The organism is Shewanella septentrionalis, assembly GCF_025370265.1.
GTDB lineage: Bacteria > Pseudomonadota > Gammaproteobacteria > Enterobacterales > Shewanellaceae > Shewanella > Shewanella hafniensis.
The window spans coordinates 1-50,367 of record NZ_JAMTCC010000037.1; the positions used below are offsets into that span (position 1 = coordinate 1).

At 44.7% G+C, this 50,367-nt stretch carries 35 protein-coding genes; 13 read left to right on the forward strand and 22 right to left on the reverse strand.

The window, feature by feature from the left end:
- Positions 1–76: 76 nt before the first annotated feature.
- On the forward strand, positions 77–2,335 hold the full coding sequence (locus NE536_RS18135) for a nitric-oxide reductase large subunit (protein WP_261273547.1): 2,259 nt from the start codon (positions 77–79) through the stop codon (positions 2,333–2,335).
- A 212-nt stretch (positions 2,336–2,547) separates the two neighbouring features.
- A complete protein-coding gene (locus tag NE536_RS18140) occupies positions 2,548–2,742 on the forward strand; it encodes a hypothetical protein (protein ID WP_261273548.1) in 195 nt (64 codons plus the stop codon).
- A gap of 256 nt (positions 2,743–2,998) precedes the next feature.
- Here the strand turns inward: NE536_RS18140 and tnpA are convergent, their stop codons facing one another.
- Together tnpA and NE536_RS18150 are read right to left on the reverse strand one after the other, a co-directional pair.
- Positions 2,999–3,298: an IS66 family insertion sequence element accessory protein TnpA gene (gene tnpA, locus NE536_RS18145; RefSeq protein WP_261273549.1), complete on the reverse strand. Its 300-nt coding sequence runs from the start codon at positions 3,296–3,298 to the stop codon at positions 2,999–3,001.
- 107 nt (positions 3,299–3,405) lie between these two features.
- Entirely contained in the window at positions 3,406–3,591 is a 186-nt protein-coding gene (locus tag NE536_RS18150; RefSeq protein ID WP_261273550.1) for a hypothetical protein, read from the reverse strand.
- A gap of 364 nt (positions 3,592–3,955) precedes the next feature.
- Here NE536_RS18150 and NE536_RS18155 point away from each other — a divergent pair, with 364 nt between their 5' ends.
- The 3 genes from NE536_RS18155 to NE536_RS18165 all read left to right on the forward strand — a co-directional run bounded on the left by NE536_RS18155 (position 3,956) and on the right by NE536_RS18165 (position 8,914).
- Entirely contained in the window at positions 3,956–5,068 is a 1,113-nt protein-coding gene (locus tag NE536_RS18155; RefSeq protein ID WP_261273551.1) for a DUF3800 domain-containing protein, read from the forward strand.
- Positions 5,069–5,538: 470 nt separating this feature from the next.
- A complete protein-coding gene (locus NE536_RS18160; protein WP_261273552.1) occupies positions 5,539–6,741 on the forward strand; it encodes a hypothetical protein in 1,203 nt (400 codons plus the stop codon).
- A gap of 607 nt (positions 6,742–7,348) precedes the next feature.
- Positions 7,349–8,914, forward strand: a complete 1,566-nt coding sequence (locus tag NE536_RS18165) for a hypothetical protein (protein ID WP_261273553.1) — start codon at positions 7,349–7,351, stop codon at positions 8,912–8,914.
- Positions 8,915–9,137: 223 nt separating this feature from the next.
- Here the strand turns inward: NE536_RS18165 and NE536_RS18170 are convergent, their stop codons facing one another.
- A complete protein-coding gene (locus NE536_RS18170) occupies positions 9,138–9,968 on the reverse strand; it encodes a hypothetical protein (RefSeq protein ID WP_261273554.1) in 831 nt (276 codons plus the stop codon).
- 228 nt (positions 9,969–10,196) lie between these two features.
- Here NE536_RS18170 and NE536_RS18175 point away from each other — a divergent pair, with 228 nt between their 5' ends.
- Positions 10,197–10,499: a hypothetical protein gene (locus NE536_RS18175; protein WP_261273555.1), complete on the forward strand. Its 303-nt coding sequence runs from the start codon at positions 10,197–10,199 to the stop codon at positions 10,497–10,499.
- Positions 10,500–10,546: 47 nt separating this feature from the next.
- On the opposite strand, the gene NE536_RS18180 is transcribed toward NE536_RS18175, so the two are convergent.
- The 4 genes from NE536_RS18180 to NE536_RS18195 all read right to left on the reverse strand — a co-directional run bounded on the left by NE536_RS18180 (position 10,547) and on the right by NE536_RS18195 (position 20,524).
- On the reverse strand, positions 10,547–13,936 hold the full coding sequence (locus tag NE536_RS18180) for a DUF5110 domain-containing protein (protein ID WP_261273556.1): 3,390 nt from the start codon (positions 13,934–13,936) through the stop codon (positions 10,547–10,549).
- Positions 13,937–13,938: 2 nt separating this feature from the next.
- A complete protein-coding gene (locus tag NE536_RS18185; protein WP_261273557.1) occupies positions 13,939–17,037 on the reverse strand; it encodes a site-specific DNA-methyltransferase in 3,099 nt (1,032 codons plus the stop codon).
- Positions 17,038–18,087: 1,050 nt separating this feature from the next.
- The gene (locus NE536_RS18190) at positions 18,088–19,170 is read right to left on the reverse strand and encodes an Lcl C-terminal domain-containing protein (protein ID WP_261273558.1); all 1,083 of its coding nucleotides are present in this window, start codon (positions 19,168–19,170) and stop codon (positions 18,088–18,090) included.
- Positions 19,171–19,222: 52 nt separating this feature from the next.
- Positions 19,223–20,524, reverse strand: coding sequence for a DUF2628 domain-containing protein (locus NE536_RS18195; RefSeq protein WP_261273559.1), 1,302 nt, complete (start codon positions 20,522–20,524; stop codon positions 19,223–19,225).
- A gap of 167 nt (positions 20,525–20,691) precedes the next feature.
- On the opposite strand from NE536_RS18195, the gene NE536_RS18200 reads away from it, so the two are divergent.
- The gene (locus tag NE536_RS18200) at positions 20,692–20,919 is read left to right on the forward strand and encodes a helix-turn-helix domain-containing protein (RefSeq protein ID WP_261273560.1); all 228 of its coding nucleotides are present in this window, start codon (positions 20,692–20,694) and stop codon (positions 20,917–20,919) included.
- A 14-nt stretch (positions 20,920–20,933) separates the two neighbouring features.
- Here the strand turns inward: NE536_RS18200 and NE536_RS18205 are convergent, their stop codons facing one another.
- The 4 genes from NE536_RS18205 to modA form a co-directional block, all read right to left on the reverse strand.
- Positions 20,934–22,244 carry a tyrosine-type recombinase/integrase gene (locus NE536_RS18205; protein WP_261273561.1) on the reverse strand — a complete coding sequence of 437 codons (1,311 nt, stop codon included), beginning with the start codon at positions 22,242–22,244 and terminating at the stop codon, positions 20,934–20,936.
- A gap of 235 nt (positions 22,245–22,479) precedes the next feature.
- Positions 22,480–23,565 carry a molybdenum ABC transporter ATP-binding protein ModC gene (gene modC / locus NE536_RS18210; protein WP_261273562.1) on the reverse strand — a complete coding sequence of 362 codons (1,086 nt, stop codon included), beginning with the start codon at positions 23,563–23,565 and terminating at the stop codon, positions 22,480–22,482.
- Complete coding sequence (gene modB / locus NE536_RS18215; protein ID WP_261273563.1) at positions 23,559–24,296, reverse strand: molybdate ABC transporter permease subunit; 738 nt, start codon at positions 24,294–24,296, stop codon at positions 23,559–23,561. Before modB ends, modC begins: the two co-directional genes overlap by 7 nt.
- Before the next feature lies 1 nt (position 24,297).
- Positions 24,298–25,089, reverse strand: coding sequence for a molybdate ABC transporter substrate-binding protein (modA, locus tag NE536_RS18220; RefSeq protein ID WP_261273564.1), 792 nt, complete (start codon positions 25,087–25,089; stop codon positions 24,298–24,300).
- A 205-nt stretch (positions 25,090–25,294) separates the two neighbouring features.
- Between modA and NE536_RS18225 the strand changes: the two genes are divergently transcribed.
- From NE536_RS18225 to NE536_RS18240, 4 genes are all read left to right on the forward strand, one after another.
- Positions 25,295–26,074 carry a TOBE domain-containing protein gene (locus tag NE536_RS18225; protein WP_261273565.1) on the forward strand — a complete coding sequence of 260 codons (780 nt, stop codon included), beginning with the start codon at positions 25,295–25,297 and terminating at the stop codon, positions 26,072–26,074.
- A 469-nt stretch (positions 26,075–26,543) separates the two neighbouring features.
- On the forward strand, positions 26,544–27,776 hold the full coding sequence (locus NE536_RS18230; RefSeq protein WP_261273566.1) for an efflux RND transporter periplasmic adaptor subunit: 1,233 nt from the start codon (positions 26,544–26,546) through the stop codon (positions 27,774–27,776).
- Positions 27,777–27,778: 2 nt separating this feature from the next.
- Positions 27,779–29,812, forward strand: coding sequence for a MacB family efflux pump subunit (locus tag NE536_RS18235; RefSeq protein WP_261273567.1), 2,034 nt, complete (start codon positions 27,779–27,781; stop codon positions 29,810–29,812).
- A gap of 7 nt (positions 29,813–29,819) precedes the next feature.
- Entirely contained in the window at positions 29,820–31,271 is a 1,452-nt protein-coding gene (locus tag NE536_RS18240) for an efflux transporter outer membrane subunit (protein ID WP_261273568.1), read from the forward strand.
- A 141-nt stretch (positions 31,272–31,412) separates the two neighbouring features.
- On the opposite strand, the gene NE536_RS18245 is transcribed toward NE536_RS18240, so the two are convergent.
- The 10 genes from NE536_RS18245 to NE536_RS18290 all read right to left on the reverse strand — a co-directional run bounded on the left by NE536_RS18245 (position 31,413) and on the right by NE536_RS18290 (position 42,953).
- Entirely contained in the window at positions 31,413–32,555 is a 1,143-nt protein-coding gene (locus NE536_RS18245; protein WP_261273569.1) for a site-2 protease family protein, read from the reverse strand.
- 224 nt (positions 32,556–32,779) lie between these two features.
- Positions 32,780–33,157 (reverse strand): DUF4144 family protein, encoded by a 378-nt coding sequence (locus NE536_RS18250; RefSeq protein ID WP_006083004.1) that lies wholly within the window; start codon positions 33,155–33,157, stop codon positions 32,780–32,782.
- A 226-nt stretch (positions 33,158–33,383) separates the two neighbouring features.
- On the reverse strand, positions 33,384–35,072 hold the full coding sequence (locus tag NE536_RS18255; protein ID WP_261273570.1) for a flagellar assembly protein A: 1,689 nt from the start codon (positions 35,070–35,072) through the stop codon (positions 33,384–33,386).
- Between the two features lie 471 nt (positions 35,073–35,543).
- Positions 35,544–36,587, reverse strand: a complete 1,044-nt coding sequence (locus NE536_RS18260; RefSeq protein WP_261273571.1) for a methyltransferase — start codon at positions 36,585–36,587, stop codon at positions 35,544–35,546.
- A 171-nt stretch (positions 36,588–36,758) separates the two neighbouring features.
- A complete protein-coding gene (locus tag NE536_RS18265) occupies positions 36,759–38,078 on the reverse strand; it encodes an alkaline phosphatase (RefSeq protein ID WP_261273572.1) in 1,320 nt (439 codons plus the stop codon).
- Positions 38,079–38,152: 74 nt separating this feature from the next.
- Positions 38,153–39,106, reverse strand: a complete 954-nt coding sequence (gshB, locus tag NE536_RS18270; RefSeq protein ID WP_259521166.1) for a glutathione synthase — start codon at positions 39,104–39,106, stop codon at positions 38,153–38,155.
- 90 nt (positions 39,107–39,196) lie between these two features.
- The gene (gene rsmE / locus NE536_RS18275; RefSeq protein ID WP_106649512.1) at positions 39,197–39,928 is read right to left on the reverse strand and encodes a 16S rRNA (uracil(1498)-N(3))-methyltransferase; all 732 of its coding nucleotides are present in this window, start codon (positions 39,926–39,928) and stop codon (positions 39,197–39,199) included.
- Positions 39,929–39,934: 6 nt separating this feature from the next.
- Positions 39,935–40,711, reverse strand: coding sequence for an endonuclease EndA (gene endA / locus NE536_RS18280; protein ID WP_280925686.1), 777 nt, complete (start codon positions 40,709–40,711; stop codon positions 39,935–39,937).
- Positions 40,712–40,884: 173 nt separating this feature from the next.
- A complete protein-coding gene (locus tag NE536_RS18285) occupies positions 40,885–41,544 on the reverse strand; it encodes a SprT family zinc-dependent metalloprotease (protein WP_261273573.1) in 660 nt (219 codons plus the stop codon).
- 242 nt (positions 41,545–41,786) lie between these two features.
- Positions 41,787–42,953 (reverse strand): hypothetical protein, encoded by a 1,167-nt coding sequence (locus NE536_RS18290; protein ID WP_261273574.1) that lies wholly within the window; start codon positions 42,951–42,953, stop codon positions 41,787–41,789.
- Between the two features lie 331 nt (positions 42,954–43,284).
- On the opposite strand from NE536_RS18290, the gene blaOXA reads away from it, so the two are divergent.
- Positions 43,285–44,157 carry an OXA-548 family class D beta-lactamase gene (gene blaOXA, locus NE536_RS18295; RefSeq protein WP_261273575.1) on the forward strand — a complete coding sequence of 291 codons (873 nt, stop codon included), beginning with the start codon at positions 43,285–43,287 and terminating at the stop codon, positions 44,155–44,157.
- Here blaOXA and NE536_RS18300 read toward each other — a convergent pair.
- Positions 44,154–45,065 carry a LysR family transcriptional regulator gene (locus NE536_RS18300; protein WP_006082994.1) on the reverse strand — a complete coding sequence of 304 codons (912 nt, stop codon included), beginning with the start codon at positions 45,063–45,065 and terminating at the stop codon, positions 44,154–44,156. The two genes, blaOXA and NE536_RS18300, sit on opposite strands and share 4 nt — an antisense overlap.
- Before the next feature lie 121 nt (positions 45,066–45,186).
- Here NE536_RS18300 and NE536_RS18305 point away from each other — a divergent pair, with 121 nt between their 5' ends.
- Positions 45,187–49,740, forward strand: a complete 4,554-nt coding sequence (locus NE536_RS18305; protein WP_261273576.1) for an ATP-binding protein — start codon at positions 45,187–45,189, stop codon at positions 49,738–49,740.
- Positions 49,741–50,367 lie beyond the last annotated feature (627 nt).

Sequence of the window (50,367 nt, forward strand, 5' to 3'; positions counted from 1 at the left end):
CTATCTAATGCATTATTACAATAATAGGAGTTTTAAATGGCTTGTTGGCGCTTTATTAGTAGTTTTTGGAGGGATTATGGCTGGATATCGTAAACTCTGGTGGGTATTAATCACCGTTTTAGCAATTACCTTTGGTGTGCTGGGTTATTTTGGTGCAGAAGTTTACCGCTCTGCTCCACCTATTCCGGCGAAAGTAGTTAACCAAGACGGTAAGGTATTAATGACCAATGAAAGTATTTTAGATGGTCAAACTGCCTGGCAATCTGTCGGGGGTATGCAGCTAGGCTCTATTTGGGGTCATGGTGCTTACCAAGCACCAGATTGGACTGCAGATTGGTTACATCGTGAATTACTGGCTTGGTTAGAGCTTGCCGCTCAAGATCAATATAACAAAGCTTATGACAGTTTAACGCCAGCTGAGCAAAATGGCTTACAGTTTGCGTTAAAAGAAGCTTATCGTACTAACACTTATGATAAAGCCACTGACACCCTAGTGCTGTCAAGTCGCCGTATACAGGCCATTGCAACAACTGCTGATCACTATATTAAATTATTTGGTAATGATCCGTCGTTAAGCGAAACCCGTGCTAACTATGCAATGAAAAACAACACCCTGCCTTCACTAGAGCGCAGAGAGCAAATGGTACAGTTTTTCTTCTGGACGGCTTGGGCTGCTTCAACTGAGCGTACTCCAGATGCAGCCACTTATACCAACAACTGGCCCCATGAGCCGTTAATTGATAATAAGCCTACAGCTGAAAATTTAATTTGGTCTTTAATTAGTATTATTTTATTAATTGCTGGTGTTGGAGCCTTAGTTTGGGCTTGGGCATTCTTACGCAAACACGATGACGAAGAGCCGGTGTCACCAAAGTTCGATCCTATAGCTAACCTTAAACTTACCCCCTCACAAAAATCGTTGGGCAAGTATATTGTAGTGGTAGTTGCACTATTTACCCTGCAAGTGTTCTTAGGTGGCTTTACTGCTCACTATACCATTGAAGGTGATGGTTTCTATGGTTTAAATACAACCGAATGGCTACCCTACAGCCTAGCCCGTACATGGCACTTACAAGCGGCTATGTTCTGGATTGCGACGGGCTTTTTAGCCGCAGGTTTATTTTTAGCACCTATTATTAATGGCGGTAAAGATCCTAAGTTCCAAAAGCTTGGCGTAGATATTTTATTCTGGGCCTTAGTGGTTTTAGTGGCAGGTTCATTCGCCGGTAACTACTTTGCCATTATGCAAATTATACCGCATGAATATAGCTTCTGGTTTGGCCATCAAGGTTATGAATACATTGATATTGGTCGCTTTTGGCAAATCATTAAATACATCGGCATTTTATTCTGGTTAGTGCTTATGCTACGCGCCATAGTGCCCGCCTTTAAAGCCCCAGGTGATAAAAACTTATTAGCTTTATTTGGTGCTTCGGTTATCTGTGTTGGTTTGTTCTATGGCGCCGGTTTATTCTACGGCGAACGGACTAACTTATCGGTAATGGAATACTGGCGCTGGTGGGTAGTTCATTTATGGGTAGAAGGCTTCTTTGAAGTGTTTGCTACTGTATCTTTAGCCTTTATTTTCCATAGTATGGGCTTAGTGTCACGCACTATGGCAACTAGTGCTAGCTTAGCCTCGGCATCCTTATTTATGCTAGGCGGTGTTCCTGGTACTTTCCACCACTTATATTTCTCGGGTACCACTACCCCGGTTATGGCCGTTGGGGCAACTTTTAGTGCCTTAGAAGTAGTGCCTTTAGTGGTATTAGGTTATGAAGCCTTTGAACAGTGGCGGATGAAAAACCGTGCGCCTTGGATGGCAGATTTAAAATGGCCATTAATGTTCTTTGTTGCCGTGTCATTTTGGAATTTGTTAGGCGCTGGCGTGTTTGGCTTTATGATTAACCCACCTATAGCGCTGTATTATATTCAAGGCTTAAACACCACGCCAACTCATGCTCATGCCGCATTATTTGGTGTTTATGGCTTCTTAGCCTTAGGCTTCTGTTTATTAATATTGCGCTACATTCGGCCACAGTTGCAGTTTGACGAAAAGCTAATGAAGACCGCATTCTGGTGGTTAAACGTGGGCTTAGTATTAATGCTATTCACTAGTTTATTACCAATAGGCTTTATCCAGTTTTATGCTAGTGCCACAGAAGGCTTATGGTATGCACGAAGTGAAGCCTTTATGCAAAGTGATTTACTGCATACACTACGTTGGATCCGCACTATAGGTGACGTGGTCTTTATCATAGGTGCCTTAGCGGTAAGCTGGCAAATTGTTAAAGGGGTGTTTGACACTAAAGCAGCTAAGCAAATTAGCAGCTAAGTTAAACAAACTAATAAAAAGCACTACAGCTTTGCTGTGGTGCTTTTTTCGCTTTAGTTCGAACTGAATTTAGTTGTTCTATGCTTAATCGTTATTCAGCGCTTAACCGATAATCTACCTATTAATGGTTATATCGCTCCCCCCAAGATGGTCAATGTAAACCACAAATAGGTTTGATAAACTAAACAAAATAGTGATAGAGCTTGTTAAATATGAATATTGAATCTTATGCCGACTTAATCCGCGAAGCAAACGCTCAGACTGAGCCACAACGCTTAATGTTTGTGTTCGCCAAAGCAGAATTACCTAAAGGCTACACTGAAGAGCAACAGCAAAGGTTTACCCAGCAGCAAGGTGGCACTTTAGCCAGGGTGAGATTATGCTTTGTAAATTCTGTTAACATTTAGCTATTTTGTTCTTAAGTCGACTTAATGCGAGATTATTGATTGATATAAATCATCCATAATCGAATGAAATTCGTTCGACTGGATAGGTTTGTTAACCAATTTAACAATGTATAATCCGGCCCTGATTGGCATGGGGACTTTGACAAAAGTGTTCCTGGTGTTCATTTTTTATCCAACAATAGTTTAACAGTATAAATTGAGATAGTCTGGACTGCTACAGCCTAACGTTTGGCTTAGGGGCGGCCGGAAGCGTAGCTTACGGACGTCCCGAGTGAGCGCAGCGAACGACTTGAGCCAGTTGTAGGCAACTGGGTGAGCCGTATAGGTGTAAGCGGGTGTTACCGTGATGTGCAAGCGCGGATAAATCGATAAACTGTGTATCCTGGTGCACATTAGCTTGCTCAGTTTGTGGTGATAGACGTTGCCGCCATTTATAAAATGACATGGTGCTCAGTTGATGGGTTTGGCAAAACTCAGTGATGCTCAGCTCTGATGTGTGCCATAAGTCGATTAATTGCTGCCATTGTGCAGCGTTGCGGTAAGCTCGCTTTGCCATATCACTCTCCTGTAATGATGAGTGCACAGCTTATCGCGCGATCTTAAGTGGGAATAGGACGTCCTAAAATGGACGCTTACGTATAGGTGCCTGTGGATAATCTGAAATTAGCTTTCTAAGTTCTGACCAAGATTGAATTCTAAGTACAGCATCAGAGGTATCATCCAAGGAGCAACACCGAGCCAGCCAATATAGGGGAATGCTGAAAGGAGAAATGCGGTAATTCGCAAGACGTTCCGTTGTCTGCCAGTTTTCGAGTTATACCAAACGGCCAGATTTTTCAAGTACTTCATGTTTACTCCTGCTTTCGAATTGTGCCTAACGTCTTAGTATTTATGCGCTGTTTGCAGGGCATAAATCGCTTGTTGGACTTGGTGTGCGTTTATATAATAGTTTGATAATTCTTAATAATGTTTGATCATTTATATAATAGTTTGATATTTTTTGGCTCTTTTGGTGAATGTGCGGATTAAGAGTTAGCACATTTTTGCCCCATTACGTTTTAGCTTTGGAATAAATGTTGGCGCCTTCACCTAAAAGTTGACCAAATTTTAGTAATGAGACAAAGTGTGTCCACTTTTTTTGAATCAGATCATAAAAATAAACGGATAAATATCGGAATTGACCTTCTTTTAAGAATTGCATAAGGGGAATGAAATGGATGTCAATAAGCTCAGAGAGATGCTCATCCGGCATAATGGTCTTAAAAATACTGATGAAGTCTATACGTTTTATTATGATGAAACGAATAACATCCGAAAGCTATATTTAAAAGATTCTGGTTTTAATGTTAAAAAGACGGATAATTTCATCCTTGCAGGCATACTGCACAAAGGGTTAAGCACTGGCAGTGATTATTCAACTCTATTTAAAATGCTTAATCTTCAAAAAAGTACTCAGGAGCTAAAGCTCAAGCATATTGCTAAGGGTGATTTTTTGGATATGCTTAAATCTGATAAGCTTTCAATTATTCTAAACTGGCTCATTGATAACAAATTCTACATTCATTATTTTAATCTTAATATCATATACTGGTCTATTACTGACATTATTGATTCTATTATTGGAGAGTTACATCATCCTTTTTGTATCATGAATCACATGTCACTTAAGAGCGATTTTTATGAGCTTGCCAATAGCAATTCTGATGTTTTTCTTAATGCTTTACATGAATTTAACTATCCGGATATTCCAGAAGAAAAAGCTCATGAGTTTTGCCTATGGCTTATCGATTTTACATGCATACACAGTTGTATGCTGTCGGATTTTCGAGCGAATGTACTCGAAAATTTGGTTAAAGAATCACTGAGAATCGAAGAACTACCGTTCATATCGGGATTTCATGGTCGGGTACTGATCGATAGCTTTATGGTATTTTATTTAAGAAATCTGTATCTATTTAAAAATTCCATTCACATATTTGATGAAGAAAAAAGTATTCAGGATGACGTTAAAGATTTTCCGTTAACTTATAATGGCATGCCAATACAGAATCATAAATTCGTTACATCCCACAACTCAGAGGCTGTTCAACTATCTGATGTTATCGCAGGCTTTTTAGGTAAGTATTTTTCTTACTTAAAAGATGTAAATGACGAGCAATTAGTGCTTGATAAGACAGGCTTAACTAGCAAGCAATTTAAGACGCTTTCTGCGTTAAAACACATCATTGATGTTTCAGACGATGTTAGCAGAGGATTTTTTAATGTAGTTAGCAGCGAGGGAGAGCAACGAAGACATAACCATTTTTTACATGGCGTAAATTTTTAAGGGTTAAAGTCTGCTTTTGGCACAAAACAGAGTGTCAGGTTTGGTTTAGCTCTAAAATGAAAGTGTCAGATAGAGGTGTGTTCTGCACCTTTGGCCCTGGATATAAAGCTAACGGTTTCCATGTCTGTAGTCATCCATAAATTGCTAACTTAGGAAAGCCGCTGACAAACATTTGTCCCAGAAGAACCGACGACAGGATACGAGTAACACACTCGTGCCAACATTCCTTCTCAGCGCGAAAGTTCACTCACAATCTGTGATTGTACGTTTCCCTTACCTGTAGTTATCCGAGGGAGTGTCGAGTTAAGCTTTTAAAAAATTATGCATAATTTTGCATTCTCATACCCAATACCTCTCATTAACATATTGATTATCAATTGAACTATGAATGGGAAGGCTGCATGATAGAAGTATAAAAAGCGGCTAAAAGCCGTATAAAAATCGTTAGGTTTTTAATCGGTGAGGAATTAATGGACGATATTGAATCCATATATGAAAATGAGTGTTTAGACTTTGATTTGATGGAGCTACTAGCAGAGTTAGTTTTAAATAGGCTAACTTCTTGGGCTAACCAAGAAATTTACGCCCCTTTAGGTGGAAAACTAACGACTAGCACTCCTTTAAAAGAGTCTGTAAATGCTGGTGCGATTGTAAATAGACTATCACCACTGAACCCTAACATTGTTATTCATTTCGGGATGATTCAAGAAATCTACCGAGATGCGTTAGTGTTTCCTATCTATTCAGAAAAACTCGCTGAGAGTAGTGAAAATTTTAAGAATAAGAATTGGGATATGTTTAAAGGGGCTAGATTTAAGTTTGAGACAGGAGTTCCTACGTTAACATCAAAAGAAATTAGTCCAATTAGTGCATTTTTTTCAAATGCTTGGATTGAAGAATATAAAAAAATAGCTAACACAAACACTGAACTTATGAGTAAAGAAAGGCTAGATATCATAATTAAGACTCTACCTGCTAGGTTTCTTATGTTCGAACTGATGATCTCATGGGTGTTTTTTCATGAACTATCTCATCTAATCCAATGCCACTATAAATTAAAAGGAGACACTTCTGAAAACATTGAGTACTACGAAGTTGTCGGCGGTTTCACAGAGTCTGATTTTAGTGGCCAATCGAGAGAAATCTTGGCTGATATTGAGGGGTTAAACCTTACGGTTCAGTATATGGAGCGAGAGGGTTTTTATGGACCCAATTCCATGTATTTATTGCTTTGCTCGATGACTTGTATGTTCAATAGGTTCTGCAGTAACGGGTATCTAAATAAATTTCATGAAGTCAAAGGTGTCCATCCTCATCCAGTAATTAGAGATGATTTCATTCATGAGTACTTTTGTTCACTAATGGCAAAAACTACCCCCTTTGTCTGGGAACCAAGTATTCGTGAGTCGATTTTACTAGGCTATGGGTACTTGACTATCCGTTCAGCAATGGCTGCAGGACTTTTTTGGGCAAATAGGTATCAATGCTTTGATGGTAAAGACTATCCATCATATATGACCTTACAAATGACCACGAGAACAAAGGACGCTGAGGCATATAAAACCGAGTTACGTCGTATTACTCATACTCAGTTAAAAGTTATTACAACTGAACATTTATATAGTGCGACCACTACGAAGTTGTTGTTTAAACAGGGGGTCTTTGAAAAATAAAAAACCTAACAAGTGTTTAAAGTTTCAAGATACTTTTTCTAATCAGTTAGAAGCGGTTTAGAGTCATAAAGCTAACTCGTTAGTGTCCCAAAACGAGTCGCTTGCTATTCAGTCACGCTATCGCGTTTTGTCTGCTGATTAAGAGTGAAACATTAAAGACTCATAGATAAATGACTATTTATGCATTTTGTACTGCATAAACTGAGTTTCGTACTAGTTTGTCACGATAATGCGCAAAACATATAGTTTAAGCGCTATAACTCGCGAAAACTGCACTTTAATAGTTATTAAAGTGCAGTTTACCTTTTCAATCTGTGATGTGTGTAGTATCACTCACAGTGCTTCTATCTGCTGTCTCAAATGAGTTGTTACTATACGTTTGGAACTTAGCTAGGGTTTAGATCTGATTTGGTGTTTGGTTGATTGTTTGTGCTGTTAATGCCTTATACGGCGGTAATCTCCCATAATCGTTAGCGATTTTAAACACAGTGCCTTGCTAAGTATTTATGTAAGGTCATGTTTTTATTGGTTTAGCTATTTTGATACTTAGTTCCATTTCGAAATTAATATAAGTTCGAGTCATATTTATATTATGACGGAGAAGATAATGTTTAGTTTAAATAAGATGCCAACCTTAGGTTACTTTAACAAAGTTGTTTGTGACTCAATAGGGCTTTGGACAAGCCAAGATAAGGGTATTACTTTCAGTGTACCAGCTAAGGAAAAGCAACGAAGAGAAGCTTTGAAAATAGCTTTCTCTGAGATTCAAAAGGAAGATGGAAGTTACGGCGGCCTTAATGAACTTTTATCAGTAACTAGCCGTATTTCACCGAAGCAAAGAAATGAAATCAAGAAAAACAAAACTGTTCAAGCCTATGTTAACTACCTATCTAAAGAAGATTTTAGTTCATATCATGAACTAGTTGAACTGAGGGAGTATATTTATGCGGTTATTGATGCTCGCTTTTCTGAGCAAGAAGTAGCATTTTTTGCTAAGAGATACTATGAATTATCAATTGATTATTATAGAGAATTTGTTCGAGAGTTCACGGTAAAGCCAGCTAAAGCTCTTGAGTCGTATCAATACTTTATTGAGAGTATTCTCAAACAAATGATTTATGTACTACGAATAAACTGTTTGGGTACTATCCAGCATGAACTTGGTCATTATTCCAAGGAAAGCTGGCCGTTAAGATCATTTGCTGATGCGGCTACCAATTTATGTAATGTTTCGTTGCATGAATTGAATCAGTTTCATGAAATACGTCTTAGTGGGAGGTTGAGCGATCTTGATATTTGGGAAACGGACTTTAAAGCTACTCCCGTTAATACAAAATCAAAGCAAGTTATCGATAGGTTAAGCAGAAATAACAGGATAAAGTGGGATAGCTTTTATTCTACAATGAAACCCTTAGTGAGCCTTTTACCTCCAGCTATTGATAAAGAGCACTTCACGTTATCTGCGTTTACAGCTTTCGTTACACACAATCTAAATAGCCATCTTAGCGTGCTGGATATTAGTCCTTGTAGTGAAATTGATGATTCATATCCTTCTTTAAGTACAGAAAATTGCATACCGGTAACACAGAGGATTGATTTTTTGATAAATAACTTTGTGGAGCCTAGTGGCCACGAGATTGAGTCTTCAATGGAGCAGTACAGTAACTATAAAAAAAACTTGATGATAGCTAAATCCTTTCTCGACAGAGAGTTGGATGTCCCTAATACTATAACTCTCACATATGATATCCACCTTACTGATTTTCCTGTCGAGAAGCTCGCAGGACGTACGGATTGGATTAATGAGTGGATTCTTGCAAGGGTGGCGCTGAATTCAGGTAATCCGGGAGGAGCACTCTATCATTATAAAAATGCGCATGAGCTAGCTAAGTATAAGGCGGGTTCTCTGTACCTTATTTTTTATTTTCAAGTTTGTGCATTCTGTAAAAGCCAGTTTAAAAAATTACGAGCCACTAGTGAGGAAGATGTATTTGATCGATTCTATGAGCCTCTTGGTAGTGAAGTTTCCAAGTATGCAATATTGGTAGGCTTTTCACCAAACCACACTAGAGATCCCAAAACGCTTATGCCAAGGTCTTCAGCACCAATAAAAGAACAAACCATGATAAGGAAGATTGATTCATTAGCTGAAAGGATTGGAAGTTCTCATTAACGGTTAATATCTTGTTCCCAGTCCATTAAATAATGGCTTATGCACTTTAATCTATATTAAAGTGCAGTACTCACTGTGTGATTTATTAACTTGTCTTATCTCATTATTATGTCGCACCTCGTTAGTACTTTATGGCGATTCAGTCTATTGAACGAGGTACACTCCAAGTAATGCTACAAAGTGACTATTGAACTCTGGCCTTACTATCTTTTTCAAGGAAAAACTAATAGATAGTCTTAATTATAGATTCAAATAATTCATTGAAGTTTTTCATCATGTGAAGCGGGAGGTAAATTTTATCAATGTGCCCAACTTGCCTGTTATCTTTATAATCTCCAGGTTGCATTGCCCTAGTATAAGATAAAGTCTTAGTTTGATGCTGATAAATAAAATCACTATATTGCCAAAAAACTCCTTTGACACATGGTATGTCATACCAATATATATATATTGTTTTGGATTCAATGTTCGAACTATTGATTAGTTTTTTTTGTCTTTCTAGCTTGATATCACAGTCCAACGTCATTGAGTTGTTGTAGCAATATGTGCCTGCAATTTTATCAGATATCTTTATAAAAGGCTTGAAAATACATTTGAATTCAAAGAAAAGCACGTCGTGATCAATGTCTGTACGAATTATTTTGAAATCAGGCATGTTTAATCTTTGCGTATCAGCCCGTAAACAATTAAGTGGTAAGCTTCTACTTTTAAAATTTTCATTCATGAAATTCATAAAATGATTTTCTAAATAGTTACCTATATCAAGATCAGTTTGATGATCAATGATAGGTCTTTTGGTTAAAAAATGTTTTTTACAGCCAGCGCATGTCCCATCATCGGGGGGAGGAAGTAGCCTGCAACTATCTTGAACGCTAACCTGATCAACATATAAATTTTTGTAGTAATTCGCTGATTGATCAGTATTAGCGAGGAACTGAGTGTTGTGTGGTTGACTTACATTCCTTATAAGCTCATCCCTACCACCAAATTTAACCAATCGTCTATATAAACGGACTGCTTCCCTATAACTTTCCAATTCCATATCGTTTTCCATCGCTCAACTCTTTTTGAACGATAGGGTCATAAAAAATGAAATATATCAACAGGTTTTTACTAAAAATTAAGCACTTTCAATCTTGAATCTATAGCATTTTTGAGAAAAGATTTTTAGGTACACATTGCAGCTGGTCTAATAAAGACAACTTAATCGGTAGCAGAGTAGTTTGCAATTTCTCGCTGCTTCTTGTTCAATGCTAGCTCTTATAAGCTAGCTGGTACTAACATGAAGCTCCTCAACACTTACGAAGACAAAGACGAAGCCGAAGTTGCTCTGACCAAGGTACAAGGCCCAAAGCGCCTTGCCAGTGAAAGGGATGATACTCAGGTCATTTACAATCTCTTTGGGGAACCAAGTTGGGGCAATTTTTTTCGTCTTGGGATGTTTCATCTACAAGAGCTACAGGCCTTGGTTACCCAAAGACAAAACGGTCAGTCTTATAATGAAAAAAAGCACCGTGAGATCATTACGATGCTTCAGTATGTTGCTGGGAGTTTTGATCTAACTATCCCTGAACATTGGCTATAAGCAAACAAAAGGGAGCCTAAGCTCCCTTTTAAATGAGTTTGCACAAATTACGCCATCATCTTTTTGAATAGCTTAGCTAGATACACAGGACCAGTATCTTCCATAAACAGCACGTTGCGTTCTTCCAGCTCATGCTTGGGTGCAGACACATTCAACAAATCAGAGTGCATGGTTTCTGACACGATGAATGCACTCAAACTCAAGTTTTTGTCAGCAAGTTTTAGTTCCAGCGTTTTGATCTCTTTATATAACCCAAATTTGGCATCATTCAAATTCAGGTTTCGGATCCCCTTGGGATCGATGAGGCTTAACCATTGCTTACCCGTCACATCATCAACCAGCCAGAGCAAGAAATCTGGGTAGAAATTGCCTGCTGTCGCAAAGCCCAATCCTCTTGATTTAGTATCCGCGTTACGGAGCAAATACAGGCTTTTATCACCAATGACGTCTTGGCCCTTTGGCATCTGAATAAAGGTCTGTAAGTCATTAATAAACGCTACTTCGCTGGGGGCATCAAAGGCGGCAGGACGCATCTTCAGCGGCAAATCGGTATTTCGCTCAATCGAAAGCAGTGGATAGTACAAGTGTCTATCAAAGGTAATGGCAATCATGCCTGGTGCATCCCAGTTTTTTGCTTGGCCAATGTCTCCCTCAGCAACGAGCTGCTGCAACTGCTCCAAACGCTTGGCGTAATCCAAACCATTATCAGACTCGTCGATTTCGAAGTGATAGACCTTGATCATGCCAGGGTCATCCTCCTGCACTTGCGTCACTTGGTAGAACTGACCTTCATAGGCGTTCTTCAATGTCTTATAAAAGCGGTCGGTATAATCAAGCAACAGGCGCAGCATAATGTCCTCTTGCTTTCTTACATCAGAATACTGTCTGATTTCTAGCTCCGACTGTGGGATCAGCAGGGTGTACCATAGGTGCGAAGCGATGGTTTTACCCAAACAAAATTTCATCAGCCGCTCTTTATCAAGCCGTAAATTCGACCAGCCCCGTTGCAACTTGAAGTCTTGAATTGCTAAATACAAGCGCTCAAAGTCAAACGCCGCTATGACTTTGTAATCCAGCTTGCCTTCATACCGAATATTTACAGGCGTGTTATCGCTCTTCCTACTGGTATCAATTGCCTCCAATTTGGGATACAAATCTAGCTTGATGTGCGGCAGTTTAATCTTACCTTCAAACTCAGCTGGCACATGGTACAACTCAGGAAAATGCACTTGCTTAAAGCCAAGCTTTTGGTTGTCCTTATAACCGTCTTTCAGCTTTAAGGTCTTTAACTTAGTCGCAGGTAAATTTGCTCGCGTCTCAAAGTTCAGCTCCAAAATCTCATCGCTAGGCGTAATACCTTCTGCTTCAAGGTATTGCTTAAATGTCGCCATATAGTCAGCACGCACACCAAAAATATTCAAGGTCTCAAGCTTATCAAGGTGAATGCCCTTTGGGCGCTGCGCTGGCGTACTTCGCTTGAGTGAATAATCACGTCCTTTTAACCGTACACCACGACCAAATAGCTGGATGATCTGCGATCCCTCACCACGCCCCATATTCAAAAGGCCCATGGTCGATACCCGCCAACTACTCCAGCCCTCAGTAAACTTACGTGAGCCAATCAAAATGTGTAATTTTGAATCTTTGTCATTCAGGGTATGGAACAAGGTTTTTGCAAAGTCATCACGCTGATAATCAAAGCTATCATCTTCATCGCACATAGCGTAAAGCGACGGAGAGTCTCCAATGTTAATCAAGCCAAAAGGCGCTGCTTCGCCCACTTGCAGGGCGAGCTCTCCTTTACTGCCAATCAGGTTCAACACCCGTAAGCGCTGGCCTGAGTGAGTGGTGTTAAAGAGTTTGACCAGGATATCAGCGTAGATATCCTCTGGGCAGTTCATCAGAGCTGTAAAGCGGTTTTCGAAGATATTTCTGTCTTTACTGTCCAGGATCCTAGCTTTATTGCCGACCAAATCTTTAATCCATGCCCGCGCCTGCGCTTCATGGTTTAAAAACCAAGCTAAAAATTTAAGTACTGCGTGAATATCAGAGTCTTCACCGCCAACGGTATTGCCAACAAATACCCAAAGGGGTTTTTCGATGTTGAACTCTGCTAACTTGTCTTTGTTTTTGTTGAACAAGTACTGCTGCTGATAAAAACTCAGTAAACAGGCTGTGAAGTACTCATAGCGTCGTTCGTCTTGCTTATCCTGCTCAGGGTTAAGGTTAAGAATTAACGATTCTTTTCCATAACCATCCTCGTAGAAAAACTTGTAGGAATAATCGAACAATACTGACTTGCCGTAGACTTCGCGGGTAGCTTGAATACGCGCTTCGCGCTGCTCTTCAGTATCTAACTCTAGTAGTGCTAACTGATCTTCGGTTAACTTGCCCAAAGCTGTGGTGTCAAACTGCATTTTGGCTTTTTTCTTTTGGATATCGGCTTCAACAGCATCAACTGTCTTACCGTCAGCAACGGCTTGGCCGAAGGTCGCCGAATACTCAAAGGCAAAGCCATCACGGGTCAGTTTGTCACGGCGGCGCATCCAAGCCCCAGCCGCAGTGCCTGTCCCCTTATGGCCTTCATCAATCAGTACCAAGTTGTTACCTTCAAAGGCTTCAACCGCGACTGTTTTGTCACCCATATTGTCAGCAAGTTTATTGATATCAATAACTTCAATCGTGCCTTTGAAAGGCGTCGGCTTGCTTTTGTCAAACAACCGGATTTGTGAAAAGCCTGAGTTATACAGCTCATTCATGTGTTGCTGCGACAAACGCTCGTCCGGCGTAAGAAGGATGATCTTGTCTGGGTAGTGGTTGGGATGACCATCTTGGAAGTAATGCAAGTATTGCAAAATATTGATGTGCAGTAGCAGGGTTTTACCCGAGCCTGTGGCATTCCAAAATGCCAACTTGTTCAAGTCATCCAGTACATAATCTCGAAACTGGTTGGCTTTGTCTTTCGCAGTGCTGCTGTTTTCTGCATTGTAGGTAGCCAGCTCGCTGTTCAACCCATTAAGTAACTCTTGCTTATGGTTGAAATGCCAGTCGAGGTAAATCTCCGTGAACAGCAATGAAAGGTACTGAAAATACTTCATATTCAGTACCGTGTCTTCTTTTCGGTTACGGTATTCAGTGATCTGCTGCCAGTGTTTGACGATGTTCAAGTCGTAGCGACGCAACTCATCCAGGTCGATTAAGTCGACCTCGAACAAATAGTTACTTAGTTCATGAAAGAACAAGCTTTGTCCATCCTCATGGATACCTTCAAATCTGTGTTCCCTTAAACGCAGTTTTAGCCCATGCAAGCTGCCGTCTTTAAAGAAACGGAACATAAAGCGATTCAGAATCAGCTGTTTATGGAAGCTTAACTTGCTACTTTGTACCTTTTTAACTGCCTTGCCAGTGGCGGTGTTTTTTTGCGGAGAACGCGCCATCGTTAAGCCTCCTCAGTAAACATCAGGCTTAAGAACTCAGGTTCAATTTGGCGCAGTTTCAGAGTGCGAACCACCTCACTATCGTCACCATCAATGCTAAACACTGTAGGCAGATTGTGGTCACCGTTAATGTAAATCACATCAAAGGTGCGATCTTTGGCATATAATTTGAAGTGGTTAGCGTACTGAGTCAATTCTTGGTAGTCAATTTTGTCGCAATCACGCCACAGAATCAGGGCGAGTTCGCCCGTTGGCAATGTGCCTTCGATGCGCACGTAGCCTCGTTCGATGTTTGATTCAACCGACTTAACATGTAGGCCAATCAGATAGTTAAATGTTTCTACTAGGTCAATATTTTTACGCTCTGTGGCGCCAGCTGAATCAGTAGTTATATCCATCTCAGAGCTAAATGGTTTGCGGAAATTTTCTGTATTGAGCAATGATTCTTTGCTCTCTTCTTCTAGCATATACTTGATAAGATAATCATTGTGCACTTCTGGATCGAGCATGCTGAATAGATCTGCGTTTGTATTATTCTTATGCAGAGAAATATTATTTAAAGTATCTTCGTAGGACTCTAATCTCAAAACTTTTGCAAAAAAAGGAAAGTCTGTCCTTATTGCAGTTGCCTTGCCATTTTTCCATTCGCTTGAAAATGCAGCCTTAATTATACGTGGTTTAGTAACCGTTTCGAAATATTGTCCTTGCTCTACTACAACAAACTTTGTAGTTCTATCTTTTTCTTTAGACACATGATTGAGCTCAATTACTGCATGAGCTGTTGTTCCAGAACCTGCAAAATAGTCAATAACTAAAGGTGTTTTTTTGTTCTGAGTAGTTATTTCTATACAACGTTTAACTAAATTTATTGACTTCGGAAAGTCAAAACGCTTTTCGCCTAACATGCTAATAAGGAGGGAGTTACCCCAATTACCAGCATCAAATTCACCACCCGACCAAACTGTCTTTGGAACGGACTTTTCATGTGTCAAAAAAAGATCAAATTCACCTTTCTTTTCAATTGCTACAATTCGATCTAGATTCTGCCTAATTGAATCCAAACCAAAATTCCAGCGCCGTTCCACACCGTCTTGGTCTATAGGCCAAACAGCTATTGTGCCATCAGATTGCTTCACATTCTTACTTTCAGGATGGAACTCAACTTCTGGCACATCACCAATATCAACAACTTTGCCGCTTCTAATATAAATTGGATAGAAAGATAAGCGCCGTTCAGTCCTGAGTGAGTTCTCACCCCATCTTCTCATTTTTCTTGGCGTATCGTTTTTTTCTAGTGTACGACCAATAGCTTCTTTGTCATTTTCGTTAGTTAGGAAAAGGCAATATTCATGCGTTCTATTAAAATCTTTAGTAATTGATCCTTTTGGATTATGGACAACGGTTATACGTGTTAACCGATGCTCATTACTTAAAGACTCCATAATTTTAGACAAGTTAGTAACTTCCGAGTCGTCTATCGCAACAGCTTTAACACCGGTATCACTAAGCAATGTCATCGAAAGTTCTAATCGATTTGCCATAAGGCTTGCCCACGAAGAACTTTTATATTCGTTTTTATACAGTATTGGTGTGGAATTTGTATTGTAAGGTGGATCAATATAAATTAAATCGGCTTTTTTCTTGTATTTTTCCTTGAGTAGGTTCAAGGCTTGATAGTTGTCAGAATGAACCAATGTACCGTTTACCTGATCGTCAATATTTACCAGAGAATTAATAACTTTCTCTTTAAATTCATTAGAGAAAAAGCCTGTATCAACTATCAACTCTCCAGAACAAAAAAGCTCACTTCTATTGCAACTTTTCGTATTAATAAAGCCAAGGTTTTCCCATTCGTTCCATTGTTCTTCATTTGTAAGAACTTCATTTTTGAGGTCTTCGGTTAAAAGACTAACGGAAATTAAATAACTTGTTGACGCTACAAACTTCTTTTTATTCCAAAGCTTCTTCTGAAAGTTTTCTATTTGTGCTAAGAAAATAATCAATTCTTGAGCAACCGCACGCAAACATTGGATCATTCGGAGCTGCTTCTCAATGTTTGCAAACACATGCGCATTTTGCAGGTTATCCAGATTCATCACTTCATTTTTGATGTAGAAATCCAGCTCATTGTTCAAGAAACCGCCCAAATCCTTGTGAATAAAGTAATCGGCGGTGTTGCGCTGAGTATAGGCTGTAAGGTGTCGTTCTAGTTCAGTTCGAGTGGGGTTTGTCTCGGTTGGCGCTCGTTTGGCAAGGTCTGCCCAATGCTTCTGCACTTGGTTATCAGCCAGAATTGTAGCAATGGCATTTTGTACCAAGGAATCCTGCTTGGTACCTTTTTTCATTGCCTTGTATTCAAAATGAATTACCAGCTCTACAGTTTCAATGACATCGCCATTAACCATCACTATGGTTTTAACCACTTCAATAGGCTCGTAAGCTTGCACAAATTCTTCACCCTCATCATCAAGTTTGGTGCGGGTATGCGGTTCAATCAGTACAAAACGGCGATCGGCATCGTTGTCTTTACGGTTGTCTTTGGCTGTATCGGCCGCAACCAATTTAAAACTGACCTTGCGACCATCTTCAAGCTTGAATGAATAGTTCGAGAAATTTTCGCCACTCTTGATGTAATACTGGTCTTTATTTGCCCAATGCAACATCACTTCTTCGCCAGCATAGGGAATAGCGTAGGTGTCACCTTTGTAGCGACGCTTGCTGATAAAATCGCCACTATCGTAATAACGAGAGAAGAAGGTGAGCAGGTGAGAAAAGACAGCGTTTTCATGCTCAACGCTACCTGAAGCTGTAGCGGCTAACTGTTTTCTAAAATCCTGAACTTTAGGGCTTTGATCCGGGTCAAAGCCCGCATCGGTTGCAGCTTTAACCGATGCTTTAAGTTGCTGCTCTAACTCGGCTTTATTGGCATTGCTAGCATCGGTCAATGCAGCCTGGATTTTAGCTTTAAGTTTGTTATCTAGGTAGTCGTTTATCTCATTAGCACGGGCATTGAGGATGCGGTAGATACCAAAGTCCAGTTCTGGACGGTCTATCTGAAAAATTTCTTTTAGCTTTTTAACTAGCTCGTTATATTTGCTCATTGTGCTGTCTCAAAAAATTCAAAAAGGTTATGCCACATGCCAACTGATGGCTGAATAATTCAGTAATGTTGGTCTTTTATTTCATGCGTGCTTCGAGCGTCGCGATTTACTCATCACGCTTGACGGTAATCTCGTCTTAAATGTTAAAATCTCCATGCTTTGGCGTTTTTGCTGTCGCTCTAGCTGCTTAAGTTTTCCTAGGGTTTGTTTTACTCTTCGGTTATTGCTAACCTCGATTTCCATTTACCTACTTAATTTGCGCCTTGGTGTTGCAAAGCACCTCTTCGGGGGCAAAGATTTTGTCTTCGCCCACTTTTCCTGCTTGTCGCTTTCGACTTCAACCAAGGCATGGTTTTACTCCATTCTTTCAGCCAATTTTACTGCAATTTGACGTGTTCTCAGCGCAAACAACTCAGTTGGAGGATTACTGACTTCAACTTCATATAAAGAATGCTCTACTTTTTCCGCTAGATTAAACAGTCGTATACAGGCCTCATTGTCAATTTGCTCACCGCTGTAAACAGTAAAAATTCCTGCAGACTGAAGGCATGGAAGGCAAGCAAATTCAGGGCTAGTCAGTCGGATTGGCTTTTAAGCTGCTCAGCGATCGAGATTTTAATCTGATGATTGCTGTAATCAAAAACCACCAGGGCAAGTGACGTACGTTTTGATTTGGCAGAGTCTATCACATTTTCCCCTAAGGGATGATTGATGCGATAGGCAAAGCTGTGGCGTTCTTGCACTTGTCACATATTGTTCTCGCCACCGACCTTACGCAGAAGTTGATACTGTTCCATTGGCTGATGATTTACCGGTTTTTGCTGCGTAATGCGGTAGTTCGTAATTTTGTGGCACACTGAATTTGGCCCTTTAGTAAGAGATTTAGACTTTACTCATGGCAATTTAAGAGCTCTACAAATTCAAAGTTGTTAAGCGATACTTTGTTTTGAGTTCAGTCTGAGGTGACAGGATTAGACAAAGGTAATCTTTAGACTAGAAGCGGTAGGCATTCGCTCTTTATCTGCAATGCCTACCTCATGGTGAGAGCCGTTACTTTTGTTTTCCTCTCACCATCCTGACATATAGATAAAGAACTGGTCCATTCCAGCGACCATGACCATCATAGAATTGGATAAGCCACTTGCCACCAAACTGGCTATTATCGCTAGCAGTAGATGTCCAATAGCCAGCATAGTCAGGTGTCTGTGGAAATGCTGCTTGCGCTAATGTCGGGCTTTCATAGTTACCTTCACACACATTATCGTTTGGTTTCCAATAGCTTGGTTTGCCTGATGAGCAATAAATCAGTGAACTTAATTCCTCTTTTGTGGGTAAGCGCCAGTCGGTGTGGTTACCATCAGAGATAGACATTCCCATGGCATATGGCCAGATAAAAGTATTAGGACTGCCTTTACAGCTACCGTCTTGCCATGTCTGTCCTACGCTACAGCGCATCCACATGAGCTTGGTTTGCGTGTCGGTGATGGTGCCATTGCCGTTATCAATATACCGCTCTGCAAGTGTACCATCGCCAATTTTGGTAAACGTGGCATTGATTTGGCAATCTGATGTCACTGTACCTGTGGTGTACTCATTGTTATTGAGTGTACCGTTACAGCCTGTGACGGATTCAATTCTATAGCCGATGTCCGTTGAGAGGTTAAAGCTGGCGTGGGTGTTGTAACTGACATCAATACTCTCGGGACTGATTTTGCCTCCGGTTGTTGCTTGCGTGGTGATTTTGTACGTGCTGAGTTTGAAAGATACGGTGACCGCGCACTGGGCATTTATGACCGCTGTTGTATAGCTGTTTTGGGTTAATGCGCCGCCGCAACCACTGATATCATCGATTTGATAGCCGGTATCGGGTGTCACAGTGAAGGTCGTTGCATGGCCGGATTCAACCATGTTGATTGCTGGGCTGATTTTTCCGCCAAGGCTTGCCGTCGCTGGGATGCTGTAGACGGTTGGGGTGACTTGTCCGTTGTCATCGTTGCTGTCACCTTCCGAGCCGCCACAGCCAGCGAGTAATGTTGCTGCGACTATGCTCAAAAGTAGTGGATTTGCCTTTGATGGCGGTGTCTTTATCGACGTTATGGCGAGTTTGATGCTTGCGTGAATGCACTTATTCATAGGTGTTCCCTGTTATGTCGTCCTGATTAAAGCAGGCTGTTGGTCTTGATGATTACTTCGTTACTTGATTGAGGAGGATGTTTTCTGGTGTGAATATTTCGCCGATAGCCTTGTTGAGTGAGTTGCTGTAGATGTCATCTAGGGCATTGTTGGCGGTGATATACGGGGTGTACTCCTTACCTTCTCCCAATGAGAGTTGCCACCTTGCGGTATTCACTTCAAAGGTATCGTCGAGATTGATGAGAAACTGAATCGTCAATGATGCGCGTGTGACCTGAGAGATAAAGGCTTCATCGACTTTGCCTGTTACCGCTTCAGAGGCTTTTTGACCCACTTGCTTGAAGTGTTTCAGCTTCATATTGCAGGTATAGATAACTGTGGTAATGCCATTGCTGGCTTCTTGCTCTACCCAAGCCGTGTTGGCGCAAGGCGACCATTTATCAAACGCCTGACCTATGTTGGTTTGCTTGTAGTCTTCGAGGAAACCCTCTTTTACATAGATAATATTTAATGGTTCACCGAAACGAATGCCGAGAATGATTAAGACGATAAGGAACGCGACAAACGTAACAACCGCGGAGGCTATGATACCTAACCAGCCCGTCATCCACTTTGGCATCCAAGGCCATGTGGTTTCACCAAGCTTGTAATAACGGTAATAGTCATAATTAGCCGTAAGACCAAAGACAATAGAATTGATGATAAAAGGAAGCTTGCTCAGGTTCTTGTCAGTAATGAGTGATGCAACCGCTAGGATTATCAGGTTCAGCAGCGTTAGCATGAGAAACAGATAAATGCCTTTCTTCCACATGCCCTTAGTGAAGTAGTACCCCGAGCCAAACACAAAAGCGAGCGCATTCATGTTAACCACATTCTGCCCCTTTAATTGCTCCTTTTTAGGCCTTGAGGTATGTGCAGGACTTTTTGCTGAAGCAAAATAGCCCAACTTGTCAGCTTGTCTTAGGTCAAATTCAGCAAACACCTTTTGCCAGCCTTTACTTAAATCATCATAGGACTTCACTGTAGGCTTGGTGGCCGTAGACGGCTTAGTTTCAATCGAAGGCTTCGCTACTTGTTTTGGTGTAACAGGGGTGGTGGCTACAGGGATTGCCGTTGCGGCTTGAGTTGTCACGGGCTTGATGTGGGTGATGATACCCACAGCGTTCAACTTGGCTTTTAGTGCGTTAGCTTCACTTTCGCTCAGAGCTTTCTTAATGCATATCGGATTACCTGAGAACAACAGATGTGCTTTTTCCTCGGGGACTTTTAGAAACTTTGCCAGTGCCTGACTCAGCTTATGGCGGTCTTTTCCTTCTGCTATCTCACCTTTAAAAATGACGTTGTAGGAGTTCATTACCTTTCCTTGTAATACGGGTTGAGCTATAGGCTTTACTAGGTCAAGTAGACCTATGTTTGCTCAAGAGTTTAAATGAGGATTATATGCACTAAATGCGGATTATAATCCGTGGTTAGTTGGTAAGCAAATTCCCATAGTGGTTGCCTTGTGACGAAGGAGACACTATGAAAACATTAGCGACTGAGTTTGGTCATGCGATGCGTAAAATGAGAAAGCACAAAGGCTTATCTCAAGATGAATTGGCGTTACGTGCAGAGATTGACCGCAGTTATATCGGCCGTATAGAACGAGCTGAGGCGAACATTACGCTCGATATGTTGTACAAGATTGCTGAGGTGCTCGACTGTGAGCCACATGAGTTGCTACCGAGTCGAATATCACTAAAAGGTTAGGCATTGTCTAAGGCTTAAATACAGCCACGCTGTTTGTAGCTGACTTGCCACTCTTTAAACAGCTCAGTCAATCTCGCTTCATTTTGCTTAACGCCAGACGTTCTTTTGGTTTTTACTTTGGACTTGGCTTTGCCTAGGTCAACACCCGACAGTTCTTTACTGTACATTTTCGGCGTCACGTGGCTGTAGTGCTGTTCAATCATGGCAATGCTAGTGCCACATTGTTTAGCCAATACTTCCATGCTGACGTTACCTGATATCAGTTGCCAAGTAATGTAGGTATGGCGCAATGAGTAAAGTGTTCTAACGCCATGGGGGGATGACTTTAAACCTGCCGCTTTTATCGCTTTATCAAAGGCTTTACCGAGTTCATTGGTTTCACTTCCGTCGACTAAGCGAAACAGCTTGTCAGAAGGCTTTCTGTTTGGGAAACGCTCTCGTAACTCTTGAACGCTGGAGAAAATTTCATCACGGCAAACCACTTCTCGGACGCCCGTGTGTTTGACTGTTTTCCCCTTGGTCACAGTGATATAGAAGATAATATTGTGCTCATTGGTATCGATGTGGATGTCACCCCATGTCAGGCTTTCCATTTCTGTTCCTGGTCGAATACCTGTGTTCACCGCAAACTCCATATAGTCCATCAGTAGCTCACGAATTTGGCGGGTTTTCTCTTTACGGCTGTTTTGCTCAAGCTGATATACAGCATCGAATGCTTTGTCGTATTCCTCTGGTGAAAAATGCGCGCGACGTTGTGATTCAACCCCTTTGGTAGATAGTGAGGGGACTTGTGCTGCCAGCATCCACTTACAATCTACGGCTTCCTTAAACACTAATTGCAGGGCTGCGTTGTGGTTCAGTAGCGTTGATTTTGCGGGTTTCCGGCCAAGTAACTTTTCACGCCATTCATCAAAATCACGCAGCTTTTCATTATTAATCGAAGTGATGAAAGTGCGATCGAAGAAGGGGATATGGTACTTGCGAAGCACCTGAATGTAGGTCGTAAACTTGTGATTTTTGTCTTTGTCTTTGTCTTTGTCTTTGTCTTTGTCCTTTTTGATAATATCTGCCATGGTATTAATGGCTTTTTCAGCCACATCACGAAAGCGCTTGGAACTCACCAGTTGATTACGGTCTGCCATAAATTGGTATTCGATTTGAATCCGATAGGCCATACCAATGGCTTTCTCTTTTTCTTTCTGCTTGGTGGCTTTAGAGTGCCACTTACCAGCCACTTTGATGCGGGCATACCAACGCTCGCTGTTATCTTGTTTATAGACGTATAATTCGTCTGAAATGTCATGCCGTTCGACTTGTTTGCTCATGGTCTGATTCTGATGCTATTTTGCAAAGAATTTGCAAAGTTTGTACTTGTGTCGTAACTATATGAAAAGTAATAGTGATATTACAAGCGTTATATTCAAAATCCCCCGCCCTTAAAAGCGTGCCAGTTCGAGTCTGGCCACTGGTACCAAATCCTTCTAATGAAGGAACTAAACCGACCTAGCGTCGGTTTTTTTGTGCCTGAAATTTGGTTTTTGCTCGGTGCTTTAGGTTGAGCTAGTGGGATTCGGCGATATCCATTTGCGTCATAGTCACACCTTTGATTTGTGCATAAATCGCTTTGCCATGGGTGAGTTGCAGTTCATCGCAGGCCCAAGGGGTGATGTTGGCCCAAAGTTCATCGCGGCCTAGGGCGATTTTTAATTGGATTTGCTCACCATTATCGCTGGGGTATAACTCTTTAATTTCTCCCTTCAATAGGTTACGGATACTCGATCCTTTGGGGATTTCGGTGCAAACCGAGACATGGTTTGCCTGAATACGTACTTTGAGTTTTTTTGTCGTTTCAGCCAAATAGCCACTTACCCATAAATAGTTTCCATCATCCATCACGAGTCGCGTCATGGGGTAGTCGGGATGTCTGTCGGCAACCTTAGCACTGAGGAGTGAGCTGAGTTCCTGCAATGGCACCCAAGGGCGCATTTGCTCGCTATTCCACACTTCACTTAAGGCCCCTTGGGCGATCAATTTTCCCTGATGCAGCACCAGCATATAATCCGCCAGTTGTAAGATCTCATCTAAGCTGTGGCTCACATACACTATCGGTAGTTTTAGTTCCTGCGATAAGGTTTGCAGGTAGGGCAACAACTCGCGTTTACGGGGTAAATCGAGTGACGCTAACGGCTCATCCATCAACAGCATATCGGGCGATGTCAGCAGGGCACGGCCAATGGCAACCCGTTGTTTTTCACCGCCCGATAGCGTGCTGGGATAACGACTGAGCAGTTTTTCAATCCCTAGTAGTTGCACAATTCTATCGAACAAGACTGGGTTAGCTTTACGCACACCATAGTTGAGATTGCCCTTCACGCTGTAGTGCGGGAACAGTCGTGCTTCTTGAAATACATAGCCAATTTGGCGCTTCTCTGGGGGAAGGTTCACTTTGCCTTGTTGATAAAGCAGTTTCTCACCGAGGCGGATTTCACCACTATCTGGGGTCGAAAGCCCGCCGAGCAGGTTCACGAGCGAGGTTTTACCCGCACCCGAGCGGCCAAAAACGGCTGTCACGCCTTGTAATGGCAATTGGGTATCGACTTTCAGTTGCAGTTGTCCGAGTTGTTTTTCAATATTAATTGTTAACATACGCTTGCCGTCCTCTGCAGGGCTTTTTTACTCAGCCATTGGGAGGCGAGTAAAGACGCGAGCGCGATAACGATCGAGATAATGCATAGGCGCATGGCCTGATATTCGGCTCCTGGAGTTTCAATAAAAGAGTACATGGCGAGCGGAATCGTACGAGTTTCACCTGGGATATTAGAAACGAAGGTAATGGTCGAGCCAAATTCCCCTAGGCTGCGAGCAAAGGCGATAATCATCCCCGACACTATCCCTGGAGAGGTGAGCGGCAGTGTGATGGTGAGAAATACCCGCCATCGACTGCTACCTAAAGTGCGTGCGGCCTGCTCGAGTCGAATATCAACGGTTTCAAAGGATTGGCGTATGGCTCTGACCATCAGCGGGAATGACACTATCGCCGCCGCGAGAGCCGCACCGCGCCAACTAAAGCTAAAACTGATGCCAAACCAATTAAATAACCACTGGCCGATAAAACCTTGGCGGCCCATGCTGATCAGCAAGAGGTAACCCACTACCACGGGCGGTAACACCAGTGGTAGATGGAGCACACTGTCGAATATAGCCTTGCCAGGAAACTCGACCCTTGCCAGTAACCAAGCGCACAAAATACCCAAGGGTAAACTGGCGATAACGGCAACGGATGACACCTTTAAACTGAGCAGCAGTGCGGCAATTTCATAGTCGCTTAAAAGAGAGCCACTTAGCAGAGAGCCGCTTAACAAAAAACCACTCAGCACCCTAATTCACTCCAAAGCCATATTTCTCAAACACATTTGTCGCGCTTGGGCCTTGCAGATACTCATTGAATGCTTTGGCGCTTGCGGTCGATTCTTGTTTGACTAAGGCGATAGGGTATTCAATTGGGCTGTAACTCGTTTTAGGGAAGGTGCCAACGATTTTGATCTTTTGGGCGACTTTCGCATCAGTTGAATACACTATGCCAAGTGGTGCTTCACCCTGTTCGACTAAGGCGAGGGCGGCGCGGACATTGTTAGCACGGGCGAGTAATGGCTCAGCAGCTTGCCACAGCTTAAGGTTTTCGAGGGCTTGCTTGGCATATTGTCCAGCGGGCACATGATCAGGGTCGCCAACAGCCATACGGCTGCCTTTTAATGCGGTTTTAATATCCCAATCGCCATTGAGCACCACCTCTGTGATGGGACTATTTTTCTCGGCAATCAAGACTAAGGTATTTTTTAACAAGGTTTTTCGGCTGTTAACATCGACCGCTTTAGCATCGACCAGATAATCCATCCACTTTTGATTCGCCGAGACAAACAGATCGGCGGGCGCACCATTGGCCACTTGTTTTGCCAGTGTTGAAGAAGAGGCGAAGGAGAAGACCACCTTAGTATGGTGTTCTTTTTCATATTGCTGGCCGATTTCGTTAAGGGCATTGGTGAGTGATGCCGCAGCAAAAACAGTCACTTGCTCATTGTCTGCCGCAAAAACTGGGCTAGATGTCAGTACCATTGTGAATAACGAAGCCGTGGTAAAACGCAGTAATTGCTTAAGGTGAATGGATTTCATTGTGTTCCTCCGTGATAAAAAGTGATCGTTATATATCAATCTATATATCGATCATTCAAGCCCTAAGCAATCAATTAGTGATCTATGTGCGGTTTCTTGCTGATTAATGGCATTCATCCGCTGAAATATCTCGGCAATCTTATTGGTATCCTCAAGGTGATGAAGGACAATAGGACTCAAGTCAGACTTGGGTGCGGGATAAACGATGGATTTACATGCATTACTTACGCTTTCCCTCGGGGATAAGCCCTTTGCCAATCCTAGGCGGATAAGCCTGCTTGAGCAGGTCGCCAACACAGGCTCGATCAGCCAAGGCGCCAAGCTTGCGGGGATCAGTTATAAAGCGGCGTGGGACGCGATTAATGATATGAACACCGCCATGCCCGAACCCGTAGTGTGCAGCGAAAAGGGCGGCAAAGGCGGTGGTGGCGCTAAACTCACCGAATTTGGCGAGCGTTTGCTCAAGGTGTATTCCATCACCTCCCAAGTACAAGCAATGGCCTTGGCCGCCTTGCTTGATGAGTCCGTCGACATGCACAGTTTATTAGATGTGATGGCGCATTTCTCACTCAATACTAGCGCTCGCAATCAGTTAACGGGTCGTATCAATGGCATTGATTCATTTGGATTAAATGACAAAATTAGCGTGACCTTAGCGGGCGGGCAACAGATTCAGATTTCAGTGACCCATTCGAGCCGCGAGCGCTTACAGTTAGCCTTGGATAAATCTGTGTTGTTACTGTTTAAAGCCCCCGCGGTACGGGCGACGACACATGCCGGTGAACTGGATGGGCAAAATTGCCTCAGCGGTCGTTTGCTGAGTGTGACTGAACTTGGCGATAAGGCCGAATTAGCCATAGATATTAATGGTAAAGACATCATCTATTCAGTGATGCCACTCACCCAAATGCAGAGTTTGGCTGTCGGCGAGCCATGTTTTGCCTGTTTTGATGCCACGCAGGTGATCCTCGCCAGCATGAATTAGTCGAGTTGAGTGATTGATTCGATTAATCATTGGGTTATTCACTGAGAATGGCCAGTACTTGGCGTTATTGTTGTCGAATGGGATCGTTCGTTTTTGTATTTAAATCGACATCAAAGTCATAAGGCTTCACCCCACGACCTTGATCTTTCTTGAAAAAGAATTAAATGAAGTTTGTATATCTAGATTCGTTTGCATGGCAGAACTACCATAAGTGGCACAATCATAGAACGTCGAACCCCTACAATTTACCGCCTAACGATTTGGTATCGCACTAAATCGGCATTGCTACCTAATACTCAGCCGTGCTTCCCTTGCAAATTTTTACACAGATATTTGCAAATCTTTACCTGTTAACGACACTTCCTTCGTCTACTGTCTTTGGCTAACTCTATATACTGTTGGAACAATTTCAGTTCCTTAGCAAGATGCATGCTTGCTGTCTTTAGCATTGATGGACACGACAATACCGATGAAAAAATCCTCAAAGCGTAAATTGCTGCTCGCGTTAAGCGGCTTAATCCTCCTGATTGGCGGGGCTTATTTTATGTGGCATAAGCCTGAAACGGCACCAACCTATGTGACTGAAGCGGTGCGCCGTGGTGATATCGAAAACTCAGTGTTGGCCAATGGCATGTTGCAGGCCTCTAAACTGGTGAGTGTCGGCGCGCAGGTATCGGGGCAAATTTTAAGTTTGCCGCTGGCACTGGGTGATGAAGTAAAGAAAGGCGATTTGATTGCTCAAATTGACAGCCTAGCGCAGCAGAATAATTTGAAGAATGCCCTCGCATCACTCAAGAGTATCAATGCTCAGTTCCGTGCCAAACAGGCGCAGATCCGTCAAGCAAAGTTGGAATTTAGCCGCCAGCAGCAAATGCTTGCCGATAAGGCCAGTTCCCGTGCCGATTATGAAGTGGCCGATGCTAATTTAACGGTTTATCAAGCCGAGCTTGAGCAATTAGAAGCGCAAAAACAACAGGCTGAGATTAACGTCGACAGTGCCCGAATCGATTTAGGTTATACCAAAATCACCGCGCCTATGGATGGCACTGTGGTGTATTCGGCGGTGGAAGTGGGGCAAACCGTTAACGCCAATCAAACGACGCCGACAATCGTGGAAATGGCGCAGCTCGATACCATGACAGTTAAAGCACAGATTTCCGAAGCCGATGTCGTCAATGTCCATCCGGGTCAAGCTGTGTATTTCACGGTACTTGGCAAACCAAATCATCCCTACCGTGGCATCTTAAGGGCGATTGAACCTGGACCGATTTCGATGGATGGCGACGATAGTAATATGAGCTCTAGCGACTCAGACGCCATTTACTACCATGGTTTGTTTGATGTAGAAAACCCTGACCGCACCTTGCGTATCGGCATGACGGCGCAGGTGTCCATTGTGTTAGCTAAGGCCGATGATGCGCTATTAGTGCCTGCGCAGATATTGCGTATAAAGCCGAGGGAGAAATCCGCGGCGCCAGAAGCTAAGTCTGTCGAGCGTAAAGCCCGCAGCGGCCCGCAGTATCAAGTACCTGTGTTAGTCGATAACCAAGTGCAATATGTGGATGTCACTGTGGGGATTAACAACAAAATCAATGCCGAAATCACCGCGGGTTTAAAGGAAGGCGATCAGGTCGTGCTTGGTATGCCGTCTTCCGATGATGGCAGCAGTAAATTCCGTCGCCCACCTAGCGTGAGGTTTTAACAGTGACAACGGCATTACTTGAAATTTCAGGTTGTTATCGCACTTTTCAGGCGGGTGAGCAGCAACTCACTGTGCTGAAAGATGTGAACCTGTCGATTGGCCGTGGCGAGATGGTGGCGATAGTAGGCGCTTCTGGCTCGGGTAAATCGACCCTAATGAACATTCTTGGTTGTTTAGATAAACCGTCAAAGGGCGCGTATTTTATCAATGGCCAAGATACCTCGACTATGGACGTGGATGAGTTAGCTCAGCTGCGCCGCGAGCACTTTGGCTTTATCTTTCAGCGCTATCATTTACTGGGCGATTTGACCGCCATAGGCAACGTCGAAGTGCCCGCCGTGTATGCGGGTAAAGAGCGCTCGGTTCGTAAGGACAGGGCCGAGCATTTGTTAACGCGTTTAGGCCTTGGCGACAGGCTTGACCATAAACCCAATCAGCTCAGTGGCGGACAGCAGCAGCGGGTAAGTGTGGCGCGCGCTTTGATGAATGGCGGCGATGTGATCCTCGCCGATGAACCGACCGGTGCGCTGGATAGTCACAGCGGCGAAGAAATGATGCAGTTGTTGCAGGAGCTTCACAGCGACGGTCATACCATCATTATCGTGACCCATGATATGCACGTGGCCCAATATGCCGACCGCATTATCGAAATCAAAGACGGCGTAATCATCAGCGATGAGCGCAGTCTGGATAAACAAACGGCTAAGCCGCAAACTTCGATGTCGCAAAGTTCAACGTTACAAAATATGGCGCCACAAAAGCCTAGCGGCACTGTGGTCGCAAAAACAGTGACAGCAAAAGACAGCTCGCGTGCGCGGGTGGCTTCGTTGGACAGATATGTCGAAGCGCTTAAAATGGCGCTGGTGGCGATGTCGACCCACAGGTTACGTACCTTCTTGACTATGCTCGGGATTATTATCGGTATTGCCTCTGTGGTTTCTGTAGTGGCCTTAGGTGAAGGCTCGCAGCAGGCCATTCTTAAAAGTATCAGTTCGATGGGGACTAACACGATTGATATTCGCCCCGGTTCTGGTTTTGGCGATAGACGTTCGGCGCGGGTGCGTACTTTAACGGCGACCGATGCCAATGCCCTTAAAAATCTGCCCTATGTCGATAGCGTGACCCCTAGTATTGGCTCTAGCGCGACGGTACGTTTTGGTAATAAAGCGGTATCGGCCTCGGTGAATGGGGTGGGGCCGGAGTTCTTTCGCGTGCGAGGTTATGAGTTAGCGCAGGGGCAGTTTTGGGATGATGCCAGCGTTGCAACACTCGCCCAAGATGCGGTGATTGATGACAACACCCGTAAGGAGCTTTTCCCTAACAGTGCAGCCGACAATAACTCGGCGATAGGGCAAGTGATTTTCCTTGGCGATTTACCCGTACGTATCATAGGTGTGACTCAACCCAAAGAAAGTGCTTTTGGTAACAGCGATGCGCTTAATGTGTGGGTGCCTTACACCACAGTTTCTGGCCGTATGATAGGTAAAAATTATTTGGATGGCATTACCGTTCGACTCGATGAAACTGTGCCGAGTAACGCGGCGGAGCAGGGTATTATCACGCTGCTTAAAATGCGCCACGGCACGCAAGATTTCTTCACTATCAATACCGATACCATTAGGCAGAACATCGAAAAAACCACAGCAACCATGACCTTATTGATCTCGGCGATCGCGGTGATTTCCCTTGTCGTTGGCGGAATTGGGGTGATGAACATTATGTTAGTGTCTGTGACTGAGCGAACCCGTGAGATCGGTGTGCGTATGGCGGTGGGTGCGCGCCAGAGTGATATTTTACGCCAGTTCCTTATCGAAGCCATTTTAGTGTGTTTGTGCGGTGGCACCTTAGGCATTGCTTTGTCCTACTTAATTGGCGTGGTGTTTGCTCAAACGGGGGGCAGTTTCCAAATGATTTATTCCACCACCTCCATCGTTGCCGCCTTTGCCTGTTCGACCTTAATTGGTGTGCTATTTGGTTTCTTACCCGCCCGCAATGCGGCGCAGTTAGATCCCGTTGACGCATTAGCCAGAGAGTAATAACACCATGAATACTAAAGTTTTTAATCAGCCATTTTCGCTTCGTAGCAGCACTATTGCTGTGGGCATTGCTTTGGGAATCGCTTTGCTAAGTGGCTGCGGCAGTTTGATGCGCTCAGACTTTGAACCGCCTGCATTGGCGATTCCTGAACAGTGGCAAAACACCACAGTGAACGAGCAAGTAAAAGTCGATCCTTGGTGGCAGCTGTTTCATCAGCCCGAGCTCGATAAGCTGGTTAGCCAAGTATTGAGTACCAACAATGACTTAACTCTGGCGACCTTAACCCTGCGTAAAGCGCGCTTGCAGGCAGGGCTAACGCGGGACGATCTGTATCCGCAATTATCGGCCAATCTTGGCGCTTCCCGTAATCAGCCACTCGATGGTGGCGACGCGACTAAGAGTTATCAAGCCAACTTGTCTGTCAGTTATGAGGTGGACTTGTGGGGCAAAGTGTCAGCCAATATCGACCAAGCCCAATGGGCGGCGCTGGCGAGCGCCGAAGATAGGGAAAGCACCACCCAAAGCCTAGTGGCGACCACTGCATCCTTGTATTGGCAGATAGGTTATTTAAATCAACGGATTGATTTAAGCCAAAAGAGTATCGAGTACAGTAAGCAAACGCTGGCATTAACCCAAAGGCAGTATGATTCTGGCGCCGTGACGCAAGTGAATGTGCTTGAAGCTCAGCGCAGTATGGCGGGACAAGAGGCTGCGCATAGCCAGCTTATTCAACAATTAACTGTGGCTAAAAACGCCCTCGCGATATTACTCAATCAGGCACCAGCTGCTGATCCGGCGCAGAGTTTAGCCTCAGGGGACACTTGGGTTGAGATTAAGCAACTCCCCGATGTGGCAGTGCCGGACGTTAGCGTGGGTGTACCCGCAGATTTGTTAGTCAGACGCCCAGATGTGAAGGCCTCCTTGTATCAACTGCGCTCCGCCTTGGCGAGTAAAGATGCGACCTATGCAAGTTATTTCCCCAGCCTGAGTTTAACGGGTGGTGTTGGAGAGTCGACCTCTGAGTTAAAAGAGTTGTTACGCAATCCCGTTGGCAGCTTAGGCGCTGGGCTGGTCTTGCCCTTTTTGCAGTGGAATCAAATGCAAATCAATAATGATATTGCCGATATCGATTATCAAACTGCAGTGGTGAATTATCGCAAGACGCTTTATTCCGCCTTTGAAGATGTCGATAATGCGATTTCGGCTAAGCAGCAATATCGCTATCAAGGGGAGAAGTTGGCGCAGCAATTTAGCGCCGCGGCGGCCGTTGAAGCCATTTATGAGAGCCAGTATCGCAATGGTGCTATCGGTATTCAGAATTGGATTGATGCCCAAGAGAATCGTCGTAGCGCCGAGGCGGCTTTGCTCGAGAATCGTTACAACCAACTCACCGCCCAAGCGACGCTTTATCAAGCCCTTGGCGGCAGCGATATCGCCCCGCCTTTGGCAAAGGAATAACGCACGGTTGTAAAAGCATCACAGCGCGACAGAAAAATAAAAAACCGCTATTAATAGCGGTTTTTCGTTTTTATATAACTCAGGCAAGCGCAAGTCTTTGAGTGCTATTGCCTTTGCGCTGTGCTTAGCCGTTAAGCCACATTAGCTGCGGAGTATTTGCAACGGCAGGCTGAGCATATCATCGCCCGTTCCAGCTAAGTGCCAGATGATGCCGACTAAGGCGCCAACTGTGAGCAAATACCAAATAACCGAGAAGATTTGCCCGTATCTGTCTAATGGCAGCAGATGGCTTTGATGGCGAGTACGCCACTCGAAAATAATTTCTAGGCTGCCAATTAACAATAAGAAGCCCAATAGCGCTAAGCCTAAGGTGTAGCTGATATACACTCCGAAAGCGGCACCGGCGGCGCAGGCGACCAAGCCCATGATGCTGTTCATTGAAAAACTAATGCTCTTTAAAACATGCCCGCCATCGAGTGGCAAAATAGGCAATAAATTGAATAGGTTAAGTAGCGCATTAAAGGCGGCAAGGCCTGCAAAAAACACATTGCCCGTGGCGTGGTAAGCAATCAAGGATGCGATGGACATCAAGAGTCCAAAGGTTGGCCCCATGATAGAAATCACCACATCTTGCCAACGCGTATTAATTTTCTCATCGGAGAGGGCAAGTCCGCCCATAAAGGGAATAAGGTAAATTCCTTTGGTTTTCATCCCAAAATATTTCATCGCGCGGATATGGCCGTATTCGTGGAACACTAAGCAGGCGATGAGCGCGAGGGCAAATTGGAAGGAGAATAGCCAAGAATAAGCGGCAACGCTGGCGCCCGCTAACACTACTTTTATGACTTTGGCGCTCTTTAACAGTTTAAAACCAAGGGAGGCAAGTCCTACCATGCTCAGTTTTTGCTGCTTCACAATGGGCGTTTCTGGAGTTTGGCGTTCAATATCTTTTTCGGTGCGTCGGCCTTGGTCGATGATTTTGTCATCCAGCAGCAAGCAGTAATCAAGGCGGAAAGGCTGCCAAACGAGATCGGTTTCGAGGCGAACTTGGATTTTATTTTCTGTCATGGCGATGGCTTGCTCGCCACTTTCGGTCGCCAATGGGCTGCTGTGGTGGGTGAGCTCAAAGACATGAACCTTGAGGCCGCCATTGTCGACGGAAGCTTCTTTTTGTGAGACTAAGGTATTGTCCCAGAAGAGTTGTTGCCAGCCCGCGAGTGAGCCTTCTAAGCGCAGTTGTTTGCCTAAGCAGTCAATCTTAAGTAGTTCCAATTTCGGTTCCATCTGTTTGTATATTTAGTGCCAACTTAAACGTCATCCCTTGAGTCGACGAAGAAGATGGTCATTTTGAAGTGTATTTTAGCCGCGCTTTGCCAGTGGACTCGGCGCTGCTACACAGCGGCAAATTATGCCTGTGAATTCACTATGAGGATATTAGCTTTTAAGGTCATAGTGTTTTTTATTGAGCAACTGAGTTGTTGGTAGATAGTATCTCAGCTGCTTGCCGTTTATTCATCGAGGGTGCGTACAATTTCAATCCCTTGGGAAATCGTTGTGAAAGCCAGCTTAGCAACGCAGCATTGCCCCAGTGCTTGGGCATGGTTTTGAACCCACTTGATAAATTCATTGAGCGGTAAATCTTGTTTTTGGCGCAGTAATTGCGGCAGTTCGCCGACGGGATCTTCATGGATTTTCTGCGGACAGGCACTGATTAGATAACGCTGGCCTTTAGAGTCGAGTAATTGATCGGTATCGATAAAATGATGCTGATAGAGACAGGCGAGTTCGAGCCAATCCCTTTGGTGTTCTAGGTAAAGTAATTCGTCACTTTGAGTCAGTTTTACAATGGCTGGCCATTCAATACTCGACATCTTAACGCTAGTCATTTCAGATCCTTAGGTAGTTTAAAATGGGCTCTGAGACAGTCTCTGAGAACAATCGGCGGCAGTAGACAAGGATTAGGATTATACAAGAAGATACTTGGCATGCTGCGTGAGTTTATCTAATAGCAGTATGCCACGCTGAGGGAAGATTGATAGAGGCCAGAACGCGTTCGCAGAGTCTGGCAGAATGAGCAAGGAGTAGTGAATGCGTCATTACTCCTCGCGAGTATTAAGTCGTCGGTGCAGCTTTGGCCTTAGCGTTATAGTCAAAGTTAATTTCTTGATTAACATTGGCAATGCAGCAAGTGCCGTGTTCACGGGCAGTGCGATGATTCGCTGGACCTATATGTAACTCAACATTGAGGAATACGTGTTTAAGCACTTCGATGCGGTATTTCTCGTAATAGCCTTCGACTTCTTGTTTTAAGGTATCGAACTCGAGTTCTTCACGGGTGCGCTCATCCAGAATGCGATTCTTCTGGTCGAGCATCATCTTGATTTGCTCGATCATCACAGCGTCGCCTTGCCATTCTGACTTTGGGGGTAATTTATTGAGGCGAGCCTCAATATCTAAACTGGCGACAACCATAGCTTTAACGCTTTCATCGAGTAGCTTGAGAGCTTGCTTAAGTTCCCCATGTTCCATCGCGCAATAAACGTCGGTTTTGGTTCCCGCCGTTGCCCCTATGACAACCGCCGTGATGCCTTTCTCTGCACGTGCGACACCGCCCACCAGATCGCCACGACGACCACTCGGATCGCTGACCGTTAAACTGCCAGCTGTTTTGGTATGGCTGTGCAGCAACTGTTTAGTGACTAAGATATTGCCCTTGGCCACTAAGTTGGAATATTGCACAAACTGGGCGCTGATCTGGCCTTGAGAATGGATATTGGTAGAGTATTCATTAGCTTTGATTTGTCTGCCTATGATGCCTTTACTGACTGTGACATCACCTTCCGCCTCTAGGGTCGCGGAGTCCACAAAGCCCATTACGGTTATATCACCCGAACTTTTAACTAGCATGCCCTCGTGGACATCGCCGGTGATTAAAATACTGCCCTTAAAGCTGATATGGCCTGTGCTGATATCGACATCTTTAAGCTGCAAAATATCATCGACATTCATGCCTGTACGGGTTTCGACGGGTTGGCCAGGCACAGTGGCGATGAGTTTATTGGGATCCTGCGGATGCAAAGCTGTGCCGGTACCCGCTTGGAGTATGGCATCTTTACCCGGTTTTTGTTTAAGTACTTCGCCCTTGATGTTGTAACCTAGTGTGCCTTCGGTGGCGGGGTGTTTAACTATTAAAACATCGTCGGCTTTGACGACGATAAGTGAGCCGAGATTACGCATATCGACAGTGCCATCTTCTCGCTCTTGTGGCTGGAGTAAGCGTTCGCGCGCGAGAAACACTTTACGTTCTAATACCGCATTGAGTCCATTGACCGGTGCTTTACCTTGGGCAATGTCACTTTGGCACACTTCACCCGGCTTCAGCGTGCTAAGTTGTTTGAGTAGGGTTTGAATTTTGAGCTTGCTTAACCCCATGCAGACGTTGTTCTTTTTGAGATGGGTGAGGATCTCAGGCAAATCTATCTGTTTACCGCCCCATGCTGCGGTCAGTTTGAGGCTGGCTTGCATTTTATCTGGGCTAATTTCGATTGCTATGGTGCCATCGCGGCGTTCAGCTAAAGTGGCGAAGAGCTCAAACTTTCCGTCATCTTGGCTGCGCAGAGCGTTGATTTTAGCGACGGTTTTAGTAATAGCTGGCTCTAAAGGAAACAGGGAACCGAATTCAGGTAAAGACAACAGGCGCATTATGTCTTCATGGGTGACTGGGCCATGGACATTAGGGATCAGGCGCAATTCAGCTTTGGTCTTATCGCTGTTTAGCTCTATGAGTTCAGGGTCCAGCATAGGGGCATTCCTAGTAATTGCGTTTTATTATTGTTTAAGAAGCTGATTTGAGTATAACAGTAGAAACTTAGGGTAAAGAAGCCTTTTTGGCTGCAAAAACAGCAAATGTTGGCATTTTGTTGTTAATGGTCTACTGGGCGATTTATAGTTAGTTTTTTATAAGAAATTGAATGAGATAAACAGTGTTATCTCTGGTTTATTCCTACTAATCACAGTGTAAGTCGCAACTTAATGCTAACTTTCGCTTTAGCGATTATTTTGGTGTTTTAAATCAAATTCCTATGCTAGGAACGGCAGTTTGAGGTAAATGGAAGTGTGTTTACGGGAATCGCTGACATGCGGCAGATCATAATATTGAGTTTTGTAACACGAGGAAAGATAAGCTTTATCTGAAAAATGGGATAGTGACACGAGTGAGTATGAGGCGTAGTCAATAACGCGCCTATAAATAAGCGCGTTATCTGTAGAGTTTTACTTGTGTTGGAAGTAATACAGCTTGTACTTGTTGTTATCGGCAACCACTTTTAATTGGCCAAATTCGGCGGCAATGATATCGGAATAGGGCAAGTGGCGGTTGGCGACAATTTGCCAAATGCCGTTATGTTGTAATTGCTTGGCACTATCAGTGACAAAGTTCTGCGCTATGCTGGTGGTGCTTGCAAGACCATCGTGGAACGGCGGATTAGAGATAATGCCGTTAAATTTCCCCGTGGTTTGTGTCAGTCCATCGGAAGGATAGACTTTGGCCGTCATGCCATTGGCGGCTAAGGTGAGTTCGCATGAAGCCAAGGCCATCGCATTAATATCGACACACTCTAAGGATAAGTTCGGCTGGGCCTTGAGCAGGGCAGCGGCAATCACGCCGGCGCCGCAACCAAAATCGAGCACTCGGCCCGAAAGTGTCGGTAGGTGCGACAGTAATAATTCAGTGCCCAGATCTAAGCGTTTTTCGCTAAACACTCCGACTAAGTTACAGATACTGATCTCGCCCTGTGGCGTTGAGAGTTGATACTGACTGACCCAGTCACTGAGTTTCATCGCCGGCGCGCTACCTTCCAAACTGCTGCCAAATAACAGGCAGTGGCGAGCGTTATCGAGCTTCATCCCAGTCGCAAAATACTCAGGCAACAGCTTCACTAAAGACTTAATCCCGCCTTTGTTTTCTCCAACGACTAACAGTTGGCCGTTAGGCACAAGATGATTGGCGGCGAGATTAAACAAATAAGGTGCTAAGGGTTTGGCTTTGGGGAAATATACAATAACCGTATCGTATTTTTCTCGCTCAACTGGGTCTTGGTGCGGCAGGTCATGGCCGAAATAGCAACGCAGCTTTGAGTTGGCGTGCGGCGCTAAGTGCAAGTAATGGTGGTAATCCAAGGCGAGTGCATCGACCGATGCCGCGACATCGAGCAGGGCTTTTGGCAGTAGATCGGCTTCATGATTGAGCACTAAAACTTTATGTTGGCTTAGGCTGTCTTGATTACGAATAATGACTTGCGATGGATTGGTTAACACGGTTACTGGCACCTATAAACTTAAGTGTGGGCATTATACCCGTTATTCACGCCTGAGCCAGTTTGCATCGAATCCCTGCGCTAAGACCTGATAAAATCCCTAATAAAAAAAACCAATAAAAAAGGCAACAGCATTATGCGGTTGCCTTCTATTCGTTGAATCACTTAGACATTAGCTCTTAGGTTTCTTCGGTTTAGGTAATAAGCTAAAAATCTTATTGGCGATATCGGTATTGTCTTGATGGCCGTTAAACAGCTCAGATGCCGGACCTGCGGCAAAGACTTGTACGTCTGTGCCTGTGTGACCGTCGGTTGTCCAACCTGTATCAGTACGTTTATCAATAAGATGGCGAATTGCCACCGCCATGGTTTCTAATCCCTGCATTCTGGCGACGTTTAATTTGGCGACTTCTTCTTCGCTAAGTTCAAAGCCTAAACCGCGGGCAAGATCGGCTTGCCATTGTTCGCCACTGATGGCGGCTAAGGCTAAAGTGTCTGTGCTAGCCGAGATATTACGCAGGATTTCAGGGTTCCAGTTGTAGTTACCATCGACGCCAATCGATAGGCCACCGGTATTGTGGTCGGCGGTGATCACCATCAGGGTATCGGGATGTTCGCGCACAAATTGCTCAACCACTTCAATGGCATTGGAGAATTCATCCATCTCACCCATGGCAGTGGCGATATCGTTATTGTGGCCCGCCCAGTCGATGAGACTCCCTTCGACTAACAGCACAAAACCTTGGTCATTTTGCGACAGTAAGCTGAGTGCCTTTTGGGTTAAGGTGCTGAGTTTTCTTGCATCTTTCTCATCAATCGCCCAAGGCAATTGTACTTCAGCAAACAGGCCCAACACTTTTGGTTGGGTGATGCTGGCGAGATCCTCAAAACGGCTGATGTGTTGATAGCCCTTGGCTTTAAACTGCTCTAACAGCGCAGGAGGAAAATACTTTTGACCACCGCCTAAAAATACATCGGCGTTGGTTTCTAAATAGCTGAGTGCCAGAGCGTCGTAATTTTTACGGCTTTCGTTGTGGGCCAAAAAGGCCGCTGGCGTAGCGTGGTTGATTTGCGATGTTACTGCGACACCTGTGCTGAGGCCAAGGGATTTGGCTTTTTCGAGTATGGTCGGCAGCGGTTGTTTTTGGGTATCGACCGAAATCGCCCCATTATAGGATTTTACCCCAGTGGCGAGTGCGGTTGCCGCGGCGGCTGAGTCAGTCACATAACCACTGACGCTCGCGGGATAGGTACTCGCCATGCCCACCAGTAAACGGTCAAATACGGTTTGCTCGACTTCTTCGGTGTCAGGATTATCTTTGTAATAGCGGTAGGCGCTAGTGTAAGACGGCCCCATACCATCACCTATCATGATGACGATGTTTTTCGGTCGCGATGGCGCTTTCGTTGGACCCGTTTCATCTGCCCAAGCTGGCGTAGATAACAGCAAACTGATGCCGAGTAACAAGAGTGGCGCTTTGGTGAAACTCATATCACATCCCTAGAAGTGGTTCGGCGCTCGCGATGTGCTCGCGCCTTACAATCAACAAACTCGTTGGTAAATTCTTATGCTTTGGCGTTAATGCGTGCTTCGATAGCATCCATTAACATGCCCGTGATGTCGACATCAAATGCCGCTTGGATTTCACGGATACAGGTTGGGCTCGTCACATTGATCTCAGTCAGCTTGTCACCAATTACATCCAGCCCGACAAAAATCAGTCCACGTTTTTTAAGCTCAGGGCCAATCGCGCGGGCAATCGCCCAATCGCTGTCGGATAAAGGCTGCGCCACACCGCTACCGCCGGCGGCTAAGTTGCCACGGGTTTCACCTTTCATTGGGATACGTGCCAACGCGTAAGGTACAGGCTCGCCATCGACCACTAAAATGCGTTTATCGCCTTTGGTAATTTCAGGGATAAAGGCTTGCGCCATCGCATATTGTTGGCCATAACTGGTCAAGGTCTCGATGATCACCCCAAGGTTAGGGTCATCCTGCTTCACGCGGAAAATCGAGGTGCCGCCCATGCCATCTAAAGGCTTGAGAATGATATCGCCCTTAGCTTGGTGGAAGGCACGGATACGTTTGGCATCACGGGTCACGATTGTTTCTGGGGTGAATTCACTAAACCATGCGGTGAACAGCTTTTCGTTAGCGTCACGTAGACTTTGCGGCTTGTTGACGATCAACACGCCTTGCTCTTCGGCGCGTTCCAGCATGTAAGTGGCGTAGATAAACTCAGTATCGAATGGCGGGTCTTTACGCATTAAGATCACGTCGAGTTCGCTCATTGGCGTGTCTTGCGCTTCGCCTAGCTCATACCATTTACTCGCATCATTGATAACAGTTAACGGACGCATATTGGCCATTGCCACGCCGTTGACCATGGCAAGATCGGCCATTTCCATATAAAACAGCTGATAACCTCTGTCCTGCGCGGCCATTAACATGGCAAAACTAGAGTCTTTCTTAATGTTGATCTCACTGATGGGGTCCATCACTATGCCGAGTTTTATCATTAATCTGTTCCTTATTTGTCGCCGTTTGCAGGCAAAAAAGCATTGATTGGATAATGGGTCTGTTATGCCAGCGTAGCTTGCGGCTGCGGTTTAGCCTAAATCACCAAATCTGAGTTGCAGCGCCGTAATGGCCGTGAGCGAGGCGGTTTCAGTGCGAAGCACTCTGGGGCCAAGCAACACATCGGTAAATTGATAGGTTTCTGTCATGGCGATTTCTTCCGCCGACAAACCACCTTCTGGGCCAATTAACAGGCGCACGCGAGTGTGCGCTAAATCTAAACCATTGATACCGTGTGCGGCACGTGGGTGTAAATTGAGTTTCAGTGCCGAGGTTGGCTCACTGCACCAATCGTGTAAGTCCATCGCTGGGCGAACCACAGGTACTTGACTGCGGCCCGATTGTTCACAGGCGCTCACAACGATTTTCTGCCATTGCTGAATTTTTTTCTCTAGGCGTTCGCCATTAAGCTTTACACCGCAGCGATCGGAAAACAGCGGCGTAATGGTATTAACCCCCAGCTCGACCGATTTTTGAATGGTGAATTCCATTCTGTCGCCACGGGAAATCACTTGGCCTAAGTGCAAGTTGAGTGGCGACTCAGATGAATTTGCCTCACAGGAAAGCAGTTTTACTGTGACATGCTTTTTACCTGCATCGACAATTTCAGCAAGATAATCATGGCCATCGCCATTGAATAGGCTGATATGTTCGCCGTTACCCATGCGCAGCACTTTGCCGATATGGGCCGCGCCATCTTCGTCTAAGTTCAGCTGTTGATTGATGGCTAATGGCTGAGGTTGATAAATTCTTGGGACTCTCATTCGACCTTACTCGGCTAGTTGTTGACGCAGTGGTGGCGCATTACAGGCATTCTGCACAAAGGGGTTATGGTTGCCTTGAGTTTGCGCTATAGCGTTATCGCGTTTGCACTCAATAGTATCAACTGGATAGGTTTTATCCCATGCCTTAAACAATTTTAATTGGCTCGACGCGATTTTAAGCCCATAGGTCTGCTGCATATAGAGGTAGGTTCTGGCTATCTTACCGCGGGCGTTTACGGGCGGCTGCGCCTGACGATTCTTAAAATCGACCACCATAGCACATTGGCCATACTGGTCGGCTTTACCGTTCCATTGGCTAAAACGGAAGTTGCTGCGATCGCCGTTCACTTCACCGATAGCGGGCACTAAGTTGTGCATGTCCGCTTCCATCTTATTAAATTCGTTACTGTTATCGGCGCAGTTTTTACGCCCGCCCTTTTGCCAGCATTGGAGCTGATGGCCAAATTCCCAGGCGGGCACTATGTGTTCCCACTCGATACGGTTGGCGCGGGTTTCCTGTTTACGGACTTGATAACCGCAGCTGGCGAGATCGGGTTTCCACGATTTGCCTTTGATTTGAATATCGCAGCCACAGTAAAAACTCACAGCGGGTAGAGTGCCTTGGCGACTTCCGGCGTAGAGTGCCTGCGACTTGGTTTTTGCTTGGCTGAAACTATTGGGGTGTGATACTGAGGCGCCAGCTGGCACAGTTAAGATTGCCGCCCAAGTGATCAGGCACAGCAAGAGGCGCCGTGAATTAACGGTTAAAGACGTTTTGTTCAAAATTTATCCCAAAATAACAAATACTACGCGAGCCTTTGGCTCGTCTTTTATGGCGTGATGGTAAGGGAAATGCCGCTGCTTATGCAAATTGCGTCGTACTTTTTACTCACGCAATTCCCAAATGCTGAAATTCGAATTGTGGGGTGGGTGTGAGGATTGTGCGCGAAGAGGGCTTAGTTCGCCGTTAAATGGGTCTTGCAGCGTTTACAGATATAACGGCTTTCGCCCCGCAACACTTTGTTATGGCGGCGAATACTTAACCGAATCGGCCCACAGGCGCAGCGATACTCCACGTCGCGACCTGCCACCGAAGTGGTATTGAAGCTGTGGGTGGTACTCGGGTTAACCTTAAATACCGTTAGCATCAAAGATTGCCATTCTTTACCGTGGGGCTTGGTTTTGCCAAAAAGCTGAAAACACAGTAAATGACAAATTTCGTGGGGCACGACCTCAGTCAAAAATGCTTCGCTGTTTTCGCTTAGCAACACGGGATTGAATCGTAAGCGATTCTGCTGCAGATGAGCCGTACCCGCGCTCTTTCCCCTGAGACTAAATTGTGTGACTGGGCGTGGAAAAGTGCGCTTAAGCGATATCTCGGCCTCTTGATAACAAGCTTCAATTCGCTCTAGTACTTGTATTTGCAGTGATGAGAGTGGGCGTGATGAACCGGTGAAATTATGTGCCTGAGCCGTATCTTGTACTGGTGGACTCGTTATCACCTGCGACTTATCTTGGCTTTGGCCTAAGGCTGCGTATGTCGATTTTGTCAGTGGGGCGAGTGCTTCACTGCTGCGACGACGTAAAGCATTGAGTAAGTCTGCAGGTTTCAACATAGGATTAGCGTTGGATCTCGTCGGTTAAAGGTAAATATTGAGTGCTTAACACTCATTTAGCTATAGAAGCATCAGTTATGAAGCCAATCCTAAGTACGGCGCTTGGCTTCAGCTTCGAACGCTTGTTCTTGCAATCCGCTCTTAATACTCAGCCTTCCAAATCAGCGCTTGAAATAAGAGTCAGGCCAAGCGTTCGCATCATAGCGAACGCTATCTGACAATACCAGCCTACTCAGCCTAGGTTATAAACTCGTCGCCGCTTGCATCACCATAGTGCGCACTTGTTCGACTATGGCTTGCTCAGTATCGGCGTCATAGCCTTTGACTCTTGGGGTGTGAATGTGGCCGACTTTCGCACTGCTATTAAACTTTTGCTGCAACACTATGGCGCGATAGGAAATTTCATTAGAAAGATAACCGCCGCCAGAGCCTTCGACCGACGTTTCGTTTTGCAGCTCATTCAATGATGTTGCACTAAACTCACCGCGGGCAAGGGTAGTGACTGTGTGGTTATCGTTGACTTTCCATTGGCCATCTTTGACTTGCATGGCGGCAACCGGCAGCGAGAATTCGACAAACTCAGGGCCGATAAAATCTTTACCATTAAGCTTTGGGGCAAGCGGTGCGGTTTTAGTGCCGCCAGTGAGGACATTTTGGTTATCGGGCGCAGCAGCACTGCGATTTCGGGCAGGGAAGCGTTCAATATCAAAGTCAGTTCGGCCCATGCTGACGGTAAATACAAATTGGGTTTTAGGATCGCGGTATATCGGACTCAGTAGCGATTCGATAAGTCCTTGATCAAAATCTTCAAAACGCACTGGCACCATAGCGGTTTCGATTTGCGCCGTTTTGCCATTTACATCAAAGCGGAAACCATCCAAGGCGAGGGCGACTAAGCCAGAAGGATTACTCTGGGTGATATCTTTGTCAAGGAAGAAAGGATCGAAACCCGTGAGGAATATTTTGATTTGAACATCATCAGCATATTGAATATCGCTAAATCCCCGTGAGGCCTTTTCAACTGCACTCATTAATATATCATTTTGCCAATCGGCCATTTTAAAGTTGGCGCTGGTGCTCTTAAGACTTTTAAGCATGGCAAGGCGCGCCCAATATAAAGGTCGGTCGTCAAAATGCCCTGACTGCACATCGCGTACCGCTTGTTGCCATAATCTATGGCCTTGGCGCGCGGCTAATTGGGTGGCGTCAACTTCGTTTTTCTTTGAGCTTAGTTGAGCCAGACCATCGTCAAGTGCTTGATAGCGAGTCACGACTTCGCCCATGGTTTTTTCGGCTGTGGGTAGGCGGGAAACTTCAACATCACCCAATAGCTGCACAGCACTGGCCGTATTGATCAAGCTACTGGTGAGGACTAGCGTTAACACTGGCTTCAATACTGGCTTCAACATTTTTGATTTCCCTGTAGTGATTAGACCTTATTTGATTGGAAATGATGTTCATCTCGTCTTCTGGAAGGCTCTTATGCCAAAAAGTATGCACTACAAGCTGAGGGTAATAAAGTTATGCTCAGTGATCTTCGTCATCTTATGCCAATATCTTCTATCTCATCATCTTCTCTTTCAAAGGCGCTGAGCTGACATCAGTCCTTCTATGGCAGAACTTACTTGCCTCTTTTTTGCCACTATTGGTCAGCAGTTTGCTAGGGCATACAAAAACGCTAAGTGATAGCCTTAATCACTTTTTAGTTCTTTGGATTTTTTGTTTCTACAAGGAGACTTTATGCGTTCGTTCGCCATATCGACTGTGTTGATTATGTCCTCACTGTTAGCGTCGTCAATCATAGCTGCCCCGACATTTGCCACAACAGCGGTGAAGAAGGAGTGGCAAGAAACCCACAGTTGGGATGCCATTTTTACTCAGCATCAAGCTGAGCCGCAACAAGCTAAACTGCAAAAAACTAAGCTCCAACAAACCTCGGGCGTGGTAGCACTATGGAACGAAAACAAGCAACAGGGATATACCAACAATCTTAAACGTGCCAATCAAGGTTTTTTACCTGCATCGACCTTTAAAATCCCCAATAGCTTGATTGCGCTCGAGTTGGGTGTGGTGAAGGATGAGCACCAAGTGTTTAAGTGGGATGGTAAAAGTCGTGATATCGCCACTTGGAATCGTGACCACAACTTGATTACCGGGATGAAGTATTCGGTTGTGCCTGTCTATCAAGAGTTTGCCCGCCAAATTGGTGAGGCGCGGATGTCGAAGATGATCGCCTCCTTCGATTATGGCAATGAGGATATCTCGGGTAACTTAGATAGCTTTTGGCTCGATGGCGGTATTCGGATTTCTGCCACTGAGCAAATTGATTTCCTGCGTCGGCTTTATCACAACAAGATCCATGCCTCAGAGCGCAGTCAACGAATCGTTAAGCAAGCCATGCTCACCGAGGCGAATTCTGACTATATTATTCGCGCAAAAACCGGCTATGCGGTCAGAGCTGAACCAAGTATTGGCTGGTGGGTAGGTTGGGTAGAACTCGATGATAATGTGTGGTTTTTTGCAATGAATATGGATATCCCCAACGCTGCAGGTTTGCCATTGCGCCAAGCCATTACTAAAGAAGTATTAAAACTGGAACACGTAATTCCTTAGCCCATGAGGGATTGCAGGCTTTCTTGGCTGCTGAAGCGTTTTACGAAGAAGTCTAAGAAAACGCTGATGTTGGTGGCCAGTTGACGTCGACTCGAATAAACCCCGTAAACCTTAAAGGGTTCAATCGGCCATTCCTGTAAAATCGGTACTAGTTGTCCATTGGCAAGTTCGGTCTTACAGGCCGAATTGGATAACATGGCGATGCCAAAATCATCCATGGCTAACTGTTTTACCATGATAGGGCTATTGACCCGCACTTTACGTTGGAAGTTCGCCATGGTTTTACGCGAACCTTTACCCAGTGGCCAAATCGGCGCCGAGCGAGAAGTCCCCAATAAAATGCCACTGTGCAGGCTGAGTTCTTTTGGCGTTGCGGGTGTGCCTTTGAGTTTTAAGTAACCTGGGCTTGCGACTAAAATCGGTTGGCGTTCAAACAGTAATCGTGCGACTAAGTCCGACGATTGAAGTGGGCCATATTTGATGGCTATGTCATATCCTTCGCCGACCAAACCAATATCGTTGTCGGTAAACTGGACATCTAATTCAACATTGGGATATAAACGCATAAATCCGCTACAGAGGTTAGCGATAAGTTCTTGGCTAAATGACACAGGGATCGCAATCCGTAATGATCCTGACACATCATCGTGAGTATTCTCGATAACAGCCTTGGCCGCTTCCACCTCATTGCGAATGGAATCACAGTGTTGGTAAAAGAGTGCCCCGACTTGGGTCAGACTCAAATTACGGGTGTCGCGCTGTAGCAATCGCACGCCAAGTTGTTCTTCAAGCTGCGCGATTTTGCGACTTATGGTGGATTTTGGGTGGCCGGTTTCACGTGCAGCTTGGGAGAATCCCTTAGCTCTAACTACGGCTGCAAATAGCATCATACCGTTTAAATCTGGCATGTTTTTCCCACTGTCTCATATTTGGAACATAGCGTCTTATGCAGTTTAATGGCATTTGACGGGATAACAAAGTTATATTTATTGGCTAAAAATTTTCAGAGGCTAAGCAGAGGATCTTTTGATGACCAGCAATAATCAGCCCACACACATGACTCAAGCCCAAACGCCCGATCCGCTTTTTTTACAAGCCGAGCATTTGGCAAAGGATTTTTCTCTGTTTCCTAAGCACAGCAAACAGAGTTTATCGGAAGAAATTAAAGGTCTTTTAAATGAGGATGCCATCCAGGCAAACTTGAAAGACTTGGCATCGTTAGATGTCGACGGTTACGTTACTAAAGTGATCCAGCCGACCCAAGATAAAGGTCGTCCTGGTGCAAAACGTATCATTGCCGATCTTAAAGGTCGCTTGATTACCGAAACTCACTTGGGCTCTTTTTACAGTGCTGAGGTCGAGCTGAACTTTGGTTCACGCACTCGTCGTATTGGCTTTATCGCCCAAGAACGCACTACCGCAAACGGTGCTTGGATGCCTGAGCATCATTACGCCGCCTGTAAAGCAATTCGTCATTTTGCCGAATTGTCTATGCCTATTATCTATTTAATTGATACTCCTGGAGCTGATGCTGGCGAAATCGCTAACAGCCAAAACCAAGCGCATTCAATTTCTAAAGCTATCGCAGAAAGCGCTAACGTTGACGTACCGACAGTCGGTATTGTGATCGGTGCCGGTTATTCTGGTGGTGCGATTCCATTAGCGGCGGCGAACATTCTGTTGTCGTTGCGTGACGGTATTTTCAACACGATCCAGCCACAAGGTCTGCAAAGTATTGCCCGTAAGTACAACTTATCTTGGCAAGAATGTGCGAAATCTGTGGGTGTATCACCAGAAGAGCTTTATACCTCAGGCTGTATCGACGGTATCATCGACTTTTCACCGGGTGACCGTGATGAGCGTCAGCACAATTTGCGCCGCGCTATTATTAGCAGCGTAGAAGCGGTTGAGCGTGCAGCGATGAATTTTGTGCGTGAATCTAAAGATTTACGTGAGCATTATGACCGCAGCTTAACTCGTTTCCTAAATCCATCTAAAAACTTGATGGCTTTGGAACTGAACGCAGAATTGGCTGTGGCAACGAGCCCGACCAGTCACCACAACCTGTTCGGTAGTGCTTATCGTTATTTGCGTTATTTAACGCTGCGTAGCCGTATCCATTCGATTTCTCAAGAACAATATGGTCGTCTGTCACGTGCTAGCGTGCCAGAAGGTGATCTGTTGGCGCGTATTCAACAAGAACAAGACCGTGTGTTCCAAGCTTGGTTATCTAACCCAGATAAACTGGTTTATGACGAAGAGCTGAACAAATTGTGGACTACTTTTGTCGCTAAGCGTGATGAAGTGTCTACCGAGCGTAACATGTTGACTCGTTTGATTTTGGGTGAACCAAAAGAGAACTATAAGAAAGCACGTAAGGCGCTGTTATTTAACATCAGCTGGTCTTTATATCACCGCTGGAAGAGCAATGCGGCTAACAACTTCAAAGGGCTTATTCAGCACTTAGAAAGTTTGCCAAAGTCTGTGACTCAAGCTAAATGGCCTGAGCTGAATCAGCTGACCGTACTCGATGTGGTTGTGAATGAAGAACTGCGTGAAGACTTTATTTGGCAATGCCATAACATTCTGATCTTCAATGCCTTGTACGACAACGTTGTCGGTAGCTTAGCGTCAATCGCGAAAGAAGCCATGATGTCGAAGAGTTTGTCACGTAATTCAGTGAACAACCTGCTGCACAAGTCAATTGACCATGCAATGTCGACACAAGATACCTCGAACGACAAAGCTAAGTTCTACAAGTGGCTTAAATACTTCATGGGTCAATCGAACCGTGCAGATTTATTAGTCCGCGTAGAACAGTGGAAGAGTGTGGGTTTCCCGCAGCTTAACGACAGTCTATTCGTGGTACTGACTTACTTCTTCGAACGTTTACTGCCTGAGTATTTCGATAGCGAAAGCGATACCAGTAAGTACACTGGCGCGATCAACCCTGTGCGTATCGGTCGTCGTAAGGACTTCTGGAACCGCTTGACCATGGGTTATCAGGATCTATTGATCCAAAAAGTGCTGCGTGACGAAAAACGTAAAGGCAACATGACTTGGGAAAATGTGGTTAAACAGTTCTTTACCCATTTCGAAGAGATCAATGGCGACAAGATGTCGGCTAATTTGCTCAACTTCCCAGGCTTCCGCTTATCAATCGAAGATGCGTTAGATAAAGGCATTCGTCCATGTGGTTTGATCACAGGTATTGCTGACTTTAAAGAAAAAGGTCAAAAAGTACGTGTGGGTGTGGCTGTGTCTAACACCGCATTCCAAGCCGGTGCATTCGATATGGCCAGTGCTGAGAAATTCTCTGCACTATTGATCGAGTGTGCTAAGCGTAAATTACCAGTCGTGTGCTTTATCAGTTCAGGCGGGATGCAGACTAAAGAAGGTGCCGCGGCGCTATTCTCTATGGCTGTGGTGAACGACCGTATCACGCGCTTTATTCGTGATAACGAATTGCCTGTACTTATGTTTGGTTTTGGTGACTGTACTGGTGGTGCGCAGGCGAGTTTTGTGACTCACCCATTAGTGCAAACTTACTACCTGTCTGGCACTAACATGCCATTCGCAGGCCAAATGGTAGTGCCAGCTTACTTGCCATCAACGGCGACTCTGTCTAACTACTTGTCAAAAGTACCTGGCGCAATGGCGGGCTTAGTCCATAACCCATTCAGCGACAATTTAGACTCTCAGTTAGCAGGTATCGATCCTCTGATGCCAATGCCTTCGGCAAAAATTAACGACGTGATCATCAATGCACTGTCGACCTTAGTGGTTGAAGCTACTGTTGAAGAAGAAGTGATCGTGCAGAACGATCCACGCCAGTTAATGAAGCCAATTAACAAAGTATTGGTTCACGCCCGTGGTTGTACTGCGGTGAAATTGATCCGTAAGGCGCATGACAATAATATCAATGTGGTATTAGTGGCGTCGGATCCTGATATGACATCAGTGCCAGCGGACATGTTGAAAGACACCGACAAGTTAGTTTGTTTAGGGGGTAATACCTCGGACGAAAGTTACTTGAATGCTTACTCAGTGCTGAAAGTGGCCGAGTATGAGCAAGTGGATGCATTACACCCTGGTATCGGTTTCCTATCAGAAAGCCCGCAGTTTGCTGCACTGTGTGTGAATAACGGTGTTAACTTCGTCGGTCCTAGCGTGCATTCAATGACGACTATGGGTAACAAGTCGAACGCAATTAAGACATCGCAAGCGCAAAATGTACCTGTAGTGCCAGGTTCTCACGGTATTCTGACCAATGCAGAGCAAGCCGTGAACGTGGCGAGCGAAATTGGCTACCCAGTACTGCTTAAAGCGGTACAAGGTGGTGGCGGTAAAGGTATTCAGGTTGTGAAACGTCCTGAAGACATGATTGGTCTATTCCAAAAAACCGCAACCGAAGCGGCAGCTGCCTTTGGTAACGGTGACTTGTACTTAGAGAAATATGTGACATCGCTGCGTCACATCGAAGTGCAGTTACTGCGTGACAAGTTCGGCAACGCCAAAGTATTAGGTTTGCGTGACTGTTCGGTTCAACGTAACAACCAAAAAGTGGTCGAAGAGTCTGGTTCAACTATGTTGCCAGATGAGCTGAAGCGACAAGTGCTGGCTTATACTCGTGCCTTAGGTGACGCGACCGATTACATGGGCGCAGGTACCGTTGAGTTTATCTATAACTTAGATGCCAACGAAGTGTACTTCATGGAGATGAACACGCGTCTGCAGGTTGAGCATCCTGTTACGGAAGCGACTTCAGGTATTGATATCGTTAGTGCGCAGTTTGATATTGCCGCTGGCCGTTCAATTGAAGCATTAGAGCCTAAAGAAATTGGTTATGCGATGGAAGTACGTGTGACGGCTGAGAAAGCGGCGCTCGATAGCCACGGCATACTGCAGCTGATCCCAAATCCGGGCAAGATCACTGAATGTGTGTTCCCTGATCATCCCGATGTGGAAATCATTTCGATTGCAGCGCCAGGTAAAGAAGTATCGCCATACTACGATAGCTTGATTGCGCAAATCATCATGCGCGGTGAAAACCGTGAGGATGTGATTGCCAAACTGTACGAATACTTAGACAGCGTAGTGCTGAAAGGCATCGCGACTAACATTCCGTTACTCAAGCTTATTCTGAAAGACGGTACCTTCAACGAAGGTGTTTACGATACTAACTATCTGCCACGTTTAATGGCTGAGCTGGACATTCCGGCGTTGATCGCTGAAATGGAAGCCGCCGCTGAAACTGTGGAAGTGGACACTGAGTCACTGCGCGTTGGTGAAAGTAACGAACTGAAAGTGTTAGCCCAAGGCGCAGGTATCTTCTATACCTCTTCTGCACCGGGTGAAGCGGATTTTGTGAAAGAAGGTGACATAGTTACCGTCGATCAAACGCTAGCACTCACAGAAGCGATGAAGATGTTCTCGCAAGTGACCTTAGCCGGCTTTAACCGTCAGAGTGCGATTTTGTACCCTGAGGATAAGAAGTATCGCATCGAGCGCATCCTGAACAGCAATGGTCAGCAAGTGTCTCAAGGTGACTTACTGTTCGTGGTCTCGCCAGTAGAAGAATAAGCTCAGCGTTTAACGCCATAGCTAAATAAGAAAATACCCGCCATTGGCGGGTATTTTTTTGCTTCAAAATTATTGCCACTAAATTTTATGTCACTAAATATAGGCAAGCGAGCATGCCGCTCATAATGTGCATGACGTCTTTGATGAATCAACTTAGCTTTAATAGATAAGCTCATAACTAACAAGTGGCCAATATCAGCTTTGTGCAATACGACCTGTATTTCTGATTAAGTCGGCAAAGAGTTTCTTTAATCTGTCGTTCGCCCATTTATTAGAACAAGCTGCATCAAGAATCCACCTCTAGCCTCGAGAATCAACGGAATCTCCATGCTTTATTCGTAGTAATAGAGGCTCATCAAACCTCATTTTAAGTTGAAACTGAGTCTAAAATGAGCGGTGTGTGGATAACTTTGGGGGTAAGTGGTGGGTATGATGTGGTTAGCTTGAAAGATATGAATTAACTGCAAATTTCCTTAAAATAGGGGTTGCACACTTTCTCAATCTCCCTATAATGCGCATCCACTGACACGGCAGACAGCGAAAGCAAGCTGACGAGTTAGGTTGAATTAAGTAGGTTACTCTCTGTTGAGAATGGCACTTAATTCAATCGCAGCAAGAAGTTGAAAA

Excerpts from the sequence above, each read along its gene's own strand:
- NE536_RS18135 (WP_261273547.1), top strand. The coding sequence starts at position 77 with ATGGCTGGATATCGTAAACTCTGGTGGGTATTAATCACCGTTTTAGCA.
- NE536_RS18140 (WP_261273548.1), top strand. The coding sequence starts at position 2,548 with ATGAATATTGAATCTTATGCCGACTTAATCCGCGAAGCAAACGCTCAG.
- tnpA (WP_261273549.1), bottom strand. The coding sequence starts at position 3,298 with ATGGCAAAGCGAGCTTACCGCAACGCTGCACAATGGCAGCAATTAATC.
- NE536_RS18150 (WP_261273550.1), bottom strand. The coding sequence starts at position 3,591 with ATGAAGTACTTGAAAAATCTGGCCGTTTGGTATAACTCGAAAACTGGC.
- NE536_RS18155 (WP_261273551.1), top strand. The coding sequence starts at position 3,956 with ATGGATGTCAATAAGCTCAGAGAGATGCTCATCCGGCATAATGGTCTT.
- NE536_RS18160 (WP_261273552.1), top strand. The coding sequence starts at position 5,539 with ATGGACGATATTGAATCCATATATGAAAATGAGTGTTTAGACTTTGAT.
- NE536_RS18165 (WP_261273553.1), top strand. The coding sequence starts at position 7,349 with ATGTTTAGTTTAAATAAGATGCCAACCTTAGGTTACTTTAACAAAGTT.
- NE536_RS18170 (WP_261273554.1), bottom strand. The coding sequence starts at position 9,968 with ATGGAAAACGATATGGAATTGGAAAGTTATAGGGAAGCAGTCCGTTTA.
- NE536_RS18175 (WP_261273555.1), top strand. The coding sequence starts at position 10,197 with ATGAAGCTCCTCAACACTTACGAAGACAAAGACGAAGCCGAAGTTGCT.
- NE536_RS18180 (WP_261273556.1), bottom strand. The coding sequence starts at position 13,936 with ATGGCGCGTTCTCCGCAAAAAAACACCGCCACTGGCAAGGCAGTTAAA.
- NE536_RS18185 (WP_261273557.1), bottom strand. The coding sequence starts at position 17,037 with ATGAGCAAATATAACGAGCTAGTTAAAAAGCTAAAAGAAATTTTTCAG.
- NE536_RS18190 (WP_261273558.1), bottom strand. The coding sequence starts at position 19,170 with ATGAATAAGTGCATTCACGCAAGCATCAAACTCGCCATAACGTCGATA.
- NE536_RS18195 (WP_261273559.1), bottom strand. The coding sequence starts at position 20,524 with ATGAACTCCTACAACGTCATTTTTAAAGGTGAGATAGCAGAAGGAAAA.
- NE536_RS18200 (WP_261273560.1), top strand. The coding sequence starts at position 20,692 with ATGAAAACATTAGCGACTGAGTTTGGTCATGCGATGCGTAAAATGAGA.
- NE536_RS18205 (WP_261273561.1), bottom strand. The coding sequence starts at position 22,244 with ATGAGCAAACAAGTCGAACGGCATGACATTTCAGACGAATTATACGTC.
- modC (WP_261273562.1), bottom strand. The coding sequence starts at position 23,565 with ATGTTAACAATTAATATTGAAAAACAACTCGGACAACTGCAACTGAAA.
- modA (WP_261273564.1), bottom strand. The coding sequence starts at position 25,089 with ATGAAATCCATTCACCTTAAGCAATTACTGCGTTTTACCACGGCTTCG.
- NE536_RS18225 (WP_261273565.1), top strand. The coding sequence starts at position 25,295 with ATGGATTTACATGCATTACTTACGCTTTCCCTCGGGGATAAGCCCTTT.
- NE536_RS18230 (WP_261273566.1), top strand. The coding sequence starts at position 26,544 with ATGAAAAAATCCTCAAAGCGTAAATTGCTGCTCGCGTTAAGCGGCTTA.
- NE536_RS18240 (WP_261273568.1), top strand. The coding sequence starts at position 29,820 with ATGAATACTAAAGTTTTTAATCAGCCATTTTCGCTTCGTAGCAGCACT.
- NE536_RS18245 (WP_261273569.1), bottom strand. The coding sequence starts at position 32,555 with ATGGAACCGAAATTGGAACTACTTAAGATTGACTGCTTAGGCAAACAA.
- NE536_RS18250 (WP_006083004.1), bottom strand. The coding sequence starts at position 33,157 with ATGACTAGCGTTAAGATGTCGAGTATTGAATGGCCAGCCATTGTAAAA.
- NE536_RS18255 (WP_261273570.1), bottom strand. The coding sequence starts at position 35,072 with ATGCTGGACCCTGAACTCATAGAGCTAAACAGCGATAAGACCAAAGCT.
- NE536_RS18265 (WP_261273572.1), bottom strand. The coding sequence starts at position 38,078 with ATGAGTTTCACCAAAGCGCCACTCTTGTTACTCGGCATCAGTTTGCTG.
- gshB (WP_259521166.1), bottom strand. The coding sequence starts at position 39,106 with ATGATAAAACTCGGCATAGTGATGGACCCCATCAGTGAGATCAACATT.
- rsmE (WP_106649512.1), bottom strand. The coding sequence starts at position 39,928 with ATGAGAGTCCCAAGAATTTATCAACCTCAGCCATTAGCCATCAATCAA.
- NE536_RS18285 (WP_261273573.1), bottom strand. The coding sequence starts at position 41,544 with ATGTTGAAACCTGCAGACTTACTCAATGCTTTACGTCGTCGCAGCAGT.
- NE536_RS18290 (WP_261273574.1), bottom strand. The coding sequence starts at position 42,953 with ATGTTGAAGCCAGTATTGAAGCCAGTGTTAACGCTAGTCCTCACCAGT.
- blaOXA (WP_261273575.1), top strand. The coding sequence starts at position 43,285 with ATGCGTTCGTTCGCCATATCGACTGTGTTGATTATGTCCTCACTGTTA.
- NE536_RS18300 (WP_006082994.1), bottom strand. The coding sequence starts at position 45,065 with ATGCCAGATTTAAACGGTATGATGCTATTTGCAGCCGTAGTTAGAGCT.
- NE536_RS18305 (WP_261273576.1), top strand. The coding sequence starts at position 45,187 with ATGACCAGCAATAATCAGCCCACACACATGACTCAAGCCCAAACGCCC.